55 protein-coding genes, 1 tRNA gene and 1 pseudogene (2 of these 57 only partly in view) are annotated in these 57,671 nt (G+C 37.9%); 26 read left to right on the top strand and 31 right to left on the bottom strand.

Going from position 1 to position 57,671, the window contains the following annotated elements:
- From LKF16_RS06220 to LKF16_RS06230, 3 genes are all read left to right on the top strand, one after another.
- Positions 1-77: the 3' portion of a DMT family transporter gene (locus LKF16_RS06220; RefSeq protein WP_291469696.1), read on the top strand. Its footprint begins 847 nt before the window's first position; the window shows 77 of its 924 coding nt (coding positions 848-924); its start codon lies beyond the left edge, outside the window; the stop codon is at positions 75-77.
- A gap of 23 nt (positions 78-100) precedes the next feature.
- Complete coding sequence (locus LKF16_RS06225) at positions 101-1,105, top strand: D-2-hydroxyacid dehydrogenase (protein ID WP_291469698.1); 1,005 nt, start codon at positions 101-103, stop codon at positions 1,103-1,105.
- 133 nt (positions 1,106-1,238) lie between these two features.
- A complete protein-coding gene (locus LKF16_RS06230; protein WP_291469700.1) occupies positions 1,239-1,796 on the top strand; it encodes a hypothetical protein in 558 nt (185 codons plus the stop codon).
- Positions 1,797-1,973: 177 nt separating this feature from the next.
- On the opposite strand, the gene LKF16_RS06235 is transcribed toward LKF16_RS06230, so the two are convergent.
- Both LKF16_RS06235 and LKF16_RS06240 read right to left on the bottom strand, forming a co-directional pair.
- Positions 1,974-2,900, bottom strand: coding sequence for an L-lactate dehydrogenase (locus tag LKF16_RS06235; RefSeq protein WP_291469702.1), 927 nt, complete (start codon positions 2,898-2,900; stop codon positions 1,974-1,976).
- 71 nt (positions 2,901-2,971) lie between these two features.
- Positions 2,972-4,003, bottom strand: a complete 1,032-nt coding sequence (locus LKF16_RS06240) for a branched-chain amino acid aminotransferase (RefSeq protein ID WP_291469704.1) — start codon at positions 4,001-4,003, stop codon at positions 2,972-2,974.
- Positions 4,004-4,530: 527 nt separating this feature from the next.
- On the opposite strand from LKF16_RS06240, the gene LKF16_RS06245 reads away from it, so the two are divergent.
- The 10 genes and pseudogenes from LKF16_RS06245 (at position 4,531) to LKF16_RS06290 (ending at position 14,325) form a co-directional block, all read left to right on the top strand.
- Positions 4,531-5,520 (top strand): ketopantoate reductase family protein, encoded by a 990-nt coding sequence (locus LKF16_RS06245; protein WP_291469706.1) that lies wholly within the window; start codon positions 4,531-4,533, stop codon positions 5,518-5,520.
- Between the two features lie 194 nt (positions 5,521-5,714).
- The gene (locus LKF16_RS06250; RefSeq protein WP_291469708.1) at positions 5,715-6,722 is read left to right on the top strand and encodes a D-2-hydroxyacid dehydrogenase; all 1,008 of its coding nucleotides are present in this window, start codon (positions 5,715-5,717) and stop codon (positions 6,720-6,722) included.
- 611 nt (positions 6,723-7,333) lie between these two features.
- Positions 7,334-8,461 carry a 5-methyltetrahydropteroyltriglutamate--homocysteine S-methyltransferase gene (locus LKF16_RS06255; RefSeq protein WP_291469710.1) on the top strand — a complete coding sequence of 376 codons (1,128 nt, stop codon included), beginning with the start codon at positions 7,334-7,336 and terminating at the stop codon, positions 8,459-8,461.
- A 15-nt stretch (positions 8,462-8,476) separates the two neighbouring features.
- Complete coding sequence (locus LKF16_RS06260; RefSeq protein ID WP_291469712.1) at positions 8,477-9,604, top strand: 5-methyltetrahydropteroyltriglutamate--homocysteine S-methyltransferase; 1,128 nt, start codon at positions 8,477-8,479, stop codon at positions 9,602-9,604.
- Positions 9,605-9,866: 262 nt separating this feature from the next.
- On the top strand, positions 9,867-10,253 hold the full coding sequence (locus LKF16_RS06265) for a YxeA family protein (protein ID WP_291469713.1): 387 nt from the start codon (positions 9,867-9,869) through the stop codon (positions 10,251-10,253).
- 153 nt (positions 10,254-10,406) lie between these two features.
- Positions 10,407-11,294, top strand: coding sequence for an ABC transporter ATP-binding protein (locus tag LKF16_RS06270; RefSeq protein WP_291469715.1), 888 nt, complete (start codon positions 10,407-10,409; stop codon positions 11,292-11,294).
- Positions 11,287-12,045 carry an ABC transporter permease gene (locus LKF16_RS06275; protein ID WP_291469718.1) on the top strand — a complete coding sequence of 253 codons (759 nt, stop codon included), beginning with the start codon at positions 11,287-11,289 and terminating at the stop codon, positions 12,043-12,045. The genes LKF16_RS06270 and LKF16_RS06275 overlap by 8 nt, the downstream gene beginning before the upstream one ends.
- A 16-nt stretch (positions 12,046-12,061) precedes the next feature.
- Positions 12,062-13,174: a sensor histidine kinase gene (locus LKF16_RS06280; RefSeq protein ID WP_291469720.1), complete on the top strand. Its 1,113-nt coding sequence runs from the start codon at positions 12,062-12,064 to the stop codon at positions 13,172-13,174.
- A pseudogene (locus tag LKF16_RS06285) lies at positions 13,167-13,771 on the top strand (response regulator). Before LKF16_RS06280 ends, LKF16_RS06285 begins: the two are co-directional and overlap by 8 nt.
- A gap of 197 nt (positions 13,772-13,968) precedes the next feature.
- Positions 13,969-14,325 (top strand): hypothetical protein, encoded by a 357-nt coding sequence (locus tag LKF16_RS06290; RefSeq protein ID WP_291469722.1) that lies wholly within the window; start codon positions 13,969-13,971, stop codon positions 14,323-14,325.
- A 436-nt stretch (positions 14,326-14,761) separates the two neighbouring features.
- Here LKF16_RS06290 and LKF16_RS06295 read toward each other — a convergent pair whose 3' ends face one another.
- From LKF16_RS06295 to LKF16_RS06330, 8 genes are all read right to left on the bottom strand, one after another.
- Positions 14,762-17,038 (bottom strand): excinuclease ABC subunit UvrA, encoded by a 2,277-nt coding sequence (locus LKF16_RS06295; RefSeq protein ID WP_291469725.1) that lies wholly within the window; start codon positions 17,036-17,038, stop codon positions 14,762-14,764.
- Between the two features lie 128 nt (positions 17,039-17,166).
- Positions 17,167-18,294 (bottom strand): ElyC/SanA/YdcF family protein, encoded by a 1,128-nt coding sequence (locus LKF16_RS06300; RefSeq protein ID WP_291469727.1) that lies wholly within the window; start codon positions 18,292-18,294, stop codon positions 17,167-17,169.
- A 323-nt stretch (positions 18,295-18,617) separates the two neighbouring features.
- Positions 18,618-19,019 carry a hypothetical protein gene (locus tag LKF16_RS06305; RefSeq protein ID WP_291469729.1) on the bottom strand — a complete coding sequence of 134 codons (402 nt, stop codon included), beginning with the start codon at positions 19,017-19,019 and terminating at the stop codon, positions 18,618-18,620.
- Positions 19,020-19,643: 624 nt separating this feature from the next.
- Entirely contained in the window at positions 19,644-19,778 is a 135-nt protein-coding gene (locus LKF16_RS06310; protein ID WP_291469730.1) for a hypothetical protein, read from the bottom strand.
- 161 nt (positions 19,779-19,939) lie between these two features.
- A complete protein-coding gene (locus LKF16_RS06315) occupies positions 19,940-20,398 on the bottom strand; it encodes a flavodoxin (protein WP_291469732.1) in 459 nt (152 codons plus the stop codon).
- A 77-nt stretch (positions 20,399-20,475) separates the two neighbouring features.
- On the bottom strand, positions 20,476-21,897 hold the full coding sequence (locus LKF16_RS06320) for a DHA2 family efflux MFS transporter permease subunit (RefSeq protein ID WP_291469734.1): 1,422 nt from the start codon (positions 21,895-21,897) through the stop codon (positions 20,476-20,478).
- A 148-nt stretch (positions 21,898-22,045) separates the two neighbouring features.
- Positions 22,046-22,693 (bottom strand): SDR family oxidoreductase, encoded by a 648-nt coding sequence (locus LKF16_RS06325; protein WP_291469736.1) that lies wholly within the window; start codon positions 22,691-22,693, stop codon positions 22,046-22,048.
- A 130-nt stretch (positions 22,694-22,823) separates the two neighbouring features.
- Entirely contained in the window at positions 22,824-23,675 is an 852-nt protein-coding gene (locus LKF16_RS06330; protein ID WP_291469738.1) for a fructosamine kinase family protein, read from the bottom strand.
- An 85-nt stretch (positions 23,676-23,760) separates the two neighbouring features.
- Here LKF16_RS06330 and LKF16_RS06335 point away from each other — a divergent pair, with 85 nt between their 5' ends.
- The 3 genes from LKF16_RS06335 to LKF16_RS06345 all read left to right on the top strand — a co-directional run bounded on the left by LKF16_RS06335 (position 23,761) and on the right by LKF16_RS06345 (position 25,911).
- The gene (locus tag LKF16_RS06335) at positions 23,761-24,213 is read left to right on the top strand and encodes a MarR family winged helix-turn-helix transcriptional regulator (protein ID WP_291469739.1); all 453 of its coding nucleotides are present in this window, start codon (positions 23,761-23,763) and stop codon (positions 24,211-24,213) included.
- Positions 24,210-25,148 carry a nucleoside hydrolase gene (locus LKF16_RS06340; protein ID WP_291469741.1) on the top strand — a complete coding sequence of 313 codons (939 nt, stop codon included), beginning with the start codon at positions 24,210-24,212 and terminating at the stop codon, positions 25,146-25,148. The genes LKF16_RS06335 and LKF16_RS06340 overlap by 4 nt, the downstream gene beginning before the upstream one ends.
- Positions 25,149-25,281: 133 nt before the next feature.
- A complete protein-coding gene (locus LKF16_RS06345; RefSeq protein ID WP_291469743.1) occupies positions 25,282-25,911 on the top strand; it encodes a matrixin family metalloprotease in 630 nt (209 codons plus the stop codon).
- Positions 25,912-26,005: 94 nt separating this feature from the next.
- Here LKF16_RS06345 and LKF16_RS06350 read toward each other — a convergent pair whose 3' ends face one another.
- The 10 genes from LKF16_RS06350 to yycF all read right to left on the bottom strand — a co-directional run bounded on the left by LKF16_RS06350 (position 26,006) and on the right by yycF (position 37,103).
- Positions 26,006-27,046 carry an acyltransferase gene (locus LKF16_RS06350; RefSeq protein WP_291469744.1) on the bottom strand — a complete coding sequence of 347 codons (1,041 nt, stop codon included), beginning with the start codon at positions 27,044-27,046 and terminating at the stop codon, positions 26,006-26,008.
- Positions 27,047-27,241: 195 nt separating this feature from the next.
- Positions 27,242-28,222 (bottom strand): DUF5692 family protein, encoded by a 981-nt coding sequence (locus LKF16_RS06355; protein ID WP_291469746.1) that lies wholly within the window; start codon positions 28,220-28,222, stop codon positions 27,242-27,244.
- 98 nt (positions 28,223-28,320) lie between these two features.
- Entirely contained in the window at positions 28,321-28,863 is a 543-nt protein-coding gene (locus LKF16_RS06360; protein WP_291469748.1) for a TetR/AcrR family transcriptional regulator, read from the bottom strand.
- Positions 28,864-28,874: 11 nt separating this feature from the next.
- Positions 28,875-29,354 carry a 23S rRNA (pseudouridine(1915)-N(3))-methyltransferase RlmH gene (rlmH, locus tag LKF16_RS06365; protein WP_291469750.1) on the bottom strand — a complete coding sequence of 160 codons (480 nt, stop codon included), beginning with the start codon at positions 29,352-29,354 and terminating at the stop codon, positions 28,875-28,877.
- Positions 29,355-29,738: 384 nt separating this feature from the next.
- The gene (locus LKF16_RS06370) at positions 29,739-31,112 is read right to left on the bottom strand and encodes a S1C family serine protease (RefSeq protein ID WP_291469752.1); all 1,374 of its coding nucleotides are present in this window, start codon (positions 31,110-31,112) and stop codon (positions 29,739-29,741) included.
- 143 nt (positions 31,113-31,255) lie between these two features.
- Entirely contained in the window at positions 31,256-32,059 is an 804-nt protein-coding gene (locus LKF16_RS06375) for an MBL fold metallo-hydrolase (RefSeq protein WP_291469753.1), read from the bottom strand.
- A complete protein-coding gene (locus tag LKF16_RS06380; protein WP_291469755.1) occupies positions 32,052-32,867 on the bottom strand; it encodes a two-component system regulatory protein YycI in 816 nt (271 codons plus the stop codon). The genes LKF16_RS06375 and LKF16_RS06380 overlap by 8 nt, the downstream gene beginning before the upstream one ends.
- A 3-nt stretch (positions 32,868-32,870) precedes the next feature.
- Positions 32,871-34,244 carry a YycH family regulatory protein gene (locus LKF16_RS06385; RefSeq protein WP_291469756.1) on the bottom strand — a complete coding sequence of 458 codons (1,374 nt, stop codon included), beginning with the start codon at positions 34,242-34,244 and terminating at the stop codon, positions 32,871-32,873.
- Positions 34,234-36,135: a cell wall metabolism sensor histidine kinase WalK gene (gene walK / locus LKF16_RS06390; RefSeq protein WP_291469758.1), complete on the bottom strand. Its 1,902-nt coding sequence runs from the start codon at positions 36,133-36,135 to the stop codon at positions 34,234-34,236. Before walK ends, LKF16_RS06385 begins: the two co-directional genes overlap by 11 nt.
- Positions 36,136-36,392: 257 nt before the next feature.
- Positions 36,393-37,103, bottom strand: a complete 711-nt coding sequence (gene yycF / locus LKF16_RS06395) for a response regulator YycF (RefSeq protein ID WP_291469760.1) — start codon at positions 37,101-37,103, stop codon at positions 36,393-36,395.
- Positions 37,104-37,271: 168 nt separating this feature from the next.
- Between yycF and LKF16_RS06400 the strand changes: the two genes are divergently transcribed.
- Positions 37,272-37,344: transfer RNA gene (locus tag LKF16_RS06400), tRNA-Lys, on the top strand.
- Positions 37,345-37,667: 323 nt separating this feature from the next.
- On the opposite strand, the gene LKF16_RS06405 is transcribed toward LKF16_RS06400, so the two are convergent.
- From LKF16_RS06405 to LKF16_RS06415, 3 genes are read right to left on the bottom strand one after another with little or no spacing between them, the layout of a single operon-like run.
- Positions 37,668-38,327 carry a putative quinol monooxygenase gene (locus LKF16_RS06405; protein ID WP_291469762.1) on the bottom strand — a complete coding sequence of 220 codons (660 nt, stop codon included), beginning with the start codon at positions 38,325-38,327 and terminating at the stop codon, positions 37,668-37,670.
- Positions 38,328-38,365: 38 nt separating this feature from the next.
- Positions 38,366-38,953, bottom strand: coding sequence for a sugar O-acetyltransferase (locus LKF16_RS06410; RefSeq protein ID WP_291469764.1), 588 nt, complete (start codon positions 38,951-38,953; stop codon positions 38,366-38,368).
- Between the two features lie 15 nt (positions 38,954-38,968).
- Positions 38,969-39,832 (bottom strand): aldo/keto reductase, encoded by an 864-nt coding sequence (locus LKF16_RS06415; protein WP_291469767.1) that lies wholly within the window; start codon positions 39,830-39,832, stop codon positions 38,969-38,971.
- Between the two features lie 81 nt (positions 39,833-39,913).
- Between LKF16_RS06415 and LKF16_RS06420 the strand changes: the two genes are divergently transcribed.
- Positions 39,914-40,798, top strand: a complete 885-nt coding sequence (locus LKF16_RS06420; protein ID WP_291469768.1) for a LysR family transcriptional regulator — start codon at positions 39,914-39,916, stop codon at positions 40,796-40,798.
- A 9-nt stretch (positions 40,799-40,807) separates the two neighbouring features.
- On the opposite strand, the gene LKF16_RS06425 is transcribed toward LKF16_RS06420, so the two are convergent.
- The 3 genes from LKF16_RS06425 to LKF16_RS06435 all read right to left on the bottom strand — a co-directional run bounded on the left by LKF16_RS06425 (position 40,808) and on the right by LKF16_RS06435 (position 44,066).
- Complete coding sequence (locus LKF16_RS06425; protein WP_291469770.1) at positions 40,808-41,368, bottom strand: DapH/DapD/GlmU-related protein; 561 nt, start codon at positions 41,366-41,368, stop codon at positions 40,808-40,810.
- Between the two features lie 157 nt (positions 41,369-41,525).
- The gene (locus LKF16_RS06430; RefSeq protein WP_291469772.1) at positions 41,526-42,644 is read right to left on the bottom strand and encodes an acyltransferase family protein; all 1,119 of its coding nucleotides are present in this window, start codon (positions 42,642-42,644) and stop codon (positions 41,526-41,528) included.
- 18 nt (positions 42,645-42,662) lie between these two features.
- Positions 42,663-44,066 carry an ArnT family glycosyltransferase gene (locus tag LKF16_RS06435; protein ID WP_291469774.1) on the bottom strand — a complete coding sequence of 468 codons (1,404 nt, stop codon included), beginning with the start codon at positions 44,064-44,066 and terminating at the stop codon, positions 42,663-42,665.
- 583 nt (positions 44,067-44,649) lie between these two features.
- Between LKF16_RS06435 and LKF16_RS06440 the strand changes: the two genes are divergently transcribed.
- The 4 genes from LKF16_RS06440 (at position 44,650) to LKF16_RS06455 (ending at position 47,525) form a co-directional block, all read left to right on the top strand.
- Positions 44,650-45,360 carry a GTP pyrophosphokinase gene (locus LKF16_RS06440; RefSeq protein ID WP_291469776.1) on the top strand — a complete coding sequence of 237 codons (711 nt, stop codon included), beginning with the start codon at positions 44,650-44,652 and terminating at the stop codon, positions 45,358-45,360.
- 80 nt (positions 45,361-45,440) lie between these two features.
- Entirely contained in the window at positions 45,441-46,484 is a 1,044-nt protein-coding gene (locus LKF16_RS06445; protein WP_291469777.1) for an alcohol dehydrogenase catalytic domain-containing protein, read from the top strand.
- Positions 46,485-46,608: 124 nt separating this feature from the next.
- On the top strand, positions 46,609-47,247 hold the full coding sequence (locus tag LKF16_RS06450; RefSeq protein WP_291469779.1) for an NAD(P)-binding oxidoreductase: 639 nt from the start codon (positions 46,609-46,611) through the stop codon (positions 47,245-47,247).
- Positions 47,247-47,525 (top strand): DUF1905 domain-containing protein, encoded by a 279-nt coding sequence (locus LKF16_RS06455; protein WP_291469781.1) that lies wholly within the window; start codon positions 47,247-47,249, stop codon positions 47,523-47,525. The genes LKF16_RS06450 and LKF16_RS06455 overlap by 1 nt, the downstream gene beginning before the upstream one ends.
- Before the next feature lie 38 nt (positions 47,526-47,563).
- Here LKF16_RS06455 and LKF16_RS06460 read toward each other — a convergent pair whose 3' ends face one another.
- Positions 47,564-48,442: a LysR family transcriptional regulator gene (locus tag LKF16_RS06460; RefSeq protein ID WP_291469783.1), complete on the bottom strand. Its 879-nt coding sequence runs from the start codon at positions 48,440-48,442 to the stop codon at positions 47,564-47,566.
- Between the two features lie 113 nt (positions 48,443-48,555).
- On the opposite strand from LKF16_RS06460, the gene LKF16_RS06465 reads away from it, so the two are divergent.
- Positions 48,556-49,293 (top strand): SDR family oxidoreductase, encoded by a 738-nt coding sequence (locus tag LKF16_RS06465; RefSeq protein WP_291469785.1) that lies wholly within the window; start codon positions 48,556-48,558, stop codon positions 49,291-49,293.
- 173 nt (positions 49,294-49,466) lie between these two features.
- Positions 49,467-50,630, top strand: a complete 1,164-nt coding sequence (locus tag LKF16_RS06470; RefSeq protein ID WP_291469786.1) for a low temperature requirement protein A — start codon at positions 49,467-49,469, stop codon at positions 50,628-50,630.
- 76 nt (positions 50,631-50,706) lie between these two features.
- Here LKF16_RS06470 and LKF16_RS06475 read toward each other — a convergent pair whose 3' ends face one another.
- The 3 genes from LKF16_RS06475 to LKF16_RS06485 all read right to left on the bottom strand — a co-directional run bounded on the left by LKF16_RS06475 (position 50,707) and on the right by LKF16_RS06485 (position 53,899).
- Positions 50,707-52,029, bottom strand: coding sequence for a glycosyltransferase family 2 protein (locus LKF16_RS06475; protein ID WP_291469788.1), 1,323 nt, complete (start codon positions 52,027-52,029; stop codon positions 50,707-50,709).
- Positions 52,030-52,037: 8 nt separating this feature from the next.
- The gene (locus LKF16_RS06480; RefSeq protein ID WP_291469790.1) at positions 52,038-52,541 is read right to left on the bottom strand and encodes a hypothetical protein; all 504 of its coding nucleotides are present in this window, start codon (positions 52,539-52,541) and stop codon (positions 52,038-52,040) included.
- Positions 52,542-52,996: 455 nt separating this feature from the next.
- Positions 52,997-53,899 (bottom strand): LysR family transcriptional regulator, encoded by a 903-nt coding sequence (locus LKF16_RS06485; RefSeq protein WP_291469792.1) that lies wholly within the window; start codon positions 53,897-53,899, stop codon positions 52,997-52,999.
- A 116-nt stretch (positions 53,900-54,015) separates the two neighbouring features.
- Here LKF16_RS06485 and LKF16_RS06490 point away from each other — a divergent pair, with 116 nt between their 5' ends.
- A complete protein-coding gene (locus tag LKF16_RS06490; RefSeq protein ID WP_291469795.1) occupies positions 54,016-55,338 on the top strand; it encodes an MFS transporter in 1,323 nt (440 codons plus the stop codon).
- 232 nt (positions 55,339-55,570) lie between these two features.
- Entirely contained in the window at positions 55,571-56,965 is a 1,395-nt protein-coding gene (locus LKF16_RS06495) for an FAD-binding oxidoreductase (RefSeq protein WP_291469796.1), read from the top strand.
- A gap of 349 nt (positions 56,966-57,314) precedes the next feature.
- Here LKF16_RS06495 and LKF16_RS06500 read toward each other — a convergent pair whose 3' ends face one another.
- Positions 57,315-57,671 carry the end of a LacI family DNA-binding transcriptional regulator gene (locus LKF16_RS06500; protein ID WP_291469816.1) on the bottom strand. It continues 642 nt past the right edge of the window, so 357 of the gene's 999 nt are visible here — the last part of the coding sequence; its start codon lies beyond the right edge, outside the window; the stop codon is at positions 57,315-57,317.

Raw genomic sequence — 57,671 nt, forward strand, 5'->3', positions numbered from 1 at the left:
TTGCCGAAGTCGCTGGTGCTATTATTGTTGTAGTAGCAATTTATGTTTTAAATCGATTTGATGCAGATTCTCAGTAACAAAAGGAGATTAATCACTTTTTATGAAAATATTTGCTTACGGAATTCGAGAAGATGAAAAACCATCATTGGAAAATTGGCAAAAAGCGAATCCTGAAGTTGAGGTCGGTTATACTGACCAAACATTGACGCCAGAAACTGCTAAATTAGCTGATGGTGCCAGTGGCGTAGTCACTTTGCAGACTACACCTTACGAAAGAGAATCGTTGAAGATTTTGAATGACCAAGGTATCAAGAACATTTCGATCCGAAATGTCGGTTATGATAATTTCAACTTTGACGACCTCAAGGAATTCGACATGAAACTATCAAATGTTCCCGTATACTCGCCTAACGCTATTGCCGAACACGCTGTGCTGATGATTGGTCGTTTATTAAGACGAATCCCAGAAGTTGATCAAAAATTCGATAATGGGGACTTTACTTGGGCTCCTACTATCGGTAAAGAATATCGTGAACAAACTGTCGGCGTTATTGGAACTGGTCATATTGGTCGTGTTGCCATCCAAATGCTGCAAGGATTCGGTGCCAAAGTCATTGCTTACGATGTCTATCATAATGAAGATATCGAAAAGCAAGGATTGTACGTCGATACATTAGACGAGCTTTACCAACAAGCTGACGTCATTACGCTCCATGTTCCGTTAACATCTGACAATGCTTACATGATCAATGACGATGCCATTTCAAAAATGAAAGACGGCGTCTACATTATCAATTGTGCCCGTGGTGAATTGATCAGCAATGAGGCACTGATCAAAGGTTTAGATAGCCACAAGATTGCTGGTGCAGGATTAGATGTTTTGGATCACGAAAACAATGTTTTTGGTAAAAAATGGGGCAGCATCGATAACTTGCCCGACCCTACCATTAAAAATATTGCTGAACGTTTAAATGTTATTTTGACGCCGCACAATGCTTTTTATACTGAAACGGCTATCCGCAATATGATCGAAGTATCATTTAATTCCAATAAAGATCTAATTGAAGGTAAAATTCCTGACACGTTAGTCTTTTCAAAAAAATAATTCCATCAAAAATACACCAATCTAATTTGGTGTATTTTTTTATATTTAGTTATAAACTGGTCATGCATGAGTCAAATAGATAACTGATGCGTTGTTAAAATGTATACATCAAAAAGTATCGGAGGTTTTAGTTATGGTAGAAAAATATGAAGCAGATATCGTCGCCATCAATGGTGAGAAAATTGGTAAAAATCCACATGGCAAGGCTACCTTTTCCGTGAATGGCAATAATTTAGATATCAAGATCAGCATGGATGATACTCCAGAAAATACCCAGCATTGGGAGCATTTTCACGGCTTCCCAGATGGTAAAGATGCTCAAATCGCCACGGCAGCACAAGACGCAAATGGCGATGGATTCGTTGATCTTCCAGAAACAGAGCCAGTATCCGGAACTACCATGGTCCCATTTAACGACCAACCAGAAGAAATGAACATCCCCAATGACGAATATCCTGTATCAGATGACAAGGGACATTTCGATTATGAGCGAGTCGTTCCGTTAGATATTTTGGAGAAAAAATTTAAAGAAGCATTTGGCGATACAGAATTGAATCTCGATAAACGAGTAATCTATATCCACGGCGTTCCTGATAGTCTGGAACTTCCAGTTTCAGTCGGCGGTGCCGTTGGCGATTACGATGCTCACACTACCCTACCGATCGCAGTTGGAAAAATTAAAAGAGTCTAAAAAAAATCCCGAGAATTTTATTCCCGGGATTTTTTAGTGTTGAGCAGTTTGCTGATTCGTCTTGGCGGGACGAATCGCAACGATTCTAGGGTGGATCGATACAAGGCCCAAAGTAAGTTCAACAATCTAGTTGATAAATTGGGCCTTGTATCAAAGCTCAGTTATCGTTGTCAAAAACTATTCTTCCATAGTTGCAAACTTCTCTTTGATTGTATTTGCAGAGTTCTCTAGTTTAGCCTCTTCTTCATCCGTTAACTTCAAATCATTAACGTACTCGATGCCATTTCGACCAACAACTGCTGGTTGTCCAAGATAAGTATCATATTTTTCATTATAGGAAGAAACAGGACACTCAAGTTGAGAATCAGAGATAACTGATTGCGCCAATTTGACTGCGCAAGTTGCAATTCCAAAGCTGGTATATCCTTTACCTGAGTGGATAGCCCAACCACCACGTCTGATTTGTTCTTCAAGATCATCGAAGTCTAGGTCTTTGCCGTTTTCTTCGGCATATTCTTCGATAGGATGGTTATTGATCGTTACAGTCGACCAAGCAACAAACTGTGATTCACCATGTTCGCCTAAAACATAGCCATTCACATTTTTATAATTAGTATCAAAATTTTCTGCGACGATCCGTTGCATTCTAGCTGTATCCAAGAACGTTCCTGTAGCTAAGCATTGTTCCCGTGTGAATCCAGCTGTTCTTTGAAGATAATGGGCGATTGCGTCGCAAGGATTCATAGTATCAATCAAGACTCCGTTAAATCCTGATTCAGCAATTTTAGGAGCGATGTCTTTAACGATCTCTCTTGTATATTCAAATTCTGCCCATCGATTACCTGAGTTATTATCTAGTGCGTGGATATTTCCAGAAGTTACAAATAAAATATCAGCATCTCTTAATTCAGAATAATCTTGAATTTTAATAGTAGTCGAAGTGTCCAATCTAGCTTGGCAATCTTCCAAGTCGAGTTGTTCAGCAACGGCCTTGCCTTCGTCGGCATCGATCAAGACCAACTCATCAGCAATTCCTTTAGTTACCAATGTATATGCTACGGTCACGCCAACGTGACCTACCCCGATTATTCCGAATTTTCTCATAGTCCTGTTCTCCTTTGTGTTTTTAGTCGTTCATTATTCGTAGTAATAACGGCTACTTATTATTAGTAGAATTATTCTACTTGTTGTACCCAGCCTTCTGGTGCTTCAACAGTACCGAATTGGATACCTGTCAATGTGTCGTATAGTTTCTTAGTTACAGGTCCAACTTCAGTTTCACTGTAGAAGACATGAAGCTTACCATTATGTTCCAAACCACCAAGTGGCGAGATTACAGCTGCAGTACCACAGGCACCAGCTTCAGCGAATTGATCAAGGTCGTTAACATCGATCTTCTCTTCTGAAGCACCCATGCCCAAGCGGTTCTTAGCAAGCCATAGTAATGAGTATTTTGTGACACTAGGTAAAATTGAAGGTGACTTAGGTGTCTTAAAGACGCCATCTTTAGTGATACCAAAGAAGTTAGCTGATCCAACTTCTTCAATGTATCTATGTTCAACTGGGTCTAAGTAAACACAGTCGGCGAAGCCATTTTCATGAGCGTTTTCTGCAGGAAGTAAACTAGCTGCGTAGTTACCACCAACTTTAGCTTGACCAGTACCTTTGTGAGCAGCACGGTCATATTGTGAAGTTGTAAAGTTGACTGGTGTTAATCCACCCTTGAAGTAGTTACCTACAGGCATTGCGAAAATTGTGAAGATGTATTCTGGTGCTTGGTGTACTCCGATGACACCACCAGTACCGATAATCAATGGTCTTAGATAGAGAGTTGCTCCGTTTCCATAAGGTGGAACAAAGTCTGCGTTAGCCTTAACGACTTCCTTTGCTGCCTCAACGAATTTATCTTCTGGGAATACTGGCATCAAGAGTCTTTCACAGGATCTCTTGAATCTAGCTGCGTTTTGGTCTGGTCTGAACAATTGAATATGATTTTCAGGTGTCCGATATGCTTTCATACCTTCAAAGGCTGCTTGGCCATAGTGAAGAACTGGTGAAGCTTCACTGATATGCAATGTGCTGTCTTCAGTAAGTCCGGCGTCATGCCATTCTCCGTTTTCCCAATGGGCTGTGAAACGATAAGGTAAGTCCATATATTCAAATCCTAGATTATTCCAATCTAATTTTGATGCATCTGCTTTTGCCATGTGATTATCTCCTCTTACACTAAAAAATTTTCACTCATTTCTAAAAAACAAAAAAAGATGGCCATGTTGAATAGATCAACTTGGCCATCTTCGTTAGTCACCTTCTCGAGTTACCAAACATCGATTTTTGAAGGGTTCAACAAAGTCCAAGTTGATGCACAAAATAATCACGACAACGATAATTGACAAAATATTCAAGTTGAGCATTGCTGTTACCTCCTAAAATTATTTGCTTAGATTAGAGAATTATTAGAACTAAGTTGCGTTTATCGTATAACCCAGATTATCGATTGTCAATGTTTTTTAAAAAATAAATCAATATTTTTATTATTTACTAAGCTCTATACCGTACTATAGCCACAATTTGAAAAAGTTTTAAAAAAGAATTTACGACTTGCTTTTCCAATTCATACTATATAATGCCAAAATTAAAATGATTTAAATTCATGAATATAGTCTTTATTTTCGGTTGACATTTTTTAATTATCGTCTAATAATGCAGTTACAAAAATTTGGAGGCGGTATTTATGAAATATACAGTATTAGGAGCAGGAGCAATGGGCCTGCGATATGGAGTTCTATTACAAGAGGCTGGCTACGATGTCGACTTTGTTGAGATCTGGCAGCCGCAAATCGACAAGATTCGAGAACAAAACGGCGTTTACGTTTCACGTGACCATGAGAATAAGCATTTAGTGCCCGTCAACATATATACCCCTGAAGAATACAAAGGTGATCCTGATGTCTGGATCGTCTTTACAAAACAAATGCAATTGGCAGATGCCTTGAAGCGGACTGCTCATGCATTCAAAGACCATCAATATGTCGTTTCACCTATGAACGGAATGGGTCATATCGACAAGTTGAACAACTATTTCGACAAACAGAAAATTATCGGAGCTACTGCCTTGATCGGTACTGTTTTGAACGGACCTGGCGATGTTGACTTTATCGGAGCCGCTGGTGCCGGCAGTATGCACATGGCAAACGAGACTGAAGTCCCAGATGAGACAACCCATCAAATTGTTGATGAATTTCAAAAAGCTAATTTGAATCCTACTTTGACAACTAACTTTTTAGGAACATTGATGGCTAAAGTTATCTTTAATTCAGTTGTTAATACCTTATGTACTATGTTCGAAATCCAAATGGGCGAATTTATCCAATCGCCAGTCGCTGAAAAACTTGGTCGCCAATTGATCAACGAAGCTTTTGACGTCTGCGAACGTGCCAACATCAAATTGTTGAACACCCGTGAAGAAGAATGGCAAACTGTCAAATTCGTCAGCACAACCACTAATCCACTTCACTACCCTTCAATGTATCAAGACATGTCTAAAGGTCGTAACACTGAAGTCGACTACATCAACGGCTACATCTACGAACTTGGACTAAAGTATCACTACGAAGCAACAACTCATGATTACTTGAGAAACTTAGTTCACTTAGCCGAATTCTCACGTGATTTTGATCCTGCAACACTTGAAAAACAAGTCGCTGAAGCTAGCGAAAAATAATCCCAACTAGTCATTACAAAATTCAATCCTTCAAAAAAATGGACATACTACCAATTGGCGTAGTATGTCCATTTTTGATGAAATCGAAATATCGCTTACTTTTCCAAAAAAGTGAGTTAAACTAAAATCAGATAAATTATTAGAAAACATTAATTAATCTAATGATTCAGAAACCATTTGAAAGAGGGATTGACATGAAGATTTATTTATATGGAATTCGTGAAGATGAAAAGGGCTACTTAAAAGAATGGGACGATGCTCATCCCGATGTTGATATCGACTACACAGGCGATATCTTTACTGAAGAAACAGCCGATCAAGCTAAAGGTGCTGACGGTGTAGTTATGGTTCAAACCCAACCATATCCACGTGCAGGTTTGAAAAAATTGCATGATTTTGGCATCAGCAAAATCTCGGTTAGAAACGTTGGCTTAGACGGATTTGACTTCCAAGATCTCCGCGACTTCGGATTTTCACTGACTTATGTGCCAGTTTATTCACCAAATGCTATCGCCGAACATACAACTGGCTTGATCATCAGATTGCTCAGACGAGTTCCAGAATTCGACAAGAAATTTGCCAACGCTGACTTCAGATGGTTCCCAACTATCGGTGAGGAAATTCATGGTAAAACCGTTGGTGTTATCGGTACCGGCCATATCGGTTCAGTTGTTGTCAGAATCATGATGGCAATGGGTGCCAAAGTAGTTGCTTACGATATTGCACCTAACCCTGCCCTAGAAAACTTGGGAATTTACGTAGAAACTTTAGACGAATTATTAGAACAATCAGACATCGTTACAATTCACACGCCATTAGCTAAAAAAGACGTCCACATGATCGACAAAGCAGCTTTCGACAAAATGAAAGACGGTGCGATCTTTATCAATGCAGCCCGTGGTGGACTAGTCGATACCGATGCTTTGATTGCGGCTCTTGATAGTGGCAAATTAGGCGGAGCTGGATTAGACGTGCTTGAAAGCGAAAATGATGTTTTCCAAAAGAAATTCGACAAGATCGAAGACGTTAAGGACCCACAATTCCAAGCTTTGATCAATCGCGACAACGTCATCATCACACCACATACAGCCTTCTACACTACAACAGCCGTTCACAACATGATTTTCGATTCATTGAACGACAATCTCAAGATGCAACAAGGAAAAGCACCAAAATACCCAGTTGATATTGACGCTGAATAACTTTTTTTTGAAACATTGTTGACAAATGTTTTTTTCAGTCGTATATTTATCACCAATCAATTAAAGAATATTTAACTTTATTAGACGTTGAAGAGAAGAGTAGAAATTTTAAGTAGTTATTAGCGACCGTTAGACAGTGAAAGGACGGAACGAACAAAACTTCGAACATGAGCTCAGAGTCTTACCAAAGGTGCAAGCCAAAGGTACGCAAGGATGCGATATCATCCCGGACATGTTAGTGTCGTTGAGGTATTTTGTGTAAGCAAAATATGAATTAGGGTGGTACCACGTTGAGTCGTCCCTGTTTAGTCGTAATAAATTACGGCCTAAGCAGGGGCGGCTTTTTAGTTTCGCTTTGTGACTTCGTCACTTAGCGAAACTTATGGGACGGCCTAAGTGGCCGCGGTATTATCCGCTTAGGAATACAGTAGGAAGAACGTCGAAGACGTTCATATCCCTTAAGTTGTCTAGCATCTCAACTGCTAAGTGCCAAATAATATCCCGCGATTCCTATTAAAAGAAATCCGAGTTCACCTCATAAACTAACTAACAACCGACCACCAAAGATTGAACCACAACCCAATAAAGTTAAACAACAGGAGGAACTATATATGACTATCACAAAACAAAAAATTGGATTCCAACACGTAGGCAGTTTCTTAAGACCTGCAGAATTAAAACAAGCTAGAGCAGATTTCGCTGCCGGAAAAATTGACCATGATCAACTAAGAGCAGTTGAAGATGAGGCTATTACAAATCTTGTCGAACAACAAAAACAAGCTGGTTTGGATTACGCCACAGACGGTGAATTCCGTCGCTCATATTGGCACCTTGATTTCTTCTGGGGATTTGAGGGAGTTAAACACACAAACATTGGACTTGGTTATGATTTCTCAAATGGACGTTCACGTGATGACACAGCAGTCTTAACTGACAAAATTAGTTTTAATCCAGAAACGCATCCCTTTATCCAAGATTTCAAATTTTTCAAAGCAGTCACAGATGATATCGGCGGCATCTTACCAAAGCAAACAATTCCTGCACCAGCTCAACTTTATCGTGAGTTGACTCGTGGCGAAAACCAAGAGGCTTTGGATCGCATCTATCCCGATAAGGAAGAATTCTACCGCGACGTTGAAAAAGCTTATCATGACGCAATCTTAGCTTTTTACAACGAAGGCGCACGTATTATTCAATTGGATGACTGTTCGTGGGGACGCTTGTTGGATAAGAAATTCTTAGCCTCAGACGAAGGTAAAAAATTAGTTGCCGAAAACATTCAAGATATTTACTTGAAACTAAATAACGGTGCTATCGAGGATTTACCTGACGACCTAGTAATCAACACTCATGTCTGTCGTGGAAACTTCCACTCAAGCTTTTTATTCTCAGGTGGTTACGACAACGTTGCCGACAACTTGTTCGGTAAAGAAAACGTCGATACTTACTTCTTGGAATACGATTCAGATCGTTCTGGAAGTTTCGCACCATTAGCTAAAGTTTCTGGCGACAAACGCGTGGTTCTCGGATTGATCACTTCAAAGGATGGCAAGCTAGAAGATAGAAACGTCATCATTGATCGCATCAAAGAAGCCAGCCAATACATTCCATTAGATCGACTATGGCTATCAACTCAATGTGGCTTTGCTTCAACAGAGGAAGGCAATATCATTACCGAAGATCAACAATGGGAAAAATTAAAATTAGTTAAATCAATTCAAGACGAAGTTTGGGGATAACAGGAGGATGTAACAATGACATTAACAAAACAAAAAATTGGATTCCAACATGTAGGAAGTTTCTTAAGACCTAATGGTTTACAACAAGCACGTAAAGCTCATGATAAAGGATTCTTCTCCGATAGCGATTTGCGCGAAATCGAAGATGAAGCTATCAAGGACTTGATCATTAAAGAAAAAGAAGCTGGTTTAGAGTACGTCACTGACGGTGAATTTCGTCGTTCATATTGGCACCTAGATTTCTTCTGGGGCTTTGAAGGCGTTGAACATATTCATTACGGCGAGGGCTATCATTTTGCTCACGAAGAAACTCGTGACGACACTGCTCGCTTATCTGGAAAAATCAGCTTCAATCCGATCACGCACCCATTTATCCATGATTTTGATTTTGTTAAGTCAGTTACTGACGACATCGGTGGTGTCCTACCAAAGCAAACCATCCCTGCCCCTGCACAGCTTTATATCGAATTGATCCGTGGCGAAAATAATGAAAAAGTCAAAGAATTTTATCCTAATCAAGAAGATCTGATTGCTGACATTCAAAAAGCCTACCATGACGCTATCATCGCTTTTTACGATGAAGGTGCTCGCGTTATTCAATTAGACGACTGCTCATGGGGATTATTCTTAGATGAAAATTTCTTAGCTACTCCGGATGGCAAAGCTTATGCCGACTCAGGCATTCAAGATGTATTGCTTGAACTAAACAACGGTGCTATCAAAGACTTGCCAGACGACCTCACCATCAATACACACATCTGCCGTGGCAATTATCACTCAGACTTCGCTTTTTCAGGAAGTTACGCACCAGTTGCTGATACAGTTTTTGCTAAAGAAAACGTCGACACTTACTTTTTGGAATATGATTCAAGTCGTGCTGGCGGCTTTGAACCATTGGCAAAAGTCTCTGGTGAAAAAAATGTCGTTTTAGGTTTACTGACTACTAAATCTGGTCAATTGGAAAATCGTCAAGACATCATTGATCGTATCAACGAAGCCAGTCAATATATCCCATTAGATCGGCTCTGGTTATCCACTCAATGTGGCTTTGCATCAACCGAAGAAGGCAATGTTTTGACCGAAGAACAACAGTGGGAAAAACTTAAATTAGTTAAATCTATTATTGATGAAGTTTGGGCTTAAAAATGTTTGAAAACGTTTTCACAATGTGCTATAAAGGACATAGGGAATAGAATACATTGTCTTAGTTTGGAGGCGCTAATTATGTGGAACGTAATAGCAGATATTTTTAACGGAATTGTTGATTATACACTGAAATTCGACTGGGGATTCCACGACGACGATGAAAAGAAATAACTTACAATTCCGTAAGACAAATGTAAGTAGAATAGATTTAGAATAACGCTTAAAAACTTTAGTATATTTTTCAGGAGGTAGCAATCAAATGAAAAGTCTACTAAAGTTTTTATTGATTACAGTCTTAATTATCGGGGGTTCATATGTTGGGGCATGTCTTTATACAAAAGACCGAACAGATCAGTTTTCTCAAGCCTTAGGTCAGTACAATTTTATGGTCAAGCGTGAGCCAAAATTCGTTAAGATCGACAACAACAAAGGTAAAGATGAAGATGGCTACGGAAATTACGAATACAATCTCATCAGTTACGATTCAGAAGGCAAAGCTCACGACGTAAAGTTTACGGGAATGGGCAAACTCAAGCAGAACCACTACTTGAAACTCGATACTAAAGGCGCTTATGTTTATTCATACGAGGAAGCATTTAAGAGTAATATGCCGAAAAAGGCTTACGCTAAATTGCAAACGCAATAATGCATGAGACATGTCCAATTGGCATGTCTTTTTTGCTGTCTTATTAAATGCATGACAAATGTCATATCCAAGTCATGACACCACACACTATTGATATAGCAGCATTTGCCTTACATTATTCATGTACTCGAAAACAAAGACGGAGTTGATCACATGGATGATGTAATTGAAGTAAAAAACGTTTCTAAATCATTTGGCAAAAAACAAATTTTAAACAATATTAGTTTTTCAGTTCCAAAGGGGCAGATTATCGCCTTATTAGGAGAAAATGGAGCCGGAAAAACCACCCTGATAAATATCATCTTGGGCCTTATTTCCAAAAATATTGGCGACATCTCCATCCTTGGCAAAAAAAGTTCTCAATCCAAAAACGATATGGGCGTCATGATGCAAAATGACATCACTCTCACCCGCATTAAAGTCAAAGAGGTCATCAAACTATACCAGAGTTATTATGAAAGACATTTAAGCTATCAAGAAATATTAAATATCGCAAAGCTTAACCAACAAGAAAATTTATTTTTAAAACAATTATCTGGTGGCCAACGACGCCGATTATCATTTGCGTTATCAATGACCGGGGATCCAGCAGTTTTATTTTTAGACGAACCCACAAACGGAATGGATCCCATCAGTCGTCAGAATTTTTGGGATGAAATCATCAAACTCAAAAAACTTGGCAAAACTATTTTTGTTACTAGTCATCACTTGAATGAATTAGAAAACGTTATCGACCGATTTCTGATTTTACGCGACCAACAAATAATTTTTGACGGTTCATTGGCTGATCTACGAACAAACTCTGGAAAAACTCAAATCAGTTTTGACTCCGAATTAGACTTAATGGTCTTTGAAACTTTAGAATCTATCGACCATGTTAGTCAAACTGGAAATCATTTCATAGTGCTCACTACAAATACCAACCAGGTCGTCAGTGAGCTCACTCCACTACTAACAAATATTCAAAATTTAAAAATCAGTCAAAACTCTTTGGAAAACATTTTCATCACTTTAAATCAGGGGGATCTACAACATGCCTAGTTTTATCTATCAAGCAAAAATGAATTTTGTCCGAATCGTACTCCGTAATAAAAAATTTTTCATCTTTGATTTAGCCTTACCAGTTATTTTCTACTTGCTCTATACAAAAATCCTATCTTCAGGAATGCCCGCAAACCAAATGGCCGCTTGGAAAGTTGATTATTTAGTCAGTATGATGGTCTTCAGTTGCTTGTTAGGATCAATAATCACCGTTTCAAATACATTTCTGGAAGATCACACCAGCGAATTTGATTTGTTAGTCGACATTTCACCGTTACCCAAAATCCAATATTATGCATCCCTAGTAGTGGTCTTTTTAACTTTGAATTTAATCTCAGTCGTCACTCTAAGTCTAGTCGGAATTTTTGTTAATAACGTCAACTTGCCCATTCCCAAATTAATTCTTGTTGTTATCAGCAGCTTATTAGGGACTCTGCCCTTAATCATTATCGGAATTTTGATTTCTAAATTTAAAAATCCTAGTATCATCAACTTACTAAACGGAATGGTATTTCCAGTTGCGATGATTAGTGGACTTTGGTGGCCACTATCAACTCTTCCAAGCTGGTTACAAACCGTTGGAAAAATGTTGCCTACCTATGCAATTTCGGAAATTAATAAATCCATCATTCAAAATCAGACGATTCAATTAAGTAATATATTTAACTTGGTCAGTTGGTTGTTTATACTAATAATTATCACGCTGGCGACCACCAAATTGCCACAACATGGGGAGCTTCAATCAGAATGAAAGAGCTTCAATCAGAATGAAAGAATTTTTGCAGAAACAATTTCTTTTTGATAAAAAATTTGGATTCATGCCTTATTTTTGGATGATTGCATTACTGCTATTCTCGATTCAACCAATCCTCCAAGCACAAGGTTGGGCACGCTGGCTAATCATCTTATTAGGATTGATTTTTGCCAAACTTTATCACGATTCATACAGCTATTCAAAATACATGGATTTAAAAATCGTTGCAGAAATCATCATTGTGATCACCCTGAGTAACTTTGACTCCGGTCCACAATTTTGGATCTATTTAGCCTGGCAAATAGGTTCAATGTCGATCAGTTGGAAAAAGTTTATACAGTACACAATACTGCTTACAATCGCCAGTATAGCCAGTTTGAGTTATTACACCCTCAAAACTGGTGACTTTACCTGGTATGAAAGTCTCATTGGTTTATTCTTTGCGGTTGCTTCACCGTTCGCCGCCAGATCAGTACAGACGATATTTAAGAAAAGAGTTCAACTAGCTCAAGGAAATAAACGCTTGGAAACCATCATTCGCCAATCAGAACGTGGTCGCATTGCCAAAGATTTGCACGATAATTTGGGACAATCGTTTTCTTTGATCACCTTAAAAGCCGAACTAGCTGAAAAATTAATGACCCAAGATACCGAAAAAGCCAGTAAAGAATTACAAGACATTGCCAATACTTCTCCTGAAAACCTAAGCATGGTCAGACAAATTGTCGCTGACTTAAATCGACAAACTATTGCCGAAGCCTTGATTATTGAAGCAAAGAATCTCCAGACTGCAGATATTTTTATGAAATCTAAATCCGAAAGCATCTCTGATGATTGGCCTAATAACGTTCAAAATGTTATCGCTGCGGTCATCAAAGAAGCGGTCACCAATATGTTACGCTATAGTCAAGCGACCGAGGCTGACTTTAATTTTTCAGAAACTGAGACAAATTATTTATTGAATATCAGTGATAATGGTATCGGCATTAAAGACAAGCGTGAGAATAGTTTCGGACTTCATGGAATGGAACAACGAGTCAAATCTTTACAAGGTGCCTTATCAATAACCTCGATCCATGGAACCAATCTCGCTATCTCAATTCCAAAGGACATCAATCATGACTAGTGTATTTTTAGCTGAAGACCAAGAAATGTTAAACACGGCTCTTTCAACCTTATTAAGTTTAGAAGACGATATCGAAGTTGTTGGAACGGCCACCGACGGTCTTTCCGCCTTCCGTAAGATCACCGATTTAAAACCAGAAATTGCCATTTTAGACATCGAAATGCCAGAGTTGACCGGTTTAGAAGTTGCCAAAGAACTTCGCTTATTAAAACAACCAATTAAAATAATTATTCTAACCACTTTTGCTCAACAAGATTATTTTGAAAAAGCCGTTAAGTATGACGTCAATGCTTATCTGTTAAAGGACAATCCAACAGATGAATTAATCGAAACCATTCATCAAGTTTTAGATGGGAAAACAATTTTTTCACCGGAATTGGTTAAAACTGTTATTTCAGCCGAAAAAAATCCTTTAACTAAACGCGAATTAGATATCCTAAAAGAGATCAGCACTGGTGAAAGTTCCAAAGATATCGCCAAAAATGTCTTTTTATCTGAGGGAACTGTCCGAAACTACATCTCTTCAATTTTGAGTAAACAGGTACTAAGTCTAGGATCGAAGCACTAAATGTCGCCAAAGAAAATAATTGGATCTAAAAATACCACCTTCTAATCAATTATGAAGGTGGTATTTATATATAATTATTATAATTTTATTTATTCAAAATCTAATATGCATTAAACATGCTATTCTAACAATTCTGTTTATACTAAAAGATAGAAAGCGGTAACAAAGATATATTAATTAAATCCACTTTCCAAATCTTATATGTTATAGAACTAGGAACATTATTATGTTTACAAAGAAAATTACATTTGAGAAAACAAATACTTTGAAGAAAGCCATCATTGCCGCAGTCGCCGCATCAACGATTGGATTAGCAGCAGTCGGAACCAGCACAGTCAACGCCGCAACAACTTCACAACCAGCTGTTTCAACAGAATCAGTCAGTTCCACTAAAGCTCCAACAACAACATCAAGCACAGACACTTCATCCGAAACACCTGCCAGCACAACAACGACATCAACAAAACCAACACTATCCGGAATCTTATCAGAAATCGGCAGTGCAGCCCAAGGATTCTTCGGGTTTGTCGGCAACGTAATGCAAACAATCACCGCATTATTAACATTTTTAAATAAATTATAATCATCAAACAACTTATCAGGAACAAAATAAAGCCACTTCTTAGAAGAAGATGGCTTTTTTTGAGTCCTTGATTGTACATGTGCTAGGCAATCATTTTTAAAAGTGGCGCACGTTATGCTTAATTACGATCCGACGGAGTCGGGAGTACTACCGCACAATTCACAGTGAACAGACTAACCCTAATTTTTTGCAAACATAAGTCACATACCTTATTTCAAAAAAATTTAGAGAGCTTGAACTAACACTGTTTAGGCGTAGGACGGAAATCGATGCCCCGACCCAATGGTGGCGTTTATGTTAGTCGACGATGACGGCGACTTACATAAAAAGGCAGCTTTGAGATTTTTTCGGGCTTTGAAAAAAGCTCAAAGTGTCTTCACCATGTTCCGGCCGACAAGGGCAATTGATTTCCGTCCGGAGCCGGCTAGCATACCGCCTATTCTGCCTTTTCAACCTCTGACTTCAACGCCACCCCGGTTCGTGACTCGGGATCGTTCATACTATCCTTTGGCGTCCCCTCAAAGCATACTTGGCCACCGTACTTCCCTGCATCTGGCCCCATATCAACCAGCCAATCCGCTTGACTAATCAGTTTCAAATTGTGTTCGATCAAAATCAAAGTATTACCCTTGTTGACCAAACCTTCAAACAATTCGATCAAACGTTTCGTATCATTCAAATGCAGACCAGTAGTTGGCTCATCCAAAAAATAGATACTTCCGGTATGATCTAATTCCATCGCCAATTTCACACGTTGGACTTCACCACCAGATAACGTCGTCATCGCCTGACTAAGATTCAAGTATCCCAATCCCACTTGATCCAGCAAGCTAACTTTTTTATAAATAGCAGGTACGTCTTTGAAAAAATCTAATGTATCGCTGATCGACATATTCAGCACTTCTGAAATATCCTTACCATGATACTTGTACTGCAAAGCTTCTTGGCTATATCTTTTGCCATGGCACAGCTCGCAAACTTGAACAACTGGATCCATGAAGGCCATTTCAGTGATCATGACACCTTTACCTTTACAACGCGGACAAGCACCCTTGCCGTTGTAACTAAATAGTTGAGTTGATACGCCATCGTTGGCTTTACTGAACAATTTTCTAAGTGGATTCAAAATATTCAGATAAGTAGCGGGCGTAGAACGAATATTGATGCCGACTGAATCCTGACTAAGATCGACGTAGTCTTGATCAGAAACTTCTTGTTTGAAAGCATGCACTAAGGTACTTTTTCCTGAACCAGCAGGTCCAGAAACTACTGTCATCACGCCTTGTGGAATCTTGGCACTGACGTCATGTAAATTATGCGAATTAACGTTTTCGACCGATAGCCATGAAGTTGGCTTTCTTGATTCACGAAAGCTTAAAGGTTCCCGTAACATTTTTCCAGTAATAGTATCGGATTTCAACAATTCTGGATAAGTACCCTTGAACGTCACGCGGCCACCGCCTTTACCGGCTTTTGGTCCAATCTCAACAACATAATCAGCGCCAGAGATAATTGCTGGATTATGATCAACAATCACCACGGTATTGCCATGATTCTTCAACTTGTTCAGTGATTTAGTAATCAACTGAATATCGTGTGGATGAAGCCCAACGCTAGGTTCATCTAAAACATAAACTAAATCAGACAAAGAACTAGTCAAATACTTAGCGATTTTGATACGCTGAGCTTCACCACCGGACAAAGTGTCAGTACCACGTCCCAGCGATAAATATCCTAATCCAATATCGACTAAAGCTTGAATTTTACTGCGAAGTTCTCGGACCATTGTTTTGGCTTTCGGATCAGAGATGCTATCCAAAAAGTTCAAGACATTTACCAAGTCCATATCACTAACTTCGGCAATATTTTTACCTTCGATTTTTCCTTTTAAAGCGTCTTGATTCAAACGTGTTCCATGACAAACTGGACAAGGCTTTCTAGTAACAATTTTCGACAAGGCAGCTTCATGGTGACGTCCGGAAGCACTATGAATAACTGAACGGAGCATTCTTGGAACTAGCCCTTCATACAAGGCAGTCCGAGCCCACTGTGCAGGTGGATTCTTGAGTTTTTGACGTGGTGCATGCATGAATAAGTCGTATTCTTCTTTAGAATAATCCTTAATCTTCTTGTCCAGATCGAACAATCCACTATTACCATACTCTCGCCAACGCCAAGTTCCTGGTTGGAATCCGGTAAAGGTCATAGCACCTTCGTTAAGTGACTTATTGGGATCGATCAGCTGGCTTTCGTCAACGTCATCGACATAACCTAAACCTTGGCACTCAGGACACATCCCTTGTGGCAAGTTAAACGAGAACCACTCAGAATATCCGACCCATGGTTTCCCGATTCTTGAAAACATCAGACGTAGAACTGAATAAATACCAGTGTAAGTAGCTAAAGTCGACCGCGAGTTACGACCAATCGGCTTCTGTTCAACCACAATAGCTACGGGCAGGTGGTCAATGCTATCAAATTCTGGTTGCCCGTATTTAGGCAAATATTGTTGCGTAAAACTAGGAAACGTCTCGTTGAGTTCACGACGCGAAACAGCTGCCATCGTATCAAAAACTAACGATGATTTACCCGAGCCAGATAATCCAGCAAAGACAGTCGTTTGATGTTTGGGAATATCTATACTGACATCCTTAAGATTGTTTTCGCGAGCGCCATGAATGCTGATGGCTCCATCCGCAAATAAATCAGACATACAAAATACCTCCGTTCTAAATCAAAACGTTTATGAAAAAATGAATACATCTTATAATTCCAATGTTACACTCCTCATTAATTTTGCCCAAATAAAAAGAACCATCCGCAGATGATCCTTTCAAAAAATTATCTTTGTAATCCAGGCAATTGCCATACGCCATTGATTCTTAAAACATCATCCATGATGGCATTTTTTTCAGCTGATTCTACCTTATGAAGCACTTTCTTATCATCAACTGAAGCAATCTGTGTCATTGTAGGTTGTTTTGCATCAGTCGTAGCACTGTTTTCAACGATGACTTCAGCCATATTGAACAACAAATATGCTCTTCTCATATGACTAGCTGATGTGATCAAAGTAGCACTAGTAGCCTTATCATTGTTCAAGTCACGAATTGAGAACAATGCATTTTCAACTGTGTTAGTCGACAAGTCTTCTTTTTCGATCCGGTTCTTGTTGATTCCTTTAGAAACTAACCATTTTTGCATAGCTGCAGCTTCAGTGACGCCATCTTGAGGAACACCACCAGAAACCATGATCTTTGACTTAGGATATTTCTTAGCAGCCTTCAAAGTAACGTTCAAACGGTCCAACATCGTTTTTTGCATCTTGCCATCTTTACCCAAAGCATAGCCAAGCACAACAAAGTAATGATGACTATCTTTTGGTAAGTTGCTAGGAACCTTAGTATTGATGTCCAAGTTTTGAATATTATCAGCTTGATGAATGGCATCAGTAAAAGTAGCCGTCTTGGTAGGATTTTGAGCCTCTAATTGACTAATGTTCTCATTATAAGTTTGGTCATCCCCATTAGCGTGAGCAAAAGCAGCCAACTTCAAACGAGCGTTGTAATTCTTAGGATGCACCTTCAAAATATTTTTCCAAATGTCATTAGCTTTAGAATTCTTATCTTCCATCCGATAGGTAGAAGCCAAGTCCATCTGCAAATTAGTATCTTGCGGATCTAATTTAATAGCCTGCTTGAAAAGATGTTCCATGATTCCAAAGTTACTTTTGATAGTAACCCCTTTGAAAATCTTCTTCTCATTTTTCTTAAGCTGACCACCATTCCAATAGTAGTAAATAGCAGTATTAGTCAGATCAGACACACGCTGTTTAGTCGGCATCGTAGATTGAACATTTTGCTCAACCTTCTCAGCTTGCTTTTGAGAAGTAACAGCAGCCTGAACCGGAGCCGGTACAACAAAAGATAAAATAATAGCAGAAAAAAGCAGTTTCTTAGAAAACTTCATAATAACCTCCCCATAATTCCCAAAAATATTATTCCATTAATAAAATAACACTGAAATCACCAACAAATTAAAACGCTTACAAATTTTAAAGAAAATCAAATAAAACCATGACGTATGAAGTTATGGGATACGTAAATTTTCGCTCAAAGGGGGCCTTTAGGGATTCTAATCAAAGGGTAACAAATAATACGAGTGATTCGTGGGAAAGAAACGAACCAGATCCAAAATAATAAAAAGACAAAATAACCAAAATTGGTTACTTTGCCTTCAGCCTGAGACCGTGATAATCACAATCTCCTTTTATTTAGTGTAAATATTTACCCTTATAATCCTATGGTTAACACTGACGTTGTATATACATGGCTATCATCATCCAGCAATAACCAGACGTTGTTACCTATTTGATAGTAGTCTTTTTCTTGATTATCTTTATCAAAACATGTGGCCAGCACATCAGTTTTCCAACTAGAGTCCATAGAAACAAAAGTATTTTTTATAGGAACCATTTCACCATTTTTTAATGAATACACTTGGGCCTTATATCCTCTTACATTAACGTTTGTACCATTCGTATTATTTCCTACCCCAGTATATTTAATTGTTGATGAGACGTTACTGACAGTGTCGAAATTGTTAGTGACGCTTGCAGCGTTAGATAGATTTGGAAATAAAAATGCAAGAAATACTATTAATGCCAAAAATAAACTATATATAATTTTTTTCATATTTTCTCCCCCAAAGAGAACATACAACACTTAATCACGTTAATCAAACTAAAAATCAATAATTTAATGGTAATCTGTTGCAAAATTTGACATTTTTAGAGATCCCTAACATAGTATTTAACCTTAGGTTTTAGAACAAAGAATTTGAACAAGAAATGCGTTAAATATTTTAAAAATAGAGGGGCAAAGTGTTCGGATAAACAAAAAATTTGCGCAATAAACATTCAATATTCAATCCCTCTCTAAAAGCACCCTCTGACAAATAATTACATAGAGACCCCACCAGAAAAAATTCTCAACAAAAACTAGTCGGAGGGATGGGATTGCGTTTGGCCCAAGTAGAGAGATTCCTCTTAGCAATGCGAAGCAGTGCTTAGTGGAAGGTGCAGCTTGAAGATTGGCGCGGTCTTTGCGGTAAGCTCCAAGTGTACCCTCTACGTTCCGGTGCCAATTCAGCAATCCCATCCCTCCGGCGGCAGTGGAACTCCAAACAAAGGAACATACGTCGCCCTTGGCGCGTGCGCCACTGTCTAAAGTGTTGGCTACGCCAACGAACGATCAAGGAAGAAAAAAAGCTGACCAGATTACTCTGGTCAGCTCTATACTGCTTTTAATAACTATTAATTATTTAGCAGCTTTTTCATCACGGCTCTTCAAAAATTCGATAACTTTTTGTGTTTGTGCCTTACGTGTTTCTGTATTAGCGGCATTAACGGGACGGCGGTGACCTGTCATACCTTTATGTGTATTTTGTGACATCTGAAATCCCTCCTCCCTTTCTTTAAATTCTTAATATCAACCATACCATTATAATTGGATACCAAGAATAATTCAACAAGTTTTTTCAGTCAAATATCATTGTAACCATTAACAACCCCATTTGACAACAACTTTTTCAAGGAAGAATTTATTACCACAAATTAATTCTTGATCCGATCAAACCAAGATTGGATATCATCATCAGCCTCCAGACCTTCAACAACATGCAAAGACCCTGCCATATCAGCGAAGTTCCCTTCATATTTATCAAATGAACCCGCGTCCGTATAAAACGGAGCCACAGTCCCTTGGAATCCTTGAATAACTTGTAAAAAGCTATCCACTGGCGAAGATGGGGCATTGCTCCACACTGGACCACCAACTAATATAGTTTGGTAATCATTCAAATTATTGACTTGATCTGTCAATTTAGGCAAATTGTGATCTTTGATCTGCTTAGTTGCAATATCTGAAGTTTCGTACATATCTTGAGAAAAAGTACCTTCGGGCACCTTGATCTCAAAAATATCTGAATCTCCGATCACCACTGCTATTTTTTCAGCTAATCTCTTTGTACTACCTGACCACGAATAATATGCAATCAATGTTTTTTTAGACATATCAAAGTCCCCCTTGTTACTTACAGGAGAAACTTTACACCTTACAGTGGACTTTAAGGCAAATCATTTTTAAAAAATTATTTCTCGCTTTGGTCTCCGCCCTTGTCCTTAACTCTAAAGGCAATGATAAATCCAAGGATAGCGAGAACTAGTGTGAATGTGAATCCATAATGTGCACCATTAGTAAATGCTAGTGCTTCTGAATGACCGCCATTAGCTAAATAATTAGCTTGACCGGTACTCAAAAGAATCGTGGCAATACCGGTAGCAACGGCTCCGATAACTTGTTGGAACGTGTTGATAATGGCAGAACCATCGGCTGATTGATATTCATCAAGTGAATTCAATCCATAAGTCTGTGATGGTGACATAGCCATTGGTACACCGATCATCAAAATGATGTGAGCGGCAATAATGTATCCCAGTGAACTGTGAACGCCACTGAAAATCAACATCAATGAACCAATTACAGAAATCAAAAATCCTAAACGAGACATGATTTTTGCACCAATGTGGTCATAGGCACGACCGGCGACAAATGATGTTACCGCGTTGATAACGCCACCTGGCAACATAACGACACCAGTCAAAGCAACGGCCACGCCTAGTCCATTTTGCAAGTACATTGGCAACAAATACATTGCTGAAAGTGTGATACCAAAATCAATCATTACTAGAATCGAACCAGTTACAAATCTTGGAGTTTTCAAAACTTTGAAATCCAAAGTTGGAGTTTCAGCATGCAATTGCTGTCTGATATAAATCACTAAGAAAATCAAACCAATTACCAATGCAACAATTGCGATTGGCAGATTTTTACTCAAGAAACTAATTCCGAATACGATCAGACCAAAACTAATAGTTGATAGACAAATTGCTAACCAATCAACTTTTGGCTTAGTAACTTCGAAAACCTTCGTCAGATTTTTTTCCATGAATGCCAAGGCAATCAATAAGAAAATAATGAATGACCAAAAGATCCAGCGCCATGATAAAGCACCCAACAAGATACCAGCTAAAGTAGGTCCGATGGCAGGTGCAAACATGATAACTAATGCGGCTACACCCAGGGCAGCGCCTAGTTTATTTGGTGGGAAGGTCCGCATGGCAATCGAGAACATTAGCGGCAAAATAATTCCGGTACCGATACCTTGAATCATTCGACCCGCTAGAAGCATGCCGAAATCTACGGCCAATGCAGAAATAATTGAACCAACGATAAAAATCAATAGTCCAAAACGGACCAAGCCACGAGTTGAAAAATGTTTCGTCAGTAAGCTTGAAAGTGGCAAGACAATCGCAATTACTAGCATGTAGCCAGTAACTAGCCACTGAGCAGTGCCAGTTTCAATTGAAAAAGCCTTCATGATAGATGGCAAAGCGATATTTAGTGATGTTTCACTTAACATACCGACAAATCCACCGATCAGAACACCCATTAATGCTAAATAAGGATGTTGTAAATTTGTTTTAATTTCTTTTTTATTAGTAGAACTCATCTAAATCCCCCAATTCGTTACAACGGTTGATTAATATAACAGAAAAAAATTTTTTTCGTAAGTTAAATTTTCCTTAACAACAAAATATTGTGTTTTGAGAACAAAAAAATACCATTCGCTTTCACGAATGGCAAAATTTAAATCTATATTAATACCAAGCTGGCTTGTCGCCATCTGTATTTGGCTTATTAACACCAATTGATTCTTTACTGAATTTATCAGGTACTTGTGCGATGTCAACAACGATTTGAGCGATTGACTTTCTTGATACTTCTGTACCCTTGAAAGTTTCACCCTTTTGAGTTGTTTCGTAATCTACTTCATCCTTGTTAGTTAACCATGCTGGACGGATAACTGTGTAATCCAAATCAGAATCTTCAATTACTTTAGCAGCAGCTGCGTAGTTTGTGATGTAGCTACCTAAAGTCTTGTTGTTCCATTCTCCGAACTTGCCAGGTACTTCATCGTAAATACCTAGAGTTGAGATCCAAACTAGGCGTTTTACGCCTGCTTGATCCATTGCCTTAACGACGTCTTGAGCTTGTTCTTCGATATTGCCACCAGCTAAGTTAGCATAAACCATATCGATGTCTTTCATTGAATCAACTAATTTTTCTACATCGGTCGTGTCACCATCAATTAGTTCGATTCTGTCTTCAAATGCAGCAGCCTTGTCGCGTAATCTGTCTGAACGTCTAAGATACAACTTCAAGTTGTCCCCTGTTGAATCTAAAAAGATATTTTCAGCCAATTTTGCGATTTGGCCGTTTGCGCCTAAAACTAAAATGTTTGCCATATTCAGAATCTCCCGTCTTTATTTGTCTACTATCAATATAAGGTAGCGCATACATAAATTCAAAAATTGTTTCTCGTTTTAATCGAGATACACATATTATTACAAGTTTAATGTTTACAATAACAATATATTAGAAATTGACACTTTGTTGCAGAGCATTCTCTAGACTTGGTCCATATCCTTCGCCAAATAGATTAACATGCGCCAATAAATAATAGCTTTGATACCAAGAAATGCGTTTTTGCCAACCATCGGCAAGTGGATAGACACTTTGATAGCCATCATAAAATTCCTGATTGAAGCCGCCAAACAGCATCGTCATTGCAATATCCATTTCGCGATTGCCAAAAAATACATCTGGATCAAATAAAATCGGTTGATGATCGATCGTAAATCCGACGTTGCCATTCCAGAGGTCGCCATGCATTAAACTAGGTTTCACCGGATTATCTTGATAATATTCCAAAATCAAAGTCTTTAGTTGGTTCATTAAATTGTCGCGGTAGTCATTCCAATAGCCCTTTTGTTGGACTAGTTTTTCCAGGACTTCCAATCTTTGATGAACGTAAAAGTTTCCCCAATTAGATTGCCAGTCATTAATTTTAGGATTTTTGGCATTCAAAATATTGTGATCCAGACCAAATTTATCTGCATGCTTTTGATGCATTTTAGCAACTAATTGTCCCAAATCGTATTGCGAGCCCTGTCCAAATTCGACATATTCCAAAATCAAATATCCATTACCCTTAAATGTTCCCGCTCGAATCGCCTGAGGAGCGCGAGCAACCGAATTGATCAAGTTTAACCCTTCGACTTCATGATCGAAAAAACTAGCGTCATTGTCAGGTTGCACTTTCAAAAAATAATTTCCAGAATCAGATGTGACTTTAAATGCTAAGTTAATATCGCCACCAGAAACTGGTTCAACATTTTTGATATTACCGAGTTTTAATTCTGTATACCATTCTTTGTCAATAAGCATTTCAGTCATCCTTTCGCATATTTCCATATTAGCATGATATAATTTTAAGTGGAAACATAATGGGGCATCAAGGGAGGATACACCTATGTCGAGCAATATCGCTCATTTGATAAAAGTGGCTTCGAATGAGATTTCTCGCAGTGTGAATAATTTTGCATCTGATTATGATTTAACTGGAACGCAGGTCCAAATCATCGATTTTTTGACTAGCATTCCAGAGAATGAAGATGTTTTTCAAAAAGATATTGAGGCTGAATTTAACATTCGCCGCTCTACGGCAACTAATATCCTCAAGATCATGGAGAAAAAGGAATTAATCAAACGTGAATCCGTCGAATCTGATTCAAGGTTGAAAAAGATCATCGTTTTGGATAAGGCTAGAAAGCTTCAAACCAATATTGATGATTTTATGAAACAAAACGATCAACGCATCTTATCTAGTTTGGGTGCGTTTGAGCGTCGAGGATTTTTACATGCGTTACAGAAATTACCAGAAAAACTACAAGATATCGAGCAAAGCGAGGTAGATAAACAATGAAAAAAGTTATTATGGATTGCGATCCCGGAATTGATGACGCAATTGCGTTGACCGTGCTATTGGCACATCCTGAGATTGCTGATGTGATTGGAGTTACTACCGTAGGGGGAAATGTAACTTTAAATTACGTTACGCAAAATGCTAAGAAATTGTTGACCTTCTTAGGTTCTCATGCCGAATTAGCTTCTGGACAAGCTGAGCCATTAGTTAAAGAAATCGAAACTGCTGGCGAGATCCACGGAAAGACAGGTATGGAAGGCTACGAATTTCCAAAGGACAGCCTTGACTATCCATTAACTAGTGAAAATGCTGTGACATTTATTCATGACAAATTAGTTAATAGCGATGAACCAGTTGACATTATCGCCACTGCTCCACTAACTAACATCGCCCTTTTGCTAAAGACTTTCCCAGAAGTTAAGCCAAAGATCGACCATATCTATATTATGGGTGGATCAACTCTTCAAGGAAATATCACTTTAGCTGCTGAATTCAACGCTTATGTTGATCCGGAAGCTGCTAAGATTGTCTTCGACTCTGGTGTCGACATTACCTTGTCAGGTTTGAATTTGACTGAAAACAAGGCCTATATGACAATGGATGAAATTGGTTCGATCAAACACCTTGGCAAGGTCGGCGTCATGGCTAGTTCAATTTTGGACTTCTACGCCAATGCTGAACTTGAAAAGGGTATGACTAAGATTCCAATTCATGATGCTTGTGCCGTTATCAGTATGTTAAAACCTGAATTATTCACTAAGAGCAACGACTACTCGATCGATGTCGGTTTAACAAACGATCAATTCAGAGGTATGACTTATCCAGATAGAAGAGTCTATGCTGAAGAACACAATAAGATCAAAGTTCTTGAAGACGTTGACCGTGAGGCATTCGTTCAATACTTACTAGATGCAATCAAGAGTTACGATAAATAGTTTATGAGCACGTCTGCTGAGGACGTGCTTTTTTGATGTTTTCTTCCATGATCCTTAAATTTACAATTAACTTTATACAAAAAAATTAATATGTACTATAATTAAGCTAACTAGATTTAGGGGGATTACTTAAATGAAGAAATTGAGATCAATTGCAGTCTTAGCTGCCGCAGCATTTATGCTTACACCGCTTTTTTTAACTACAAATGCACAGGCTTCGACTGAAGATGAATTTCCACTTAGACTCACAAACACAACTAATCAAACACAAGTTAACAAAAATGTCTCAACTTATAACATTTCCGACATTACTCGAAACGAACATTTTGATAAAAATAACCTCAGTTACTACATAACTCCAGGAACTGCAATCGGCGTTCAAAGAGATATCCGTGCCGGTGCTTTAACTTGGAATATGGCTACCAAAGTGAAGTTTACTGAGACTAAAACTAAAAATTCTGCAGATATTGTCTTCACAAATAATGGAACTACTAGTGCAGAAAATGGTTTAACTACTAACACCATCAATCGTTCACGTGGATACATCGAAGTTTTATCTTCAAAAATCGATCTTTCCAAAAATACGATCCCTCAAACCACTTTATCTACCATGGGTAAACGAGTTGTTGAACATGAACTAGGTCACGCCTTAGGCTTGAAAGATTCATATTCAGACCAAAACGGAACCATCATGTGGTACAAGACGCCAAACACTGACGTGACACCAAAAGACGTACAAGCAATCAATGTATATTACAAATAATTAACGCAAAAAAGGGAACCAATTCAAAATACGAATTGGTTCCCTTTTTGCGTTAATGCTCAAGCTCTGACCATGTTTTGTCACACGCTCGCTTTTAGTCCATTCCCAACAAGAAAAATCTAACTTTTGGTATTTTGCTAATGATAAATCCGAACAGCAAACAAATTGCTGTTGTGATCAAAAATACTAAGAAAGCATTCGTGATCTTAAAAATTTGTTCCGTCAATTGAATTACTAATCCGTGAGTTAAGTAAACTCCGTACGTCAATGTCGATATTTCAGCGACGTAATGGCGCGTGATTCGATTGATTGGATGCTTCATCGAAAATTTACGGACCATCAAGAAGATCTCCATTGCCAAAATAACTGCCACGATCGATGTGTATCCAATCACTGGAAACTTCCAATGAAATGCCACGTTTTCGATATTTACTACGATCGTAATTGCTAATAATAATATTGTCGCTGCAAAGTCTTCCCAAAAAGTATTAGCTTTGACTTGAATTTTTGACAGCCGATATCCTAACAAGAAATATCCAAAGGTTTGTCCTAAAAATATCATGTTGCTGTTAGGGATATACGTGAAATAAATTCCATATTTGTGTGGCAAAACTTCCACTAAAAACGGAAATAGAATATTGGTAACAAACCAAACTGCCAAAATATAATCGATCAATTTATTACTGGCGTTATCAACAAACGCTTTGATCATCGGCGAAATCAGATAAAATCCAATCAATGGGTACAGGAACCAAAATGGAATAATTGGGAACTGATGATATATCAACAATAGCTTGTTAAACCATGTTCCTACTTTAAATTGCCCCGCAACTTGCATCAAAACGCCCACCGTTATAGCGGACCAAATAATAAACGGTACAACTATTTTGACCAACCGATGCGTCCACAGATATTTAATATCATTCGTGTGTCGACTCGACAAAATCAAAGCCCCGCTGACCATGTAAAAAATCCCCACAGCTGGCGATACTAGTCCGATCAAAACATTCGATATATGCCACTGCAACGACAAAACGTGGTCATTTAAAGTCTCCGCTAATGAATGAGACATGACCACGCCAAGCATTGCAGTGATTTTTAAATAATCAATGTATACTATCCTTTTACTACCCATAAAATCTCCTAAACAAAGTCCACGTAATCCATTCATATATGATTTACTTTTTTACATTGTACAAAAATTTTAACAGTGATTTAGAGTTTTTGAGTTATTTGTAAACGAAATTTAAAAGTTAAAGTTAAAAAAAGGTGGCTAATTCTGATATGAATTAGCTACCTTTTTATGTATGCATCTAACGTTCTCACGTTTTTAAACTGTATGTGCTGAAGAATCTCCACCTTTGACGTTTAAGCCAGAAGGCATATCTTTTTCAGGCAAATTGTCTGCTAGTACTTGATCATGAGCTCTTGTTCCAGCGTAAACATCGTCTTTAAGTGCATTCTTGTGGTACTTAACGATTCTATATACATGTAATACTAGAACTGCAACGTTAGCTAACAATGCAATCAAGCTGACTGTGAACAAGGCTGCATTTGAGTGAGTACTCTGAACTGAGAATTGTGAATTAGTAACAAATGCAGGAACGCTCATTGTGAACATCATCCAAAATGCTAGAGTTTGAGCACGAGCCTGAAGCCATGAACCTTTCTTGATGAAGAAGGCTGCAAAAGTACATGACAATAGTAAGGCTGCACCAGCGTAGAATGAATGGTCACCAACACAGTTGTAAACATAGGCAAAGTTCCAAAGATCGTAAGCAATGATCCATGGCCAGATCTGGTCTGCCCAGATCATATCTTTTTGCTTGTCACGACTGATAATAATTCCGAACCAACCAGTGATCGTAATAATATTGATGATACCAGCGATACCGTTCATGATGTTCCAAGCGCCACCATTCATGAAGACGCCATCGACCATACCGTGCATGCCGTAAACTTGGAAGTCACGAATGACAGCTTCCATAATGTTTACCGACAAAATAATTGGTGGGAACAACAATGCCCACTTATTGGTGCTGAGTTTTTTGATAAATCTTAGAGCCATAAAGCCCAAACACCCAGCTAAAGCTGAATAAACTTTGACCCAGTGGAACCAAGTACCTGTACTGCTTCCGGCTCCTGCTGTCGTTGGCCAAACGAATATTGTTAACAAGATCGGCACAACTACGAATAAAGCTAGTCCGACCCATTTATTTGCACGGGCAGCTTCGTTTAATAACATTAATGCCGCAATAATTGCGATCCACATTAACCAATCTGCCCCTGAAATGCTTTGAAATAAGAACATTATAAACACCTCCAGAAAGGTTTGTTAATCTTTTAACAATTTCATTGTAACCGCTTTCCGGAGTTATTCATATGGACAATCCGGCACGTTTATCCAAATTACTCTTGATTATGTTCCACAACGTTGTCGATCGAACCGCAAAGCATCCGATTCATGCGTTCGCAAAATTCGTCTTTTGATTCATTCATATTGGAAGTTAACCACTGGATCAATTGACTGCTCAGTGCTAATCCATAAAAATTACCGATCTCATCGCGTAACTTATCGTCGCACTCAGGATGCAAGTCCATCACCACGCCAGTCACCATATCGAAGGCAACGCTGTATAAGAAATGTTCCAGCAATCCCCGATTAACTGATCTAAAAGTATTCAAGCAAAATTTGCGATTGTCATCGATGTAATCTAACAGCAATTTCAAACCATCTAGCCAATTTTGCTGTTTCTTATAAGCTTCAAGCTGCGTCACGATTTCATCTGCATAAATGTATTCCAGCAATTGATTAATGTCGTCAAAATGATAGTAAAAAGTATTTCTAGCAACATTGCCGGCACTGGTCAATTGATTGATCGTAATTTTATCCACAGGTACAGTCTGCATAACTTTTTTCAAAGTTGATGCTAAATGTTTCTTCGTATCCACAGTATCGCCTCCTATTTATGATAAGTACGATGGTTGATGATCATAAATGAACGATAAATTTGCTCTGTAAGGACTAATCTCATTAATTGGTGCGGTAAGGTGAACTTTCCGAAACAAATGCTGTAATCGGCTCTTTTTTTGACCTCAGGACTAACTCCCAATGATCCACCGATTACCAACGTAATGTCGCTAGTTCCATATGTGGATAAGTCGTCGATTTTTTTCGCCAATTCTTCTGAAGTGAGCTCTTTACCCTTGAGGTCGAGCAAAATAACGTATTCTTTATCCTTGATCTTACTGAGGATTCTTTCCCCCTCAACCTCTTTGACATGTTGATCTTGAGCCTCACTCAAATTTTCCGGAGCCTTTTCATCCGGACATTCAATAATCTCAAACTTGCAAAAAGCACTCAAACGCTTGGCATACTCTGCTATACCAGCCTTAAGATACTTCTCTTTTAATTTACCTACAGTAACAAACTTTATATTCATAATAATCTCCTTACATACATAATATATAACTATCCACAACAAGCCAAATGCAAAACTAAATCCGAAAAATTTGTCCACCTGACTTATCCACACTGGATAAATTGTTTGTGTATTTCTGTGGAACGTTTTAAACGTTGTTATATCAGCACTTACAGAAGTTAAAAATGTTAGTTTTTTTAGTTATCCACATTCAGTTTGTGGATTGTGGATAACTTTTTCTACAGCGACATTTCTAAGATTTATCCACTTATCCACAAGTTATTCACAGGTGTGGATATTTTCTTTTTATTCAGTTTCAGAAAACACGAAAAATATACTTACATTTAACATTAATTGTTCAAAAAAAAACGTGAAACCATAAATTAATGGTTTCACGTTGTCATTTTATTCAGTTGTTTTTTGTGTTAAATGAACTTTTACTGTTTGAAGCTTACCATCTCGGTAGAATTGCAACGATGCTGTATCGCCAACTGAATGCGAGTATAGCGCGTTATGTAAGTCTGCGACCGAACTTACTTTTTTATTATCAAGTTTAACGATCACATCATTCTTCTTGAGTCCAGCTTTCTTAGCAACTGAACCACTTTCCGTACTATAAACTACAACACCTTGAGTGACGCTATCTGGTAATTTGAGCGTTTGTTGTGAATCATCTGAAATTTGGTTAAGATCGACTACTCGAATTCCTAATGAAGGACGCGATACTTTACCGTTCTTGACTAATTCGTTGATGATCTTAACTACTTCATTACTTGGAATAGCAAATCCCATACCTTCAACTGATGATCCATCTGTGTTTGAAGCTAGCTTCATTGAATTGATACCAATAATTTGCCCAGCTGAATCAACTAGTGGTCCACCTGAATTACCAGGGTTAATAGCGGCATCTGTCTGAAGAACTGTTGCCTCACCAGTAGTTTGACCAGTTGTTTGGTCTTGTGTATCCACAGTTCTGTTCGTTGCAGAAATAATACCTTGAGTTACTGAAGTTGCGTACTGACTACCTAATGGTGAACCAATGGCGATAACTGTATCACCAGGAGTTAAGTTATCTGAATTACCGAATGTTGCTGTTGCGGGAACTTTATTACCATCGATCTCAATTACAGCTAAGTCAGTTGTAGCATCGCTACCAACTAATTTACCAGTCAACTTAGTTCCGTCTTTTAAAATGATCTCGAGTGAATCTGAACCTGAAACAACGTGGTTATTAGTTACGATATAACCTTTGCCATTTTGCTTGGCATAGATGACACCAGAACCTTCACTGTATTCTTCCAGTTTATTGCTGTCGCTCTTTGAAGAACTTGATCCATTAGTTGAACCATCTGTGGAATTGCCGTCTGTTCCTTGTGAGTCAGATGATCCACTGTCTGAAGAATTACCTGAATCGTCATTGCCTGAATCACCGAACAAGTCGCCAAAAATCGAATTTAAACTGCCATCGCTGGAAGAATTCTGCTTTTGTTTCTGCAAGTTGACTACCGAAACAACGGCGTTGTCGACTTTGTTATAAGCCTTAGACATTGTGCTTGAAGTATTTACCTTAGTGTTAGAAACCTCAGTGGTTCCTGGGCCGCTCTTAGAAGCCGTATCAGGAACTGAACTGCCCATGTGCGTAAATCCTGCATAAGCAATTGCCACACCTAAGATGGCAGAAACGAAGGCAACGATTGCTGTCTTCCAAAGTGATCTACCACGGTGTTTTACGTTACGATCAGTTTGTCTATTTTGATTATTGTTATTATTTTCGTCCATAAATCCTGCTCACTTCCCTAATACTTTAAATACATCATACAAGTAAATTTTGAAAAAATTGTGAAACTTATTTGATGAATTTTTTGAAAAAAAAAGGTAAATTTGCTAAGCAAACCACCTTTTATGTTAAATTCAATTTTACTTTACAGCGAAATCAATGGATCCGCAACTTTAGGGTCTGTATCATGGATCAAAAAGTCGTTGCCAACTCCAAAGTCATTATCTTCCAAAATGTTCTCCACTGCCGTATGAGCGACTGTCTTAGTGTTATTTTCAGGGCTCAAATGACCTAAATAGATCTGTTTGGTCCGATCGCCAAGAACGCTCATCAAGGCATTAGCACCATCTTCATTTGATAAATGACCTTTTTCACTCAAAATACGTTGTTTCAATGGCCATGGATAAAAGCCATTTCGAAGCATTTCCACATCGTGGTTACATTCAAACAAATAGCCATCGGCATTTTTGATCGTCTGCTCGACCCGATCAGAGACATAGCCGGTATCTGTTAAAATAACGAAATCTTTACCGTTATGATGGAATTTATAAAATTGAGGATCAGCTGCATCGTGTAAAACTGCAAAACTTTCAACATCCAGATCATCTAAGCATAAAACCTTATTGTGTTGAAAAACATTGATCTGATCTTCTGGAACTTTGCCGATTTTCGGCAACATAGCATCCCAAGTCTTTTGATTAGCATACACATTCAAACCATACCGACGGGCCAAGACGCCAACGCCTTTGATGTGGTCAGTATGTTCATGCGTCACAAACAAAGAATCGATCGTATTGATATCTTTGCCAATACTTTCTAGCGATTCTTTGATCTTCTTGCCAGACATCCCTGCATCAACTAAAACGTGATGTTCAGGAGTCTCGATGTAAGTTACGTTTCCAGAACTGCTGCTTGCTAGAACACTAATTTTTAAACTATCTTCACTCATTACTATAATCGTCTCCACTATCTGAGGTCTTTAGTAAGTTACCGGTAAAGGCATTGACCTTTTTGACAGTATCTACCTTACTATCTTTGTTATGAATACTTACAAACCAAACTGGTATGTAAATTGTACTACCTTTAGCTTCTAAAAGTTTAGTATAGGCCATATTTGCATAAGTGATCTTTGAATTGTTTGGAATTTCTGAACTTGAATAAAGATTGGTGATCACGTCACGTTCACTCTTGGTCGTTTGTTTTTCCTGCAAAATATCAAGTCGCTTCATATACGTCTGCGTGTAGCCAGTGACCTTGCCATTTTCCACGGAAAAAGTTAATTGACCGGTCTTATCGTACATAGGTCCAAACGGACCAGTTTCAGCATAAACAATTTCGGAACTAGTCGAAAGCTGCGGCGAATAAACGTACTCATCACCAAACAAAATATTCGATTCTTTTTTGACGAACTTGTTCATCTTTTCCTTGCGATTAGAATCAGTAACACTGATGGGATCATCAAGCGTACTCATTAATTTGTTTGAACTCTGATTGTACTCAAGCTCTTGGCCACGCAGCTTAGATTCGTTGTTGGCTAGATCATTGCTAGCTTGTGCACCGAGATAATAAGCTGTTCCAGCCTTTTTGTCCAACTTGCCAAACGTGATGTTACGTTTTCTCATATCAGTCAACGTTGAAGCTACACCAGTCGTCGAATTAGAAATAACTTGTTGACTACTGTGAAACGACGACAGCAAGAATACATCCAAAGCGAGGAATACTACTAAGAAGATGATTTCAATTCTACGAAAATCCATAAGTTATTCCCCTCCGTTTGTTGTAGTTGCGGTACTTTGTGTCGTCGTTGACGTGGTGCTACTTGTTGTGGATTCAGCGGTCACGCCAGTCCAATCTTCAAATGAACGCCAGTGATTGTCCATCTTAATATAATACGTAGGTTCAAGGTCGATAACATTTGAATTGTCATCTTCGTTAGTCCATTGATAGCCAACTTCGAGTTTTTGAATATCATTTGGTGAATAACCAACATTATTCAACTCTTTGACGATCTCAGTCGTTGGTTTCAATGAGACGCTGCGAAGATCTGATGGGACTGGAACTTCCAAGACTTTATTCAAGAATTGTTCACTTGAACCATTTCGACTAAAGACAATCTTGATCGAACCAAATTCGCTCTTTTTAAAAATTGGAAATCCTTCAACGTATTCGCGATATACCAAGGTTTTATTCTTCCAGTTAGCATCATACAGACGTAAGTTAGATACCGAATTTTGAATGTTCGTTGCCTTCTTATAGCCACGTTGGAAGAACGTTAAGTAATCTTTAGGAACTGACGTGTCAGTATAGTCGGAAAATGTTAATTCATTCTTGTCACGATCAGATACTAATCGTTTGGACTCGCCGACACTATAAGTAGTGACGTTGCCATCAGTACTATTGTTGATGTCATCAGTATTAGCATCGAACAAATTAGTCGTATATTCTGAATCCGCCTTTGTACTCATAACATATGAGTAGCGTTTTAAAGTAATTGGTTCAGAGTAAAAAGTTACGACGCCGTGTTTCATCAAGTTCAACTTGACCTTCAGATCAATATTAGCTTTTTTAGCCAATTTGATAATCGGTTCTGCTGAAGCCCCGCTGACCTTAGCTTCATAAACTGAGTAATCATTATCGTTAGCTAAGTAAACCTGGTCATCGTCTTTGTTGTTAGTTGAAAAAATAATTCGATTGAATGCATGATCTTGAGCTTTTTGCAGCTGATTGTTATTCATCAAATATCCTAATGTTCGAATCGAGATATTCGTAGGATAGACTAATTGGATCATATTTTTTTGCTGGATCATATGTTGGTACTTGGCTCCATCTTTCGTGAATTCACGATGGAACGTTCCAACCTTCCAATCCTTGATAACACTTTGCATGTTAAATGAAATATTATCTTTGTTGTTATAGATCAATCGTTGATCCTTGCCATCTTGCCAAATAACCTGCGTCGGGCTGATTATTTGATCAATTGGCGTTTTATTTTTATCGACATCACTAGTCGACACATCAATATTTCGGCCACGTTGGTAACGGGCAGTGTTAGTCCAGATGAAGAAGGACAAAACAAAACTGGTGACAACTGCGACGACTAATAAAATTTGAACGATCAGTCGACTAAATTTCATCCCATTCTCCTCCTGTCTCATTTGGATCAAACGGTAGGGAAATGTAGAAGGTCGAACCTCTACCTTCGGCACTATTTACCCAAATTCTACCTTTATGTTGTTCAACGATTTCTTTAGAAATAGATAGTCCTAATCCGGTACCACCTTGTTTTCTAGAACGTGCTTTATCAACACGATAGAAACGATCGAAGACTTTCTTAATATCTTTTCTAGGAATACCCAGACCCTCATCAGAAATACTAATAATAATATGTTTATTAGTTTCCAACAGACGGCAAGTGATGACACCACCATCTGGAGAGTACTTAATGGCATTATTCATAATATTATCGATAACTTGCGTCATCTTATCGGTATCAATTTCGACCCACAGATCTTTTTGGGTAAAAATTCGTTTGATCCGATAATTCTTGACGATCTTCTTGTCATCTTCTTTGGCATCAGCCTTTTCTTTCTTCAACATCATGTCAAAACGGTCCAGGATGTATGAGAAGAATTCATTAAAGTTGACTAGCTCTTTGTTGAGTTTTGAACGACCTTGATCCATCCGTGACAAGTTCAAGAGATCTTGGATCATTCTGATCATCCGATCAGTTTCTTCAGCCGTAACATTCAAGAACTGCGGAGCCAACTTTTGGTCTTTCCAAGCACCGTTGTTCAAAGCATCGATATAACTACTGATACTAGTTAGCGGCGTTCTCAACTCGTGAGAAACGTTTGAAACGAACTGACGACGTTCACTATCGATTTTTTGTTGTTCAGTGACATCATGCAAGACACAAACCATACCACTGATAAAGCCACTATTTCTTTGAATCAAAGAAAAGTCAGCATTTAAAATCAACGATCCATCGTCATCGTCTTCAATATCGTCATCATCCATAAAGTCACTCGTCTCAATGATCATCGGTTCAGGGCTCTCCAATAATTCATCAAAACTAACGTGATCAGAAATCCCTAAAATATCGACCAATTGAGCACCATTGGCTTCATCTTCAGTCTTATTCAAGAATTCGCGGGCCATTTCATTAATGACCGTAATATTTCCGAGTCGGTTAGTAGCAATAACACCATCTGACATTTGCGTCAGAACGCTATCGAGTCGCCGTCGCTCAGATTCCGAATTTTCCGTCGCCTCTTCAACTTTGACTGACAGGTCATTAACGGCCATCGCTAATTGACCTAACTCATCCGGCGAATAAACACGAACCTGACCAGAATAGTCACCTTCGGCCATTCGAACCGCCTGCTGCTTCATTTCGCCGATCGGTCGTGTGATCGCTCGAGAAATAAAAATTGCAATCATCGCACCGAGAAGTCCGGCTACCAAGGAAGCCGTCAAGAAGATAACAATGATGTTATTAATACCCGTATAAACTGACTCCATGCTGGCTCGGACATAAATTGCACCCACAACATTGCTGTTGTCGGGTGACGAAACCGGTGTTATCGATTCATATGAGCTCCCCAGCGATTTATCATAATAGATCTGCGTGATCTTCTTATTATTATTAATACTTCGTCGGACTTGATCCTTTAAAGTCTTTCGACCAATCTGGGATGCCTTATCAGCGTCCTTAGTTCCAACTATGGTTCCATTTCGATCGATAACCTGAATATCAGTGATATCTGAGTTATTTCGAGCAAAATCTTGGATTGTATTATTTATATTGGCTCGCGTATGCGAGTCGTTATCAGTTAAATTCTCTGAAATTTGGTTGAGCACATATACTTTGACGCTGACTGAATCTTCAAATTGCGAAACATTTTGTTGTTCCAGCTGTCTGACAAAGTAGGCCCCAATGATTTCGATCGTAAAAATCAAAATTAGAATAAATGACAAACCAATTTTGAAGTTGATCGAGTGTAAAAACGCTAATCTTTTTTTCAATGTCTCCACCCTAGAATTGATTTGGTGATTTCTTTAGTAGTCAATCATAACAAAAGAAGTAGACCAATCAAGCATTTTTCTCATACTGAAAAGAACTTGTAACTTCATTTCAGCATTAAATACAAACTAACTACTATTATACTTGGTAATTAACCTCACGACAAAAAAATCGGACCAACTCGTAATTGAGTTGATCCGACTTTTAATGAAACAGTCAATCAGACTGCAACATTCCTATATATTCATATTGTTTTTAATTATAGATTACTGTCTGAATCAGGGTTTCTTAAATAATATCCAACCCCACGTCTAGTCATCAGCCATTCTGGTTGACTAGGATTATTTTCGATTTTCTCACGAAGACGTCTTACTGTAACGTCGACCGTTCTAACGTCTCCAAAATAATCATAGCCCCAAACAGTTTGAAGCAAATGCTCACGCTTCATAACTTGGCCAATGTGTTGAGCTAAGTAATACAATAGCTCAAACTCACGATGCGTCAGTTCGATACCTTTGCCATTTTTAGTAACTGTATAAGCTTCTGGCAAGATAGTAAGGTCACCAATTTGTATTTCACTATTCTTTGTTTCTTCAGATGGGGTTTCTCTTTGCGTTCTCAAACGTGCCTTAACACGAGCGACTAACTCACGGTTAGAGAAAGGTTTTGTAACATAGTCGTCAGCACCTAATTCAAGTCCGATGACCTTATCGATCTCGGTATCCTTAGCTGTCAACATGATAATTGGTGTGTCTTTAGTTTTTCTCACAGTACGAGCCACTTCAAGACCATCGATAACTGGTAACATCAAATCGAGTAATATCAAGTCGGGATTATCAGATTCAACTTTATCAAGAGCTTCTTTTCCGTCAAAAGCTGTGATTACTTCATATCCTTCATTTTCCAAATTGTATTTAACAATATCTGAAATAGGTTTTTCATCGTCTACTACTAGAATCTTTTTAGCCATATTTACCTCTCCTTGACTTCAATCATTATACTAGCTTTGTAATATTAAAACAAAATCAACTAAACCTTATCTTAAAAACTTTCAATTTCGACAAAAAAAGTCTTGCCTGCAATTTGCGTTCTATGATATTATATATCTCGTTGATTGATTGAGAAAAGAAATCACTTTGGGTGGTTAGCTCAGCTGGCAGAGCAACGGACTCTTAATCCGTGGGTCCAGGGTTCGATCCCCTGACCACCCATAACAGAATTACCGCTTAGCGTTAGGACTTAGTCCTAGCGCTTTTTTCTTGCACAAAAAATCTAATTTAAATTAACTCATTAAAATCGCTTTGTTCAAACGACTCTTTAATTCATCCTCAAAATTCACTCAAAACACAATTATATTGTACATTTCTATGTCTCTGCCGCTGTTTTTGTCACTCAAACTTAACTATCCCTTAAAAAACAAGTGATACAAAAAGGACATCATCGACTGATAATGCCCTAAAAGCTAGTTTCTTCTTCTCAGGAAAATAATAATACCACGTTCTGTAACATTTTTGTAACAATATGCCTTAATCACCTAATCATCTAAATCTGAATACTCCAATTTATCCTGACTGACCATGGTATCAACTACTAATTGATGGAGCTGATACTTGGCAGTGCTGTCATTTAACAAGTCTAAGAGCCAACTCTTAGACTTATTTTGATTGGCACGATCTTTGAATATCGTCAAAATGATCCAGTGAGTTTCATCTTCATCTACTGATGCAACATTAAAGGTGGAAAAACCTCGTAGCTCCTCAAATGATGCCACGACCTCTTCACTCAATAAGTGTTTGAGATGTTTGACTTTATCTTTAGCAATCGTCAGATCATACAGTTCAACGGGCGAATAATTGATCCCAGCCACTTCAAATCCATTACTAATGGAAAGATAAGCGGGGTGTAATTGATGGACCTCACGGTCAGTTATGACTTGTTGAGCGAGCTGACTATAACTTTTGAATTGTGGAGAATTTGCATGTACCTGGTAGCGTTCCTCATCTAAATAAATTTCAAAAACGTAATTTGTCGTACCCGCTTCATCTTCATGCGTGGCATACATTGCTAATGTCCCAGGTTCATTACGAACCGACGTCAACAAATTATGTTCGCCTTCTTCAACAAATTTATCTCGATCGTCAGCATTGATCGTTAATTTATACATTCTAAAAAGTGGAGCTTTCATCAATTCCATAATTATTCCTCACAATTTTTGCATATATCACCTTTAGTTTAGCCTAATTCGGGCAATTGTTTAATAATTTTGGCCGGAACGCCGCCGACCACTGAATTATCAGGAACGTCTTTGGTCACAACTGCACCGGCACCAACAATAACATTATTACCAATGTGTACTCCACCAATAATCGTGACATTACCGCCGATCCACACATCGTTTCCCACACTGATCGGTTCAGTATAGGTAACTAGATAACGACTGCCATCTTCGCGCACGCCAAAACGTTGGTTGGCATCAAGTGAATACTCGCCACAGTAAAACTTCGTATCAGGAGCAATAATGACGCGATTTCCTAACGTGATCAAGTTCGAATCTTGAAAAAAACAGTTTCCATTGATAAACACATCGTCACCAACACTAATGTGCTTTCCGTAGATAGCTTCAAAATGACCATTGATAGTTAAACGTTGACCTGACTGGTTAAAAAGTTTTTTCATCGTAAGATTGCGTTTATCCGCATCAGTCTCTGTATTGATTTCTTGAATAAGTTGTTTGCCATTCGCCAACATTTGTTGCAATTCTGGATCACGATAGTCGTAATCCTTGCCTGCTAAAAGTTTTTCATGCTCTGTCATTGTCATCTTAATACCTTCTTATTAATAATCTAGTCCTTGATCGATAAGATCTTGATAATGTTTCGTTGCTGAGAGACTGTGTCGATCTGGAGAAAGCCACTTATTTTTATTTAATTTTGCTAATTGATCCATTTCATCCAATGTTAACGAAAAATTCCAAATATCAGAATTTTCAAGCATTCGTTTTTTATGAGATGATTTTGGGATGATCACTGCATCCAATTGGATCAAATAACGTAACAACACTTGTGCCACTGTCTTGTGATATTGCTGAGCAATTTTTTCAACAGCTGGTTCTGCTAAGATCTGTCCGCTTGCTTCACCTAATGGTGCCCAGGCCTCAGTTCTAATCTTGAGTTCTTGATGAATCTTTCTAAGTTCGTTTTCTTGTTGGTATAGGTTTAATTCAACTTGATTAACCTCGGGTGTGATTTCCGAATTATGAGCAAGATCTAATATTTGCCCAGCATCAAAATTAGAAACTCCAATTGCTCTGACAATACCTTGATGATTGAATTTCTCCAACGCCTGATATGCACCATAGTAATCGCCATATGGTTCATGGAGCAGGACTAAATCCAAATAATCCAAACCCATTCGTTTCAAGGATTCGTTGACTGAAATTTGTGTTTTATCGATTCCATAAAATGGCAACCAAACCTTAGTCGTCACAAATATTTCATTTCGAGGAATATCTGTCTCTCTTAACGCTGCACCAACAGCTCGCTCGTTTCGATAGACTTGAGCTGTATCAATCAGTCGATAACCACCATCTAAAGCATTGAGAACCGCCTGTTTACAAGTTTCAAAGTCAGTCATCTGAAAGGTTCCAAATCCTTCTAATGGCATTTTGAGTCCATTATTTAACGTAATTGTAGGAATCATTTTAATCCTCCTTTAGTCCCATTATTCATTGGAACTATAATGTATTTATATCAATGTAAAAAATGAATAGTGAGGTTACGTATGGAAACCCGTGTCTTAAATTATTTTTTAACTATCGCTAAACTTGGAACAATTTCGTCCGCTGCTCGTGAATTGCACGTCGCTCAACCAACTTTAAGTCGACAACTACAACAGTTGGAAGAACAACTAGGTACGCCCCTTTTCTCCCGTGAAAAACACCGCATGGTTTTGACCAAAGCAGGACTAGCATACCAATTGCATGTCCAACAGATTTTAGTTGAATTAAATCGAGCCAATGAGTTGGTGAAAAACATCAATGACGATGAGCTAGTTGGCAAGATTGGCATTGGAGCTGTCGAATCGACTGTTACTAATTTTTTAACGCCAATCCTGATGAACTTTCATCAAGAAAATCCTAGCATCACTTATGATCTATATGATGCTGACGGAACTGCTATTCAACAACGCCTTGATCAAGGCCTGATCGAATTGGGATTCGTGTCATCACCAATCAATACCGCAAAATACCACTTTCTAAAACTCCCAACTTACGATCGGTGGGGAATTGCCGTTTTAGACAAAGACCCTTTGATCATCAAAAAATCCGTCACAGTTGACGACGTAATTGAACGTCCTCTAATCATCCCTCATCGACAATTGGTTCACGACGACTTGATGGATTGGCTTCACGCTAACGATTCCACTTTAAATGTTGTCGGCGAATATAACCTATTAACGAATGCCATTTATCTGGCTGCTGCTGGACTTGGAAACTTAATTTGTATTGAAGGGGTTCAATTGCCCCAAGATAGCAAACTTCGGTTTATTCCATTTACACCGGAATATAAGCTTGACCATTATCTAATTTGGAGAAAAGGCGTTCCCTTGAGCGAGGCAACACAAACTTTTGTGAATTATTTGAAGTCGCAAATATCAGTTCAGTAAAAAAATTTGCTATTCACTGATTTCTCTAACAACATGTGCCGGTGAACCAACAACAATTGTATTGGCTGGAACGTCTTTAGTAACGACTGAAGATGCCCCAACAACCGCATTTTCACCAATAGTAACTCCAGGCAAAATCATGGCTGAGTCGCCGATCCAAGCATTTTTTTCAATATGAATTGATTTTGTTACTAAATCACGTCGATACTCTGGGTCCTCCACATGATTAACTGTCACCAAATTAACTCGAGGGCCAATCAGGACATTGTCATCAATCCATATCCCGCCTAAATCAACAAATAGACAATCTTTATTGATAAACACATTATTTTTAATAAAAGTATGCCTACCAAAGTCGGTATTAAATGGAGCACTGATGTTAGTAGTCTCTGGCAATTGATATCCAAAAACCTGACTGAATAATTCTCGTCTGGCATCTGGATCATGATATTGATTGTTGATTTGACTCGTTCGTTTAGCATTATCCTCAACTATCGCATCGATTTCTGTAAAGCGTTCCTTACTATAGCTGATTCGCCCGCCTACTAAGGTTTGATCCAGTGCATCCATTGCAACAACCTCCCATTTATTAGCAAAATTTTACTTTTACGGTTTACAAGCATTAGAATAAATCCTGAATCAATCCATGTCTAATGCCTATAATGAGTTGTTATACATAGTCAAAATGAATACAAAAAGAGCTTCCAATTTTTTTGGAAGCTCTTTTTTAAATAGATTGCTTATTCGATAATTCCAATTTTGCAAAAATTTTGAACCCAACGCGTGCAGTTTTGTAAATTACATTAAAAATTTGTTCTCTAATAGCATCAATCGCACATATTACAAGCATGATCCCTACCACGCTCACAAATCCGTAAAAGTTAACTTTTGTTAAATTCTGAATGTTTTCAAAAGAGAATAATTTCCAAAGTGGCTTAATAACAAAGATATTCTCTGTCACTAGATAGACCGCGAACATATGCTTAGCAACGGAATCAATCAAGATATTATAATTAGGTTTCAAACTAATAAATATTAAGAACAATCCCATCGCCGCTAATAATGCAAAGATACCAGTGTAGATCCTTATGTACCTATATTTTAAAAATACAATATCGTAAAACGTGACTGCATAAATAATTGCGGTATTAACAATCAACAAACTTAAACCTATCGGTAATTTATACCTTTTAACAACCAAAAATTGCTTGATATAAAAACCAATCATGTATGACGTCATTAAGATTCCCAATCCCACAGTTTCGGATACGATATTGTTGTTTAATAGTGGGAAAATTCCTGTGGAAACAATCATTATAATTAACAGTTTTAAAAACTTCTTTTGCTCCAATCCATTCAAGCATCGATTGATATAAGGAACAAACAGCATCAATAAAATAAAATCCGTCACAAACCAATAGTGTTTAAAAGTTATGGGCATCAATGACATCAATATATTGGGAATACGGTTAAATGGCATTAGTGGATCAATCGCATTGGGATAGTTATTTAATGGAAGATGGAAATGTAATCCCAAAATAAGGAATATCATACAGTAAAAATACATTTGTAAATATATCTTTCCAATTTTTTTAAATGATTTCGAACTGGAGACACTTTTACCAGCAAGGTAAAATCCTGTAATCATTGCAAAACAATATACTCCAATGTCACCAATAGGCAAAAAGATCAAAGTTTGGAAAGCTTGAACAGTCTGTCTATTATTGATTAGAGTGTCCGCATACCCCCCCCGACCCCATAAACTGAAATGATGAAGGGTAATCAATAACATACTAATAATTCTTAGAAGTTCAATGTTCGAGTTTCTGATGTGATGACTTGACATTAAAAAACCTCCGGTGAATTATATTTTTTGAATGGGGTGTGGGAACATATCTGGTCGCTTTTTATTTCGTAATAATGTGATTCTACTCATCACAAAACTATATAAGAATGACAAACTCGAATACATTCCCAAACCTGCAACCATTGAAATTATTGGTAAAAATTCAATTCTGTATCTACCTTGTACCTCAATAATCAATTCGATTGCAGCAAACACCAGTAATGGTAATAACATCATAAATATTTTTGAAGAATATCGTTCTTTCAGCATCTTTAAGGATCCTATCCATGAAAAAATAATTAAAAGAAAGCTTCCAAGATATCCAACTAATCCAACGATATAATCAGAATTTTGTGAATGATTTTTTCCAAAACCAGCGAAATTTGTTGTCATCGTTCTCCCCGACCACAGCATACTTACTTTTGCGATTATCAGTTTCAACCAATTATGTCCTTGTTTTAATGAGACTAGCTCTTGTTTCAAAACTTCACGTTCCTGTTTTTTCATTTCTATTCTTGTCGGAGCTGATTTAAATTGTTTATCCAATTTAGCCGAATACGATCCTGAAGATTCGTAGTTTAATCCTGCAATGAATTTCCATTCAGAATTCATATTTTTTAAGCCATGTGGATTCAGTCCTGTTACTTGGATCATTTGTCCTGCCATAAAAAGAGTTGAAAAACAAATTACAGAAGGAAAAATGACTTTTTTGGTAATCTCATGGATTGTCTTTTGTGGACGATACTCAATGTCAAAAAGAAGTATATAAATCATCACTCCGATGAATATTGCCGGACCAATTGGACGAACCAACCAACCAATTGATAAAGTAAGTCCGGCAAGCAAATACGACCAGGTTTTCTTTTTTTGTAACAGATAAAACGTTATCAAATAAAATAGAGCTCCAAGATATTGATTATCAGCTTGACTATTAAGTGCAAACCAATCTAAGTCGACCATTAATAATAGAACTGATAATCTTGCCAACTTGACATTGTTGAAAACATTTATCGTCAATAGATATGTCATTAATAGGATCAAAGTTTGGACAAGTACATTTAACAATTGCATCACAAAAAGATTGCTTCCAAATATCTTTACAACTGATAACATGTACAGTAAAAATCCGGTCTGATAAGCATATTTAGCGAAGTAGCTATTTTCCGAATAGAACAACTGATGTCCATTAATTACAGCGTTTGAACGATTCCAAAACTGCTTAAAATCACTAACTTGCTTCGTAGGAACTAGCTTAATCCAGCTAACAGCAATAATTACGAACACCAATAACATCGTCAGTAAAACTATCCAATTGATCAATTTAGAATTGTCATAAATTTGATATACCAATATTCCATACAAAATCACCATCACACACACAATACCCGTGATCAATAAATTAATCTTTACATTCCAGACCAAATAATTATCCCTGAAATACTTGATTCCTAGAAACATAACTACCGTTGTGTATATTGCAACTATTACCAGTAAAACTTTGGAAAAAGTCAATTGTATTGAATTAATATTTATCAGCCCTTATTCAGTGATTTCTCAAAACATTGATAAGTAGTTTAAAGCGGGTCAATGTGATTTATATCTACATCATGAGATAAATTAAACATATCAATTGCTGGTATCAATTAAAAGCTATACATACTAAGAAAATATCATCAAATTCCATAAAAATTACCGATAAATGATCATATTGTCCACTTAATTTATATCCAATATAAATTAATATAAATACAAACAGTACCAACTCAAAGGAATAGACCAATACTTCTTAATCCCCGTTTTGTTGACTAAATATTTTTAACTATTTATTTTTTCTAATGGTATTCAAAATTCATCACCAATTTTGATAACATTAATTTTTCAATTTATTATTTAATATTTGTAAACGTAGCATTACCAAAAGCAAACATTCTATATATAATCATCACTATTTTTTCACAAAAGGATTGTAAGCTACTTACTAATCACTTATGAAAGGATACTTAATATGATATTAGAAAAAAACAATTTCCCCAATTTTGAGGAAGCTAAACAAGAGCTAAACGAAATTATGGACAGTGAAAGTGCTGATAATATAATCGAAATCGCTAACTACTTCCAACTTTGCCAAGCTGCAACAAATGCAGTTGGAGCTCGTTTAGAAAATCTTGATACTGATTATCAAATTAACTCCTCTCACAACCCGATCCACCACATGGAAGAGCGAATGAAGTCCATGGAAAGCCTGAGTGGCAAGATGAAGCGAAAAAATTTAGAATTTACTTATGATAATTTGGTCAATAATATTTACGATATCGGTGGGCTCCGCGTGATCACTAACTATCCTGAAGATGTTTACACTGTGGCTAACGCTTTGACGTCACATCCTGGAATCAAGATACTGAAAAAACGTGATTATATCGCTAAACCAAAGAAAAATGGTTATCGCAGTCTTCATATTGTTTTAGAAGTTCCTGTCTACTTGCAAGATGGAATTCGTCATACCGCACCTGTCGAAGTTCAAATCAGAACTATTGGCATGGACTTATGGGCCAGTTTGGAACACAAATTAAAATACAAAACTAACATCCCTGCTGAAGAGTTAGAGCAGTATTCTCAACAACTAAAAGAAAATTCCGATGAACTCAATCAAGTTGAAATGAGTATGGAAAGCATCTTTACCAAAATCAATCAAAAAAGCAGTCTGATCCACAACTAATTTTTTAAAAATAATCCGCTTTCAAGTCCATTAATTAGTGGTTATAATTTAATTGATTCAATTTAAGGAGGATGTTGTATATGAAAACTGCTATTTTTGAAAAAGCTGGTTCAATGGTCGTTAAAGATACTGACAAACCAACGATTCAAGCCGATGACGATGTGATCATCAAAGTTGTTCGTGCTTGTGTCTGTGGATCAGATCTCTGGGCATATCGTGGCTTTAACGATAAGGAAGCAAATTCTATGAACAATGGTCATGAAGCCATTGGTATCGTTGAGGAAACTGGCTCAGACATCACGACTGTTAAAAAAGGCGATTTCGTTATCGCTCCATTTACTCACGGTTGTGGCCACTGTCCAGCATGTTTAGCTGGTTTTGACGGCGATTGCCAATCGCATACTGATAACTTCAGTGAGGGAAACCAAGCTGAATATATCAGATTCCAACACGGCCAATGGGCTTTAATTAAAATTCCTGGCCAACCTAGCGATTATAGCGAAGGCATGATCAAGTCGCTTTTGACATTGGCTGACGTCATGGCAACAGGTTTCCATGCTGCAAAAGTAGCTAATGTAAAAGCTGGCGATACAGTCGTTGTTCTGGGCGATGGCGCTGTTGGTCAATGCGGTATCATCGCTGCCAAATTATTGGGGGCTAAAAGAATCATCTCAACTAGTCGTCATGAAGACCGTGCAGCCTTAGCCAAGACGTTTGGTGCTACTGATAACGTTGCTGATCGTGGCGATGACGGAGTGAAAAAGATTTTAGCTCTGACAAATGGCTTTGGTGCTGACGCCGTTCTCGAATGTGTTGGTACTGACTTGTCAGTTCAAACTGCTCTTCAAGTTGGCCGTCCAGGCTCAATCGTTGGACGTGTTGGTTTGCCTCAAGATGCTAAACAAGATGTCGCTGCTTCATTTGGCAACAACATCATCTTAGCCGGTGGTCCTGCATCAGTAACTACCTACGATAAAGAATTACTACTAAAAGCAGTCCTAGATGGAGAAATCAATCCTGGACTAGTATTCACAAAGACATTCTCACTAGATCAAATTAACGATGCCTATCAAGAAATGGCAGACCGTAAAGTAATCAAATCAATGGTCAAAGTTAGTGACTAACTTGGAATTTAAAGGGCAATCAATCTTTAACGATTGGTTGCTTTTTTGAATGTTTCAATATCTCAAATGTATTATTTGAGTGGTACTCTATTACTAACAAGATTAATAAAAAGAGGTTTCCCAAATGAAAATTTTTATCGCTGGTGGTAGTGGCCGTGTTGCTACTGATTTGATCAAGGATCTCGTAGCTGATGGGCACGAGATCATCGCAGGTGCTCGCCATCCTGAGAACATCATTAAAGATGACAACGTCACTGCTGTAAAGCTAGATTTGCACGCTAGTGCTGAAGAAATTGCCAAGGTTATTGGTCGTGTCAGTGCTGTATATTTTGTTGCTGGTTCACGTGGCAATGATTTATTGCAAACAGACGCTTTTGGTGCAGTCAAAGTTATGCAAGCTACTAAAAAAAATCAGATCAAGCGTTTCATCATGTTGAGTTCTTTGTTCGCCTTGCAGCCTGACAAATGGAATCAACCTGGTCTAGCTGATTTAACAGACTACAATATTGCAAAGTTTTTTGCCGATAATTATCTGATCAATGATACGGATTTGGACTACACGATTTTACAAGCTTCCTTACTCACAGAAGAACCTGGCACAGGTAAGATTTCCTTTGGTGCAAGCAAAGAATCAACCAACCCAATTGCTGACGTTGCCGAAACTTTGGCTGGTATTCTCAATCACGCCAATACGATCAAAAAAGTTTTGCTGATGAAATCTGGTAACATGCCGATCAATACTGCATTGGGTAATGTTTACTAATGTATTCATTCACGGCAGAAATTCAATCATCAGAAATAGGTAAAGGCGGAGCTTTCATAGCATTTCCATATGACATCCGTGAGGAATTTGGAAAGGGTCGCGTAAAAGTTCATGCCACATTTGACGGAATCCCCTATGACGGTTCAATCGTCAACATGGGTGTAAAGAATGCCGATGGCAGTATTTGCTATATTCTGGGAATTCTCAAATCGATCCGAAAACAATTAAATAAAGATATCGGTGATACAGTTAAAGTTACTGTAATTGAACGAAAATAAGACTCAAAATCCATTCGAATGGATTTTGAGTCTTTTTATTATTGTCCAGATTTATCCAAGCCAATCATCTTTTTCAAAAATTCGTCAGCCGGTCTGGTCATTGTTCTAGTCTTTTGCCAGATCAAATACGTATTGATCTTGTCCAAATATGTTATTGGTTTAAAAGCTAATGGACCGGAATTATATTCCGGCTTATCAAAGGTGATTGCAATTCCCACTCCTGACTCGACCATTGCCCGCATATTGTAATTCATATCATATGTACCCGATATTTGATAGTTAGTAACATATTCCTCCAGATAAGAAATCAACTGCGAGTGGACATCCAATTGTCTAGGTATGATAAATCTAGAACCTTTTAAATCGGTGGCAACAATTGATTCCTTTTGACCTAATTCACTGTCACGAGGAACGACAATTCCCCACTCGTTTTCAAATGGCAAAGTTAATTTTTGATAGTTATTTAACGGGTCACTGGTATACACAACACCAAAGTCCAAAACTCCTGAATCAATATTTTTAAAAATTTGATCTGCATCTTGCGTGTCGAAATGTATCATCACATTTTCACCTTCAGCAATCAACGTTTTAAATACCCTGGTCAAATATGAATTGGCTTTCCCTTCACCAGCACCAACAAATAGTTCGCCTGATAATATTTTCCCATTTTGCAAAGATAACTCAGTCGATTTACTCAAATTATTGATCTCTTGGGCACGTTCAAACAAAAAATAACCATCTTGGGTCAATGATATTTCTCGATGTCCGCGGATGAATAGCACGACGCCCAATTCATTTTCCATATCCTTGATCTGACGCGATAAAGTCGATTGGGAAATATGCAGTTTTTCTGCGGCAGCACTGATACTTTTACTATTTACGATCTCAATAAAATATTGAAGTACACGTAGTTCCATTTCATCCATCTCTTTTAGTCATGTCTAATGTTGCAATATAACTGTTTTACATATAGTATAAACGATTTTATAGTATATCCATAAATTAATTGAACCACAGGAGGATATACAAAATGGATTTATCAAATAAAGTAGTTGTGATCATGGGAGCTTCATCAGGGATTGGTGCAGCAACTAGCCGATTGCTAGCTAAAGATGGTGCAAAGTTGAGCGTTGCTGCTCGTCGGTTGGATCGACTAAACGAAATCAAAGCTGAATTCCCCAATTCTGAAATTGAAACATTTAAAGCAGATGTAACCAAATTTGAGGATGTCAAAAATGTTATCGATAAAACTGTTGAGAAATTTGGCCGAATCGACGTCCTTTATAACAATGCTGGCATTATGCCAACTGCTCCATTGATTGAAGGTCGACGCGATGAATGGCAAAATATGCTGCAGATCAACATTATGGGTGTCTTAAACGGAATTGCTGCAGCCTTGCCTTACATGTCAAAAGCTAAGAGTGGCCAAATCATTTCCACCGACTCTGTTGCTGGACACGTTGTTGGACCTGACGCTGCTGTTTATAGTGGAACTAAATTTGCCGTTAGAGCAATTATGGATGGTCTTCGTATGGAACAAGCTGAGAACAATATCAAAACGACTATCGTTTCACCAGGTAGTACCGGAACAGAGTTATTTAACTCCATCAATGATGACGATCAAAAGAAATTTGCAAAAGATTTCTTCGAAAATGTTGGCGGTTTGCAGCCAGAGCAAATTGCGGAAGCAGTTGAATTCGCAATTGGTACTAAAAATAACATGTCAGTAAGTGAAGTGATCATTCGCCCAACTAGACAAACATTATAAAAACGCGACTTCTTCGGAAGCCGTTTTTTGTTTGAAAACTCATTAAATACGGATAAAATCGATAGTTATGATATATATTATCCATCCTGAAAATTTTTAGCAAAATCATCTCAGTACTACTTTCGTAAAATGCTATTATAAAATTAATCAATTATGGTTTTGGGGGATTTAATATGGATAAGTCAAAACATTCCTGGTGGGGAACACCGCGAAAAATTACTAATATAATTCGTGATCGAAAAATATCCTGGTTAGAATTATTCTCTGACTTGGTATTTATTATTGCCATTCACTATTTGATCAGCGGATTCAGTGAAAATATTAGTCTCGTAAATTTTTTCAGATTCATTTTAGTCTTTCTTTTAGTCTTTGATATTTGGAACACTTATACTAACTACTTTGATCTGCATGGCAATACCTCAATTCGAACAACTTTTTTTACCATGTTGATGGTTCTAGGAGTTGCGGTTTTATCGTCGACCATCGTGCCATTTTTTGACGGTCACTATCAAGTCTTTGTTGTCGTTTATTTATTGATCCAAATACTGACGATGTATCTCTGGATTCGAATCGTCTATTATGACCCTGCACATATGTTGACGACAAAATCTTATTTGATTGAATCTGGTGTACAAATTGCTTTATTAGTGGTTATCTTACTAATTTCCAATGTCGTTATTCAGTCAGCTATCCTAACAGTAATCATCATTTCAAAATCAGCTTCATTGATTACTGAACGTAATAACTTCAATAAAGAATTTAAACAACGTCACATCCCCTTTGAAATCAGCAGCGCTGTTCAAGAACGATATGGCACATTTACGATGATCGTTCTGGGAGAAGCTATCGCTACTATCGTTGAACAGCTTGATGGAAATTATTCATTTGAATCGATAAGTCATTTTATTTTATTAGCATTAAACATCATCGGAATATTCTGGATGTACTATGCCTTGATGGACTCAGTTCACGTTAAGGGAAAAAGTTATCTTAAGCTAGTACTATTTCGTGGATTCCATATCGGATTCTTGTTGATGCTGTCACTTGAGACCTTTTTCATGGTCAATTTAGCAGAAACGAAAAATATTTGGATCAGATTAGGATTCATTACCAGTTTGATATTAGTTATAGGTTTGATTTTTGCACTAAAGGAATTTTCCAAAACTACACATCGAGAAACTACTAGTTTTGTCGTTGGTACTGGAATCATGTTGATTCTTTATTTGACAGTCTTATTTCCAGCCAATATCATTTTATTATTAAGCGATATTTACCTGATTGTCTTAGTGATTTTACATGAACATGCTCAATTCATTCGTGGCGAATCGGCTGCCTAGTATCAGGCCACTCAAAAAGGCGTAAATTCAAAATTTGAATTTACGTCTTTATTTATTTGCTTTTACATTCAAGAAATTATCCTTTCAAATCTGATGGCTTTCTAGTTGGGCTGACCCACACTCCTGAACCTCCACCAAAGACTGATTTAACCGCGGCTGGAAATGTATGTACAACCGTGATGGGCCCAACGATCCAATAGAACAATATGTACAAAGGCGCAAAACCGATGTACCGCATTTTCTGAATCCGGTCGTCAATGATTACGGCTGCTAGAAGTTGAATCATTCCAGCAATCAGTTCAAACGAGATTAAAACTAGTGCTTGAAAAAGATATGTATTTGCTAATACTTGATTGCCCGTGATCAGCGCAATCACAAAGGTCAACCAAAATGAAATTGTTGTAATAACGAAGAAAAATGACCAGATAATCGAAAAAGTAGCATCCGCTAATAATGGCAATAGCGTGTAACGTTTGAATGGATGCAAGATAATTTTTTTAAAGTTAGCTAACCAAACTTCAGTCCCACCTTGAGCCCAACGCTTTCTCTGATTGTACAGATCTTTAAAATTATTGGGGACGATCAAGTGAGAGATGATGTTTGGTGCAAAGGTCGGAATACCGCCAATGGCGTTGTGATCCCAAGCAATACTGATATCTTCAGTGATACGGTCTTGTCGAAATCCCCCAACGGCAATCAAGAAACTCTTCTTGTACATGGTATTGGCGCCACTGTATGCATATAACGAATCATAAATGGCTGATTGACTACGTTTGATGATTCCAATGATACTGGAGAATTCGAGCGTCTGAGACTTACCTAACAACGAACTGCGGTTTCTAACATCAGAGTTGGCAGTGACTGCACAAATATTAGGATTTTTATCCTTGAAAAAATTCATGTACTTCATCAAAGCATTTGTTTCGGGGATGGTATCAGCGTCATTACTTAAAACATAATCACCCCTGGCAAAGTTGATACCGACATTAAAGGCATGAGCCTTGCCACTGTTTTTTTCAACATTAATGACTCTTAGCTTGTCATATGTATTTTGGAGACGTTCCAAAATTTGTTCAGAGTGGTCGGTTGAACCATCGTTTACTGCCAGAATTTCATAACGTGAATAATTCATTTCCTCGCACAAATACCGGATAGTCCGTTCAACGACCAGTTCCTCATTGTGAACCGGAATCATTATTGTGATAAAAGGTTGATCCTGTTCGGGTATTTCGGTCCAGTTGTCATCTCGCCGGCCTTTTTTCAAAAAGCGATAGCAGAGTGAACCTGCCAGCCAGAAAAACGAACCAAGAATCGGATAAATACTGAGTGTAAACATTGTTAAATCAAATACTGATTTAATTAATTGAATCCATAGATCCATATTCAATAAATTAGCCATGATTCCCTCTAATCCACATCATTTAAATGGTGTTCATCATATAATTTCTGATAACTGTTAGTCGGCAAACACTGGTCAGGTCGGATACTATACATCCGCACATTGTGTCTGAATTCTTTATTGCCAAACTTGCTAGATACAAAATTTTCAAATAGTTGTTCGCGACGTCTTTCTCGATTTTTATCGAGGACGCTGACGGAATTGTAAAAAGAACTATTCCGATAGTTGTTCATAATCGTTAAAAAAATCGAAATCAGAAATGAAATAATCGATAATACCAATAAAATTGCTGCCATATGATCAATTTCATAAAATCCGCTAGTATGCGGTATCAGTTGTGGAATATGCGTATCGATGTGTGCCATTGACGAAATCAAAACAATTGTCATCAAACCCATAACGAAGGCCCATCCTACTATGGTGATTAAGCCTTCTTTAATTTTTAAAGACTTATGTCCTGGTTTAAAATACTTATCCTCATAAAATCCTGCTGCACTGGTTTTTTCTCGCAATTTTCTCCCCCATGATGCTTATTGTTGAGTTCTAAAAATAATCAAAATTTTACGCATGATAATGTGAATAATCGCTTCAAAACTGTCATGTTATATATTCATGTTACAACGTGAACAAAGTATTTTTCAAGAATAAATATCATAAGCTTTTAGTTATATATAAATATATATTTGATGAAATATATATTATTCGACAACTATTTTGTTAGTTTGTATGCTAATTATTTTTAATAGAAAAAGACCACAACTTTTGTTGTGGTCTTTTTGTGTTGTGGTGGTTCACTGCCGGTTCCGGACGGATAGTGTTAGATCAAAATCTCCCTGCTTGTTTGAAAGATGGTATGTCGGCTATGTTTGCACTGACTTATTAGCTTGTCTGTTCACTTTAGATTTCGTTTATAGATAGTCGCGTACGCTCCCCTCTTCTCTTCTTTTATAAAAAAATTCAAATTCTTCTATTTCTTCATATCCTCAACGATTTCCTTTAAGCTTTCTACGAATTGCTTGGTTTGCTGATTTGGTTTTGTTGGTGTTATGAAGCCGTATGGCATCTTTTCTGTTGTGTTCAGTGGTATTGAAACTGTACCTGGAAGAATGTTATTCCAGCAGTCGAATGACAGCAAATAATTGTTGCTCAACGAAAATTTGTTAAAGGTGTCGATTGTGTAGTGGGCGTCGGTTGGCTTGGTGGTTATTTTTGCGGTTGATTTTGAGATGTTTTCATAAATATTATCGATTGCTCTTGAGATTCCTTTTGGTACCATCTCTAATGTTTTGCCATCTAGATCTGACAATTTGATGGTTTTATTGTCTGCTAGTGGATCGTTGTTATGGACGACTACCGTGAAATTATAATTTCCTACTTGTTCAAATTGAACGTCTTGGCGACTTTGATCCATTCCAAATGGTCCAAAAAGGATGTCGATTTCTCTTCCTAGATGATGATATATCTCTGGAAATCCTTCTGAAATTTGTTCTAATGGGATGAATTGTAATCTTGCCTGTGGTAATTTTTCACTTAACTTATTCCAGATATCAATCAAATTTGAAGCCGGATTTAGTGCTGAACTTCCTATCCTAATTATATATTGATCTGAATATTGACTTTCTCGGACTTTGGAGATGACTTGTTCACTAGTTGATATCAACTTGGGTGCTTCTTGGTGAAGTACTTCTCCTGACTTAGTTAGCGTGACCCCTCGTTGATTTCTAATAAACAAAGTTACGCCTAACATTTTTTCCAATTCATTGATTCGATTCATCACTGCTGGTGGCGTCATGAACAACTGAATTGCCGCTTTGGAAAAGCTTCCGCAAGCCACTACCACTTCAAAAATATTTAAATCTGAAATATTCATCTCCGCACCTTCTTTGCTATTAACGTTACTTAATACTGTCTTTAAAAAAACTAAATTCCGCTTTGATCCTCTTTAGATTACCATTCTTAGTAAATCTTATTAAAGAGGGTCTTTTTTTGAAATCACGTAAATCGGATCTAACAATGGTCATCGTTCTTTTGAGCTACTTATTAATTTTAATGGATACGTCACTAGTATTTACTTGTTCAACGGAAATAATTGCCACCTTAAAAATGAATGCCACAGTTGCACCTTGGATCAGCAATGCCTATTCGTTAACCTTCGGCAGTTTGCTTTTACTCGGTGGAAAACTAGGTGACGTTTATGGTCGGAAAAAGGTATTCATTATTGGACTGATCATATTTGGTGCGTTTTCTTTTATCGTTGGTATTTCTCAAAATACTAGTATGATCTTGATTTCTCGGGCACTTCAAGGCGTCGGTGCCGCCATTATTGCTCCTGGAACACTGGCAATAATTATGGACTCCTACACCGGTACCAAAAGAATTAGAGCAATTTCTATTTATGGAATGATGTCTGGAATTGGTGTCAGCGTCGGTCTGATCATTGGTGCAGGTATCACAACAATTTCTTCATGGAGATATGGTTTCTTAGTGAACATCCCCATCGTTATTTTTTTAGTAATCCTATCGCTCAAACAGTTGCCAAAATCTAATCGAATTGCCCAACATCTTGACCTAGTAGGTTCAATCGCATCGTTTGCCGGATTTTTATTGATCATCAACGGTATCAGCGGTATTGGCCCACATTTGATTTCATTTATTCTGGGAATAGCCGCAATGATTTTCCTTTATCTATATGAAAAAAAGCTAATCAATCCAGTTTTATCATTTAAACTTTTTCACTCTTCAACGAGATTATTGGCTTATTTGATCAGATTCATCTATTCAGGTGCTATCACTGGATTCTGGTTCTTTACTCCACAACTATTGCAGTCCCACTATCAGTTTACGCCCATAATAGTTGGATTAGCCTTTTTACCAATGACCATGTTCAATTTTTTCTCGGCTGGCTTGGTGAACCGATTAACTCAAATAATAGGAAGTCGCTGGTTAGTTTTTGTGGGCCTGATCATCACCACTGTCGGTTTCAGCGGTTTAATTTTGTTCAATGATCATGCAAATTTTTGGTTACAAGTTATTCTCCCCATGGTCGTCATCGGTTTTGGCCAAGGACTAGTCCTCAGCCCAATTACAAACCTCGCTGTTGAAAAAGTTGAACCAGACTTATCCGGCATGGCATCAGGATTGATCAATGTCATGCTTCAAATCGGTGGAGCTTTTGGCCTAGCAATTTTATCAAAAGCATCCTTATTCTTTAGTTCTTATTTACAAGTTTTCCACATTCAATCAATCGGAATCACGACAATGTCTTTGATATCACTATTATTAACGATTCGCTTATTGAGATTCAAATAATGTTTAATATTTTTATTTCTGTCTGTTAAATTTTTGGAATTATACTTCCATTTCTGCTAAAATTTATGGTTTTTGGAACTATACTTCCATTTTTCTTAAAAACCATTTTTTTGGAACTATACTTCCGATTTCGGCATTAGTATTTGACATTTTTTTACTTATTGATTAATTATCAAATGACCCCTAAAATGATCACGACGTATTAAAATACATATAAAAAGAGGTTATTTCGATGACTGTTTTTCGCCCTTTTTCAAACAATGAAGTACTGAGTGATTTACAAGCAAATGTCACTGATGGCCGCATTTTGACTGACTCTGATACACTCAACCAATTCTCTTTCAGTAAAAATTTAACTGATGACGATAGTGGCTTGGCTATGGCTGTTATTGAAGCCCACTCTGTCAAAGATATTCAGGGCACTTTGAAGACTGCTCGCAAATTCCACATTCCGGTCGTTCCTCAAGATCAAGCTACTAGTACTGTTATTGGTTCTGATGGTATCGAAAATAGTTTTATTTTATCAACTGCCAAAATGAATCAGATTAAAGAAATCAGTCGAGCTGACTCTTTAGCCGTGGTCGAACCCGGAGTTATCAACGGCGACTTAGATAAAGAAGTTAGAAAACAAGGTATGTTTTATGCTCCAGATCCTGGTTCAAAGCCTATTTCTGGCATTGGTGGCAACGTTAACACTAATGCTGGCGGGATGAGTACAGTCAAATATGGTGCAACTAAGGACAACGTTCTCGGAGTCAAAGTGGTTTTAGCTGACGGTCGCGAAATCAAATTAGGCGGACGGACTTTAAAACAAGCCTTTGGATACGATTTAACGCAATTGATTGTTGGTTCTGAAGGAACTTTAGGAATCGTTACTGAAGTTACTGTAAAATTACTTCCTATTCCACTAGGAACGCCGGTAATGGGTCTCGCCTTTTTCGATAATATGACTGAACTTTCTAAAGCCGTTGCTGCTATCCGGATTTCAGGAGTTTATCCAACGATGCTTGAGGCTTTGGACAGTAACACTGTTATCGCACTCGACAAATATGAAGGAACACATTACGCATCCGACAATGGTGCGATGCTAATTTTTAAACTAGATAATGGTACTCAGGAAGCAATGGATGTGATCAACAAACTGCTCAACGATCACAATGCTGACCACATTCAAGTTACCCAAGACGCAACTGAACAGGCCGCCTTAGAAAAACTCAGACAAGATATGTTGCCCGCAATCTTTACTGGTAACCAACATATCATGGAAGACATGGCCGTTCCTTTATCGCAGTTGGCCCCACTGATGGATTACATCCAAGACCTAAGCAAAGAACTAGGTGTAAAAATTTATACCGCCGGTCACGCCGGAGATGGTAACGTTCATCCTTCAATCGTCTGGCCAGAGTCTGTGAAGGAGACACCGGACACTGTCATTATCGCTTTGCAAAAGATGTTCAAGAAGACACTAGAATTAGGTGGAACAATTTCCGGAGAACACGCCGTCGGCATGTTAAAAAATCAATGGAACAACGCCGAATTAGGGGAAGACGTCGACCAGTTGCAACACCAAATCAAGGATCTATTTGACCCAATGAATGTTTTAAATCCAAAACGTAAAATTGATTAATATGATACCTATAAATAAAGAGACTACTGATTTTTTCAGTAGCCTCTTTTTAGTTCGTTTTATATTAATAAAACTTATGTCGCAGACTGAGAGTATTGACTAGAATAACTCACATTCCTCTTTCTAAGTTACTTAAAGATATTGAACTAAACCAATCTAGGTGGAGAACAAAAATCGATGCCTGGCTCAGCCGAGAAATTATTGTTGGTCGGCGATGACGCCGGCTTACAATAAGAGGCAGCTTTGAGATTTTTTCGGCCTTTGAAAAAAGCTCAAAGTGTCTCCTCAGCGTTCCAGCCAGATGGCAATCGATTTTTGTTCTCCACCGGAAGTCCATAACCATCTATGTTTAGCGAATCATTCTGACGCTCTCGCGCTCATTAATTGTAATTGGGGTGATCTTTTGATCCACTCGTTTCTTAGAATCTAGCAACCAGTTAACTCCGGCAACTCCCATATCGTAAAAGCTCTGCGTAACACTAGTCAATTGCGGTTGGACAATCTCACAGAGATTGGTGCCGTCAATTGCGACAATCGATAAATCATCCGGTACCGCCAATCCAAAACTGCGAGCTTGATTCATCACACCGATTGCCACCCAGTCGGAACCACAGACCACCGCCGTCAACTCAGTCTTAGCACCATAATCAGTCATCGATTTTTGACCGGCTTCGTAACTGTAATCGCCTAAAGATGTCCACTCAGA

The sequence above is a fragment of the Companilactobacillus sp. genome (assembly GCF_022484265.1).
GTDB lineage: Bacteria > Bacillota > Bacilli > Lactobacillales > Lactobacillaceae > Companilactobacillus.

Bases quoted from the DNA above. Each gene is read 5' to 3' on its own strand.
- LKF16_RS06225 (WP_291469698.1), top strand. From the start codon at position 101: ATGAAAATATTTGCTTACGGAATTCGAGAAGATGAAAAACCATCATTG.
- LKF16_RS06230 (WP_291469700.1), top strand. From the start codon at position 1,239: ATGGTAGAAAAATATGAAGCAGATATCGTCGCCATCAATGGTGAGAAA.
- LKF16_RS06235 (WP_291469702.1), bottom strand. From the start codon at position 2,900: ATGAGAAAATTCGGAATAATCGGGGTAGGTCACGTTGGCGTGACCGTA.
- LKF16_RS06240 (WP_291469704.1), bottom strand. From the start codon at position 4,003: ATGGCAAAAGCAGATGCATCAAAATTAGATTGGAATAATCTAGGATTT.
- LKF16_RS06245 (WP_291469706.1), top strand. From the start codon at position 4,531: ATGAAATATACAGTATTAGGAGCAGGAGCAATGGGCCTGCGATATGGA.
- LKF16_RS06250 (WP_291469708.1), top strand. From the start codon at position 5,715: ATGAAGATTTATTTATATGGAATTCGTGAAGATGAAAAGGGCTACTTA.
- LKF16_RS06255 (WP_291469710.1), top strand. From the start codon at position 7,334: ATGACTATCACAAAACAAAAAATTGGATTCCAACACGTAGGCAGTTTC.
- LKF16_RS06260 (WP_291469712.1), top strand. From the start codon at position 8,477: ATGACATTAACAAAACAAAAAATTGGATTCCAACATGTAGGAAGTTTC.
- LKF16_RS06265 (WP_291469713.1), top strand. From the start codon at position 9,867: ATGAAAAGTCTACTAAAGTTTTTATTGATTACAGTCTTAATTATCGGG.
- LKF16_RS06270 (WP_291469715.1), top strand. From the start codon at position 10,407: ATGGATGATGTAATTGAAGTAAAAAACGTTTCTAAATCATTTGGCAAA.
- LKF16_RS06275 (WP_291469718.1), top strand. From the start codon at position 11,287: ATGCCTAGTTTTATCTATCAAGCAAAAATGAATTTTGTCCGAATCGTA.
- LKF16_RS06280 (WP_291469720.1), top strand. From the start codon at position 12,062: ATGAAAGAATTTTTGCAGAAACAATTTCTTTTTGATAAAAAATTTGGA.
- LKF16_RS06290 (WP_291469722.1), top strand. From the start codon at position 13,969: ATGTTTACAAAGAAAATTACATTTGAGAAAACAAATACTTTGAAGAAA.
- LKF16_RS06295 (WP_291469725.1), bottom strand. From the start codon at position 17,038: ATGTCTGATTTATTTGCGGATGGAGCCATCAGCATTCATGGCGCTCGC.
- LKF16_RS06300 (WP_291469727.1), bottom strand. From the start codon at position 18,294: ATGAAGTTTTCTAAGAAACTGCTTTTTTCTGCTATTATTTTATCTTTT.
- LKF16_RS06305 (WP_291469729.1), bottom strand. From the start codon at position 19,019: ATGAAAAAAATTATATATAGTTTATTTTTGGCATTAATAGTATTTCTT.
- LKF16_RS06310 (WP_291469730.1), bottom strand. From the start codon at position 19,778: ATGTCACAAAATACACATAAAGGTATGACAGGTCACCGCCGTCCCGTT.
- LKF16_RS06315 (WP_291469732.1), bottom strand. From the start codon at position 20,398: ATGTCTAAAAAAACATTGATTGCATATTATTCGTGGTCAGGTAGTACA.
- LKF16_RS06320 (WP_291469734.1), bottom strand. From the start codon at position 21,897: ATGAGTTCTACTAATAAAAAAGAAATTAAAACAAATTTACAACATCCT.
- LKF16_RS06325 (WP_291469736.1), bottom strand. From the start codon at position 22,693: ATGGCAAACATTTTAGTTTTAGGCGCAAACGGCCAAATCGCAAAATTG.
- LKF16_RS06330 (WP_291469738.1), bottom strand. From the start codon at position 23,675: ATGCTTATTGACAAAGAATGGTATACAGAATTAAAACTCGGTAATATC.
- LKF16_RS06335 (WP_291469739.1), top strand. From the start codon at position 23,761: ATGTCGAGCAATATCGCTCATTTGATAAAAGTGGCTTCGAATGAGATT.
- LKF16_RS06340 (WP_291469741.1), top strand. From the start codon at position 24,210: ATGAAAAAAGTTATTATGGATTGCGATCCCGGAATTGATGACGCAATT.
- LKF16_RS06345 (WP_291469743.1), top strand. From the start codon at position 25,282: ATGAAGAAATTGAGATCAATTGCAGTCTTAGCTGCCGCAGCATTTATG.
- LKF16_RS06350 (WP_291469744.1), bottom strand. From the start codon at position 27,046: ATGGGTAGTAAAAGGATAGTATACATTGATTATTTAAAAATCACTGCA.
- LKF16_RS06355 (WP_291469746.1), bottom strand. From the start codon at position 28,222: ATGTTCTTATTTCAAAGCATTTCAGGGGCAGATTGGTTAATGTGGATC.
- rlmH (WP_291469750.1), bottom strand. From the start codon at position 29,354: ATGAATATAAAGTTTGTTACTGTAGGTAAATTAAAAGAGAAGTATCTT.
- LKF16_RS06370 (WP_291469752.1), bottom strand. From the start codon at position 31,112: ATGGACGAAAATAATAACAATAATCAAAATAGACAAACTGATCGTAAC.
- LKF16_RS06375 (WP_291469753.1), bottom strand. From the start codon at position 32,059: ATGAGTGAAGATAGTTTAAAAATTAGTGTTCTAGCAAGCAGCAGTTCT.
- LKF16_RS06380 (WP_291469755.1), bottom strand. From the start codon at position 32,867: ATGGATTTTCGTAGAATTGAAATCATCTTCTTAGTAGTATTCCTCGCT.
- LKF16_RS06385 (WP_291469756.1), bottom strand. From the start codon at position 34,244: ATGAAATTTAGTCGACTGATCGTTCAAATTTTATTAGTCGTCGCAGTT.
- yycF (WP_291469760.1), bottom strand. From the start codon at position 37,103: ATGGCTAAAAAGATTCTAGTAGTAGACGATGAAAAACCTATTTCAGAT.
- LKF16_RS06405 (WP_291469762.1), bottom strand. From the start codon at position 38,327: ATGGAATTGATGAAAGCTCCACTTTTTAGAATGTATAAATTAACGATC.
- LKF16_RS06410 (WP_291469764.1), bottom strand. From the start codon at position 38,953: ATGACAATGACAGAGCATGAAAAACTTTTAGCAGGCAAGGATTACGAC.
- LKF16_RS06415 (WP_291469767.1), bottom strand. From the start codon at position 39,832: ATGATTCCTACAATTACGTTAAATAATGGACTCAAAATGCCATTAGAA.
- LKF16_RS06420 (WP_291469768.1), top strand. From the start codon at position 39,914: ATGGAAACCCGTGTCTTAAATTATTTTTTAACTATCGCTAAACTTGGA.
- LKF16_RS06425 (WP_291469770.1), bottom strand. From the start codon at position 41,368: ATGGATGCACTGGATCAAACCTTAGTAGGCGGGCGAATCAGCTATAGT.
- LKF16_RS06430 (WP_291469772.1), bottom strand. From the start codon at position 42,644: ATGTCAAGTCATCACATCAGAAACTCGAACATTGAACTTCTAAGAATT.
- LKF16_RS06440 (WP_291469776.1), top strand. From the start codon at position 44,650: ATGATATTAGAAAAAAACAATTTCCCCAATTTTGAGGAAGCTAAACAA.
- LKF16_RS06445 (WP_291469777.1), top strand. From the start codon at position 45,441: ATGAAAACTGCTATTTTTGAAAAAGCTGGTTCAATGGTCGTTAAAGAT.
- LKF16_RS06450 (WP_291469779.1), top strand. From the start codon at position 46,609: ATGAAAATTTTTATCGCTGGTGGTAGTGGCCGTGTTGCTACTGATTTG.
- LKF16_RS06455 (WP_291469781.1), top strand. From the start codon at position 47,247: ATGTATTCATTCACGGCAGAAATTCAATCATCAGAAATAGGTAAAGGC.
- LKF16_RS06460 (WP_291469783.1), bottom strand. From the start codon at position 48,442: ATGGAACTACGTGTACTTCAATATTTTATTGAGATCGTAAATAGTAAA.
- LKF16_RS06465 (WP_291469785.1), top strand. From the start codon at position 48,556: ATGGATTTATCAAATAAAGTAGTTGTGATCATGGGAGCTTCATCAGGG.
- LKF16_RS06470 (WP_291469786.1), top strand. From the start codon at position 49,467: ATGGATAAGTCAAAACATTCCTGGTGGGGAACACCGCGAAAAATTACT.
- LKF16_RS06475 (WP_291469788.1), bottom strand. From the start codon at position 52,029: ATGGCTAATTTATTGAATATGGATCTATGGATTCAATTAATTAAATCA.
- LKF16_RS06485 (WP_291469792.1), bottom strand. From the start codon at position 53,899: ATGAATATTTCAGATTTAAATATTTTTGAAGTGGTAGTGGCTTGCGGA.
- LKF16_RS06495 (WP_291469796.1), top strand. From the start codon at position 55,571: ATGACTGTTTTTCGCCCTTTTTCAAACAATGAAGTACTGAGTGATTTA.